The sequence below is a fragment of the Devosia sp. genome (assembly GCF_025809055.1).
Classification (GTDB): domain Bacteria; phylum Pseudomonadota; class Alphaproteobacteria; order Rhizobiales; family Devosiaceae; genus Devosia.
Window position 1 is genome coordinate 1 of record NZ_CP075529.1, and the last position, 55,705, is coordinate 55,705.

General features: G+C 65.4%; 61 protein-coding genes (1 of these 61 cut by a window edge). 51 read left to right on the forward strand and 10 right to left on the reverse strand.

What is annotated here, in order from left to right; translation table 11 throughout:
* The first annotated feature begins 69 nt into the window (after positions 1-69).
* From KIT02_RS00005 to KIT02_RS00015, 3 genes are all read left to right on the forward strand, one after another.
* Entirely contained in the window at positions 70-426 is a 357-nt protein-coding gene (locus KIT02_RS00005; protein ID WP_297580626.1) for a helix-turn-helix domain-containing protein, read from the forward strand.
* The gene (locus KIT02_RS00010) at positions 410-925 is read left to right on the forward strand and encodes a DUF6456 domain-containing protein (RefSeq protein ID WP_297580628.1); all 516 of its coding nucleotides are present in this window, start codon (positions 410-412) and stop codon (positions 923-925) included. The genes KIT02_RS00005 and KIT02_RS00010 overlap by 17 nt, the downstream gene beginning before the upstream one ends.
* Before the next feature lie 74 nt (positions 926-999).
* Positions 1,000-2,016: an acyltransferase gene (locus tag KIT02_RS00015; RefSeq protein ID WP_297580630.1), complete on the forward strand. Its 1,017-nt coding sequence runs from the start codon at positions 1,000-1,002 to the stop codon at positions 2,014-2,016.
* A 4-nt stretch (positions 2,017-2,020) separates the two neighbouring features.
* Here the strand turns inward: KIT02_RS00015 and KIT02_RS00020 are convergent, their stop codons facing one another.
* Both KIT02_RS00020 and KIT02_RS00025 read right to left on the reverse strand, forming a co-directional pair.
* Positions 2,021-2,452 (reverse strand): SufE family protein, encoded by a 432-nt coding sequence (locus KIT02_RS00020; protein ID WP_297580632.1) that lies wholly within the window; start codon positions 2,450-2,452, stop codon positions 2,021-2,023.
* 175 nt (positions 2,453-2,627) lie between these two features.
* The gene (locus tag KIT02_RS00025) at positions 2,628-2,927 is read right to left on the reverse strand and encodes a hypothetical protein (protein ID WP_297580634.1); all 300 of its coding nucleotides are present in this window, start codon (positions 2,925-2,927) and stop codon (positions 2,628-2,630) included.
* Between the two features lie 325 nt (positions 2,928-3,252).
* Here KIT02_RS00025 and KIT02_RS00030 point away from each other — a divergent pair, with 325 nt between their 5' ends.
* From KIT02_RS00030 to KIT02_RS00040, 3 genes are read left to right on the forward strand one after another with little or no spacing between them, the layout of a single operon-like run.
* Positions 3,253-5,064 (forward strand): PAS domain-containing sensor histidine kinase, encoded by a 1,812-nt coding sequence (locus KIT02_RS00030; protein WP_297580637.1) that lies wholly within the window; start codon positions 3,253-3,255, stop codon positions 5,062-5,064.
* Positions 5,061-6,263 (forward strand): peptidoglycan-binding domain-containing protein, encoded by a 1,203-nt coding sequence (locus tag KIT02_RS00035; RefSeq protein WP_297580639.1) that lies wholly within the window; start codon positions 5,061-5,063, stop codon positions 6,261-6,263. Before KIT02_RS00030 ends, KIT02_RS00035 begins: the two co-directional genes overlap by 4 nt.
* Positions 6,264-6,302: 39 nt before the next feature.
* Positions 6,303-6,656 carry a DUF1491 family protein gene (locus tag KIT02_RS00040; RefSeq protein WP_297580641.1) on the forward strand — a complete coding sequence of 118 codons (354 nt, stop codon included), beginning with the start codon at positions 6,303-6,305 and terminating at the stop codon, positions 6,654-6,656.
* Here the strand turns inward: KIT02_RS00040 and KIT02_RS00045 are convergent.
* A complete protein-coding gene (locus KIT02_RS00045; protein ID WP_297580643.1) occupies positions 6,653-7,798 on the reverse strand; it encodes a DUF2336 domain-containing protein in 1,146 nt (381 codons plus the stop codon). The two genes, KIT02_RS00040 and KIT02_RS00045, sit on opposite strands and share 4 nt — an antisense overlap.
* A gap of 176 nt (positions 7,799-7,974) precedes the next feature.
* Here KIT02_RS00045 and KIT02_RS00050 point away from each other — a divergent pair, with 176 nt between their 5' ends.
* From KIT02_RS00050 to chrA, 3 genes are read left to right on the forward strand one after another with little or no spacing between them, the layout of a single operon-like run.
* Positions 7,975-8,163, forward strand: coding sequence for a hypothetical protein (locus tag KIT02_RS00050; RefSeq protein ID WP_297580645.1), 189 nt, complete (start codon positions 7,975-7,977; stop codon positions 8,161-8,163).
* The gene (locus KIT02_RS00055; RefSeq protein ID WP_297580647.1) at positions 8,156-8,971 is read left to right on the forward strand and encodes a hypothetical protein; all 816 of its coding nucleotides are present in this window, start codon (positions 8,156-8,158) and stop codon (positions 8,969-8,971) included. Before KIT02_RS00050 ends, KIT02_RS00055 begins: the two co-directional genes overlap by 8 nt.
* Before the next feature lie 10 nt (positions 8,972-8,981).
* Positions 8,982-10,181 carry a chromate efflux transporter gene (chrA, locus tag KIT02_RS00060; protein WP_297580649.1) on the forward strand — a complete coding sequence of 400 codons (1,200 nt, stop codon included), beginning with the start codon at positions 8,982-8,984 and terminating at the stop codon, positions 10,179-10,181.
* 6 nt (positions 10,182-10,187) lie between these two features.
* On the opposite strand, the gene KIT02_RS00065 is transcribed toward chrA, so the two are convergent.
* The 3 genes from KIT02_RS00065 to KIT02_RS00075 form a co-directional block, all read right to left on the reverse strand.
* Entirely contained in the window at positions 10,188-10,754 is a 567-nt protein-coding gene (locus tag KIT02_RS00065) for an NUDIX domain-containing protein (RefSeq protein WP_297580651.1), read from the reverse strand.
* Positions 10,755-10,884: 130 nt separating this feature from the next.
* A complete protein-coding gene (locus KIT02_RS00070) occupies positions 10,885-11,427 on the reverse strand; it encodes a hypothetical protein (protein WP_297580654.1) in 543 nt (180 codons plus the stop codon).
* A complete protein-coding gene (locus KIT02_RS00075; protein WP_297580660.1) occupies positions 11,424-11,999 on the reverse strand; it encodes a DUF1214 domain-containing protein in 576 nt (191 codons plus the stop codon). The genes KIT02_RS00070 and KIT02_RS00075 overlap by 4 nt, the downstream gene beginning before the upstream one ends.
* 135 nt (positions 12,000-12,134) lie before the next feature.
* Between KIT02_RS00075 and KIT02_RS00080 the strand changes: the two genes are divergently transcribed.
* Positions 12,135-12,605 (forward strand): hypothetical protein, encoded by a 471-nt coding sequence (locus KIT02_RS00080; protein WP_297580662.1) that lies wholly within the window; start codon positions 12,135-12,137, stop codon positions 12,603-12,605.
* Between the two features lie 92 nt (positions 12,606-12,697).
* Here the strand turns inward: KIT02_RS00080 and KIT02_RS00085 are convergent, their stop codons facing one another.
* Positions 12,698-14,863: a PBP1A family penicillin-binding protein gene (locus KIT02_RS00085; protein WP_297580664.1), complete on the reverse strand. Its 2,166-nt coding sequence runs from the start codon at positions 14,861-14,863 to the stop codon at positions 12,698-12,700.
* Positions 14,864-14,997: 134 nt separating this feature from the next.
* Here KIT02_RS00085 and KIT02_RS00090 point away from each other — a divergent pair, with 134 nt between their 5' ends.
* The 33 genes from KIT02_RS00090 (at position 14,998) to KIT02_RS00250 (ending at position 40,639) form a co-directional block, all read left to right on the forward strand.
* Positions 14,998-15,453: a YcgN family cysteine cluster protein gene (locus KIT02_RS00090; protein ID WP_297580666.1), complete on the forward strand. Its 456-nt coding sequence runs from the start codon at positions 14,998-15,000 to the stop codon at positions 15,451-15,453.
* A 175-nt stretch (positions 15,454-15,628) separates the two neighbouring features.
* Entirely contained in the window at positions 15,629-16,252 is a 624-nt protein-coding gene (locus KIT02_RS00095) for a diguanylate cyclase (RefSeq protein ID WP_297580669.1), read from the forward strand.
* 207 nt (positions 16,253-16,459) lie between these two features.
* Positions 16,460-17,725, forward strand: a complete 1,266-nt coding sequence (locus tag KIT02_RS00100) for an Hsp70 family protein (RefSeq protein WP_297580670.1) — start codon at positions 16,460-16,462, stop codon at positions 17,723-17,725.
* 51 nt (positions 17,726-17,776) lie between these two features.
* Positions 17,777-18,997 (forward strand): DUF2254 domain-containing protein, encoded by a 1,221-nt coding sequence (locus tag KIT02_RS00105; protein WP_297580677.1) that lies wholly within the window; start codon positions 17,777-17,779, stop codon positions 18,995-18,997.
* A 376-nt stretch (positions 18,998-19,373) separates the two neighbouring features.
* Positions 19,374-19,796, forward strand: coding sequence for a hypothetical protein (locus tag KIT02_RS00110; protein WP_297580679.1), 423 nt, complete (start codon positions 19,374-19,376; stop codon positions 19,794-19,796).
* Entirely contained in the window at positions 19,774-21,033 is a 1,260-nt protein-coding gene (locus KIT02_RS00115) for a terminase family protein (RefSeq protein ID WP_297580681.1), read from the forward strand. The genes KIT02_RS00110 and KIT02_RS00115 overlap by 23 nt, the downstream gene beginning before the upstream one ends.
* Positions 21,034-21,063: 30 nt before the next feature.
* Entirely contained in the window at positions 21,064-21,417 is a 354-nt protein-coding gene (locus KIT02_RS00120; RefSeq protein ID WP_366520572.1) for a GIY-YIG nuclease family protein, read from the forward strand.
* A 73-nt stretch (positions 21,418-21,490) separates the two neighbouring features.
* Positions 21,491-22,651: a phage portal protein gene (locus tag KIT02_RS00125; protein ID WP_297580683.1), complete on the forward strand. Its 1,161-nt coding sequence runs from the start codon at positions 21,491-21,493 to the stop codon at positions 22,649-22,651.
* A gap of 94 nt (positions 22,652-22,745) precedes the next feature.
* Positions 22,746-23,126, forward strand: coding sequence for a hypothetical protein (locus tag KIT02_RS00130; protein ID WP_297580685.1), 381 nt, complete (start codon positions 22,746-22,748; stop codon positions 23,124-23,126).
* Positions 23,127-23,364: 238 nt separating this feature from the next.
* On the forward strand, positions 23,365-23,733 hold the full coding sequence (locus KIT02_RS00135; RefSeq protein ID WP_297580687.1) for a hypothetical protein: 369 nt from the start codon (positions 23,365-23,367) through the stop codon (positions 23,731-23,733).
* Entirely contained in the window at positions 23,733-24,077 is a 345-nt protein-coding gene (locus tag KIT02_RS00140; RefSeq protein WP_297580690.1) for a hypothetical protein, read from the forward strand. Before KIT02_RS00135 ends, KIT02_RS00140 begins: the two co-directional genes overlap by 1 nt.
* Positions 24,078-24,101: 24 nt before the next feature.
* Positions 24,102-24,752: a hypothetical protein gene (locus KIT02_RS00145; RefSeq protein ID WP_297580692.1), complete on the forward strand. Its 651-nt coding sequence runs from the start codon at positions 24,102-24,104 to the stop codon at positions 24,750-24,752.
* A 72-nt stretch (positions 24,753-24,824) separates the two neighbouring features.
* Positions 24,825-25,013, forward strand: coding sequence for a hypothetical protein (locus KIT02_RS00150; protein WP_297580694.1), 189 nt, complete (start codon positions 24,825-24,827; stop codon positions 25,011-25,013).
* A gap of 4 nt (positions 25,014-25,017) precedes the next feature.
* Positions 25,018-25,146: a hypothetical protein gene (locus KIT02_RS00155; protein WP_297580696.1), complete on the forward strand. Its 129-nt coding sequence runs from the start codon at positions 25,018-25,020 to the stop codon at positions 25,144-25,146.
* Entirely contained in the window at positions 25,146-25,625 is a 480-nt protein-coding gene (locus KIT02_RS00160; RefSeq protein WP_297580698.1) for an HK97 family phage prohead protease, read from the forward strand. Before KIT02_RS00155 ends, KIT02_RS00160 begins: the two co-directional genes overlap by 1 nt.
* A 12-nt stretch (positions 25,626-25,637) precedes the next feature.
* Positions 25,638-26,858, forward strand: coding sequence for a phage major capsid protein (locus KIT02_RS00165; protein ID WP_297580700.1), 1,221 nt, complete (start codon positions 25,638-25,640; stop codon positions 26,856-26,858).
* A 196-nt stretch (positions 26,859-27,054) separates the two neighbouring features.
* The gene (locus tag KIT02_RS00170; protein ID WP_297580702.1) at positions 27,055-27,621 is read left to right on the forward strand and encodes a head-tail connector protein; all 567 of its coding nucleotides are present in this window, start codon (positions 27,055-27,057) and stop codon (positions 27,619-27,621) included.
* Positions 27,618-27,959 carry a phage head closure protein gene (locus KIT02_RS00175; protein ID WP_297580704.1) on the forward strand — a complete coding sequence of 114 codons (342 nt, stop codon included), beginning with the start codon at positions 27,618-27,620 and terminating at the stop codon, positions 27,957-27,959. The genes KIT02_RS00170 and KIT02_RS00175 overlap by 4 nt, the downstream gene beginning before the upstream one ends.
* Positions 27,960-27,962: 3 nt before the next feature.
* Positions 27,963-28,355 carry a DUF3168 domain-containing protein gene (locus tag KIT02_RS00180; RefSeq protein WP_297580705.1) on the forward strand — a complete coding sequence of 131 codons (393 nt, stop codon included), beginning with the start codon at positions 27,963-27,965 and terminating at the stop codon, positions 28,353-28,355.
* Positions 28,356-28,375: 20 nt separating this feature from the next.
* Entirely contained in the window at positions 28,376-28,789 is a 414-nt protein-coding gene (locus KIT02_RS00185; protein ID WP_297580708.1) for a phage major tail protein, TP901-1 family, read from the forward strand.
* A gap of 7 nt (positions 28,790-28,796) precedes the next feature.
* Positions 28,797-29,111, forward strand: coding sequence for a gene transfer agent family protein (locus KIT02_RS00190; protein ID WP_297580710.1), 315 nt, complete (start codon positions 28,797-28,799; stop codon positions 29,109-29,111).
* A complete protein-coding gene (locus KIT02_RS00195) occupies positions 29,108-29,299 on the forward strand; it encodes a rcc01693 family protein (protein WP_297580712.1) in 192 nt (63 codons plus the stop codon). The genes KIT02_RS00190 and KIT02_RS00195 overlap by 4 nt, the downstream gene beginning before the upstream one ends.
* Entirely contained in the window at positions 29,289-29,903 is a 615-nt protein-coding gene (locus tag KIT02_RS00200; protein ID WP_297580714.1) for a hypothetical protein, read from the forward strand. The genes KIT02_RS00195 and KIT02_RS00200 overlap by 11 nt, the downstream gene beginning before the upstream one ends.
* A 12-nt stretch (positions 29,904-29,915) precedes the next feature.
* Positions 29,916-30,536 carry a DUF2460 domain-containing protein gene (locus KIT02_RS00205; protein WP_297580716.1) on the forward strand — a complete coding sequence of 207 codons (621 nt, stop codon included), beginning with the start codon at positions 29,916-29,918 and terminating at the stop codon, positions 30,534-30,536.
* Positions 30,533-31,423, forward strand: coding sequence for a DUF2163 domain-containing protein (locus tag KIT02_RS00210; protein WP_297580718.1), 891 nt, complete (start codon positions 30,533-30,535; stop codon positions 31,421-31,423). The genes KIT02_RS00205 and KIT02_RS00210 overlap by 4 nt, the downstream gene beginning before the upstream one ends.
* Positions 31,420-31,836 (forward strand): hypothetical protein, encoded by a 417-nt coding sequence (locus KIT02_RS00215; protein WP_297580720.1) that lies wholly within the window; start codon positions 31,420-31,422, stop codon positions 31,834-31,836. The genes KIT02_RS00210 and KIT02_RS00215 overlap by 4 nt, the downstream gene beginning before the upstream one ends.
* 24 nt (positions 31,837-31,860) lie before the next feature.
* A complete protein-coding gene (locus KIT02_RS00220; RefSeq protein WP_297580722.1) occupies positions 31,861-35,592 on the forward strand; it encodes a glycoside hydrolase/phage tail family protein in 3,732 nt (1,243 codons plus the stop codon).
* Positions 35,585-36,328, forward strand: coding sequence for a glycosyl hydrolase 108 family protein (locus KIT02_RS00225; RefSeq protein WP_297580724.1), 744 nt, complete (start codon positions 35,585-35,587; stop codon positions 36,326-36,328). Before KIT02_RS00220 ends, KIT02_RS00225 begins: the two co-directional genes overlap by 8 nt.
* Positions 36,329-36,405: 77 nt before the next feature.
* Complete coding sequence (locus KIT02_RS00230; RefSeq protein WP_297580726.1) at positions 36,406-36,705, forward strand: hypothetical protein; 300 nt, start codon at positions 36,406-36,408, stop codon at positions 36,703-36,705.
* Between the two features lie 24 nt (positions 36,706-36,729).
* Positions 36,730-37,389, forward strand: coding sequence for a response regulator transcription factor (locus tag KIT02_RS00235; RefSeq protein WP_297580728.1), 660 nt, complete (start codon positions 36,730-36,732; stop codon positions 37,387-37,389).
* Between the two features lie 53 nt (positions 37,390-37,442).
* Positions 37,443-38,822 carry a HAMP domain-containing sensor histidine kinase gene (locus KIT02_RS00240; protein WP_297580730.1) on the forward strand — a complete coding sequence of 460 codons (1,380 nt, stop codon included), beginning with the start codon at positions 37,443-37,445 and terminating at the stop codon, positions 38,820-38,822.
* A gap of 61 nt (positions 38,823-38,883) precedes the next feature.
* Positions 38,884-39,357, forward strand: coding sequence for an RT0821/Lpp0805 family surface protein (locus tag KIT02_RS00245; RefSeq protein ID WP_297580732.1), 474 nt, complete (start codon positions 38,884-38,886; stop codon positions 39,355-39,357).
* Positions 39,358-39,436: 79 nt separating this feature from the next.
* Positions 39,437-40,639 (forward strand): hypothetical protein, encoded by a 1,203-nt coding sequence (locus KIT02_RS00250; protein ID WP_297580734.1) that lies wholly within the window; start codon positions 39,437-39,439, stop codon positions 40,637-40,639.
* Positions 40,640-40,641: 2 nt separating this feature from the next.
* Here the strand turns inward: KIT02_RS00250 and KIT02_RS00255 are convergent, their stop codons facing one another.
* On the reverse strand, positions 40,642-42,606 hold the full coding sequence (locus KIT02_RS00255) for an FAD-dependent oxidoreductase (RefSeq protein WP_297580737.1): 1,965 nt from the start codon (positions 42,604-42,606) through the stop codon (positions 40,642-40,644).
* The gene (locus tag KIT02_RS00260; RefSeq protein WP_297580739.1) at positions 42,603-43,673 is read right to left on the reverse strand and encodes a hypothetical protein; all 1,071 of its coding nucleotides are present in this window, start codon (positions 43,671-43,673) and stop codon (positions 42,603-42,605) included. The genes KIT02_RS00255 and KIT02_RS00260 overlap by 4 nt, the downstream gene beginning before the upstream one ends.
* 138 nt (positions 43,674-43,811) lie before the next feature.
* Here KIT02_RS00260 and ccmI point away from each other — a divergent pair, with 138 nt between their 5' ends.
* The 8 genes from ccmI to KIT02_RS00300 all read left to right on the forward strand — a co-directional run bounded on the left by ccmI (position 43,812) and on the right by KIT02_RS00300 (position 54,515).
* Positions 43,812-44,891 carry a c-type cytochrome biogenesis protein CcmI gene (ccmI, locus tag KIT02_RS00265; RefSeq protein WP_297580741.1) on the forward strand — a complete coding sequence of 360 codons (1,080 nt, stop codon included), beginning with the start codon at positions 43,812-43,814 and terminating at the stop codon, positions 44,889-44,891.
* Positions 44,888-45,364, forward strand: a complete 477-nt coding sequence (gene ccmE, locus KIT02_RS00270; protein ID WP_297580754.1) for a cytochrome c maturation protein CcmE — start codon at positions 44,888-44,890, stop codon at positions 45,362-45,364. The genes ccmI and ccmE overlap by 4 nt, the downstream gene beginning before the upstream one ends.
* Positions 45,361-47,331, forward strand: coding sequence for a heme lyase CcmF/NrfE family subunit (locus KIT02_RS00275; protein ID WP_297580756.1), 1,971 nt, complete (start codon positions 45,361-45,363; stop codon positions 47,329-47,331). Before ccmE ends, KIT02_RS00275 begins: the two co-directional genes overlap by 4 nt.
* 2 nt (positions 47,332-47,333) lie before the next feature.
* On the forward strand, positions 47,334-47,777 hold the full coding sequence (locus KIT02_RS00280) for a cytochrome c-type biogenesis protein (RefSeq protein WP_297585400.1): 444 nt from the start codon (positions 47,334-47,336) through the stop codon (positions 47,775-47,777).
* A gap of 136 nt (positions 47,778-47,913) precedes the next feature.
* Entirely contained in the window at positions 47,914-49,455 is a 1,542-nt protein-coding gene (locus KIT02_RS00285) for a Do family serine endopeptidase (RefSeq protein WP_297580758.1), read from the forward strand.
* Between the two features lie 56 nt (positions 49,456-49,511).
* On the forward strand, positions 49,512-50,183 hold the full coding sequence (locus KIT02_RS00290; protein WP_297580760.1) for a response regulator transcription factor: 672 nt from the start codon (positions 49,512-49,514) through the stop codon (positions 50,181-50,183).
* Between the two features lie 3 nt (positions 50,184-50,186).
* A complete protein-coding gene (locus KIT02_RS00295; RefSeq protein WP_297580763.1) occupies positions 50,187-51,593 on the forward strand; it encodes an ATP-binding protein in 1,407 nt (468 codons plus the stop codon).
* Between the two features lie 51 nt (positions 51,594-51,644).
* Positions 51,645-54,515: a bifunctional [glutamine synthetase] adenylyltransferase/[glutamine synthetase]-adenylyl-L-tyrosine phosphorylase gene (locus tag KIT02_RS00300; protein WP_297580765.1), complete on the forward strand. Its 2,871-nt coding sequence runs from the start codon at positions 51,645-51,647 to the stop codon at positions 54,513-54,515.
* A gap of 21 nt (positions 54,516-54,536) precedes the next feature.
* On the opposite strand, the gene KIT02_RS00305 is transcribed toward KIT02_RS00300, so the two are convergent.
* Positions 54,537-55,705 carry the 3' portion of a PAS domain-containing sensor histidine kinase gene (locus KIT02_RS00305; protein WP_297580767.1) on the reverse strand. The gene runs 433 nt beyond the window's last position, so 1,169 of the gene's 1,602 nt are visible here — the last part of the coding sequence; its start codon lies beyond the right edge, outside the window — the gene reads right to left on this strand; it ends in the stop codon at positions 54,537-54,539.

Here is a 55,705-nt window from a genome sequence, read left to right on the forward strand (position 1 = left end):
ACTTATCCCCATGGGCTGGCCTTCAGAGAGAGTATAGGAATATCATCCTATATCTTTCCGGAGTGCTCCATGACCAAACAAGCCAGTTCCTGCCGCCGAGCGACCCTTGATCCGGCCGGTCCAGCGCGCTCGATCGACGAAATTATCCGCCTGGTGGCGCGCGAGCAGCATGTACCCAAGGCATTGATTAAGCACAGGTCGCGCTGCCGGGCGGGCGTCGCCAGGGCCCGTCAGATTTCCATGTATCTGTGCCATGTGATCCGCCAGCACAGCCTGGCCGATATCGGACGGATCTTTGACCGCGATAGGACAACTGTCTCCTATGCCTGCGCGGTGATTGAGGACTTGCGGGACGATCCGCGCATCGATGCCGAAATCAGCCGTCTCGAGGCCATGCTGGAGGTGTCCGATGCCGCGCGCGTCTGACTGTTCATCCCCGGGCGGTCACCGGGCCGAGTTGCCGGAAGCCATGCAGCGCCTGGGCGGGGCCTCCGGGTTTCTCGCCCCGCACCAGGTGGAGGCGGGGCGCCAACTGGCACAGCTGTTCGAGAGCGCCATGATCCGCCAGCGTGTCACCATGTCCTACGATCCGACCCGTATCGGTGGCCGCGCCGCAGGCTCGGGCCAGACCGGGGTGAGTGACATGGCCAGCGCGGCCCGCAAGAGGCTGGCGCAGGACGCAGTGCGCCTGCCACGCGACTGCTGGGACCTGCTGGTGGAAGTCTGCTGCTACGACAAGGGCCTGCAGCAGATCGAGACGGAACGCCGCTGGCCGCGCCGCAGCGCCAAGCTGGTGCTGCGCATCGCCCTCGAGCAATTGGCGCGGATGCGGGGTCTCGATGAGACGGGGAAGGGAGGCCATCAAGGCGATGTGCGCGCCTGGTTGCCCGAGCGCCCGGCCATGTTCGCCGACAGCGCCGATTAACGATATTGACGAGCAGGATGAGAGCGCCGGCGCGGCGCGTGATAATCGTGGTGCACAAAGTCTCAGGTTTCGTCATGCGTTCGAAGCTGCACACCATCCAATATCTTCGCGCCTTTGCGGCAATGCTGGTCCTGGCATCGCATGCACTGCTCTATCCGCTCGCCGATCATCCGCTGGTCTATGGGCGCATGGGGCAATTGGGCGTGGTGCTGTTCTTCGTGCTGTCGGGGTTCATCATGGTGGTGGTCACCGGGCACAGCCGGTTCGACGCGCGTGACTTCCTCCGGCGGCGGGTGGTGCGCGTCGTGCCCATGTACTGGGCATTCACCTTCCTTGCGGCGGCCCTGGCCCTGGTGTTGCCCAGCCTGTTCAAGACGACGGTGTTCGATGGCATGCAACTGGCGCTGTCGCTGGTCTTTGTGCCGTTCTACAACCCGGCGAGCCATGGCCTGCACCCGCTCTACAAGCTCGGCTGGACCCTCAATTACGAGATGTTCTTCTATGTCAGCTTTGCGCTGCTGGCCCTGCTGCCGGCGCGGGCGCGGGTGATGACGCTGAGCGTGGTGTTTGGCGGCCTGGCGCTGATCGGCGCCGTGCTGCGGCCAACAGAGGCGATCCCTGCATTCTACACCAGCTACATGCCGCTGGCCTTTGTCGCCGGGGCCTGGCTGGGGCTGGGCCATATCGAGGGGCGGTTACAGACCCTCGGACGGCCGCTGGCGCTCGTGGCGGGCGCATTGGTGCTGGCCGGGCTGGCACAGGGCTTTGCCGTTGCCGCAGAAGAACACGCCTTCTGGGGCATGCTGGTCTTTGCCGTGGCCCTGGTCGCCATGGCCATCGCCTTTGCGCAGAATCTGCCGCAATGGCCGCTGCTCGAACTGGTTGGGGACGCGTCGTATTCGATCTATCTCGTCCACATCTTTGCGGTGGCCGCTATTGCCGGGGTGGCCCTACACCTGGTCGAACCGGCCGGCACAACGGCCACGCTGGTCGCGGTCGGCGCGGCAATTGTCGGCGGCACGCTGATCGGCGTCATGCTCTACCGGCTGGTCGAGGCGCCATTGATGCGCCGGATGCGCAAACCGGCCTAAAAAGCTAGGCCGCCAGCCGGGCGCGGGCCTCATTGCGGATGCGGCCGACCATGGCCACAAGGCCATTGGAGCGCTGGCTGGTGAGATGTTCGCGCAGGCCAAGTTCGTCGAACAGCGCAATGGCGTCGGTTTCGGCGATTTCGCTGGCCGGGCGCCCGGAATAGAGGGCGAGGAGGACAGCCACCAGTCCCTGCACGATCATGGCATCGCTCTCGCCGCGAAAGCCGAGCGTGGTTTGTGCGCCCTGACCCTTGGGGTCGGCCACCAGCCAGACCTGCGAGACGCAGCCATTGACCTTGTTGGCATCCACGCGCTCGGCCGGGTCGAGCTTCGGCAATGCCTGGCCGAGTTCGATCAGGTAGCGGTAGCGATCCTCCCAGTCATCGAGGAAGGAAAGATTGTCCGAGATTTCGGTGAAGGCCGGCGGATGTGTCATGGCGTCTATCTAGTGCAATTCGCCAGCCGATGCGAGGGCTGCACAGCACGCAAAGAAAAGCCGCAGCGACGGGGCACGTGGCTGCGGCAGTATCCAGAGGTCGCTGGAGTAGCGTCGCTTGGGGAAGTGACGCGACCCCTGGGGTCTATGTGTCTGGCGCCCGGGGGGACGCCGCCTATCCCGCAATATCCGGCCGAGGTCGAGGCAGGGGCACCGAAAGGGCGGCCGGCTGAACATGCATGGGGGCGCCGGCCTGCGGGGCAGTCTGGAGTGCGGCCGAGACAAGAGCCTTGCCTCCGGCGCAGGTGAAATCATGGCAATCGATGGCGTCGATCTGCTGGGCAACGAACTGGCTGCCCTGCTGCATGGCATCCTGCGACAGCCGGGACGCGGCATCGCCGACATCCACGCCGGGGCGCATCACCATGAAGGCGAGGGTGAGCCAGAATGCAGAACGCAGAAGAAACATGGTCATCGGTCCTCGTGGGAGACCGTCCCCCACGCCTTCGATGAAAGCTAGGCAGGCCCGATTAAGTGGCACTGCGCAATTTCGATAAAATTTGAATCAATTTCGAACTTTGGCGCCGGAGCGGCGCAACGGCTTGTTTACGCTAACTTTCAAAACCGGGGCTGGAAAGGACCGGCCACCCCCTCGACAGGCACTGGCTTAAACCTGTCTTAGCGGTTCGGGGGCGAGGCTGCGGGCAATGGATCCGAAGACTATTCGGACTGCGCGATGCCCCAGGCATCTTGGTTTCCGGCCGAACGTGCCGGTCGGGCGTCGATATGGTGAGTTGGTAATGCGTAGCCTCAAATTCTTCGGCGCCAGCAGCGGGATAGGTAAGTCCTATGCCGGTTCGGGCAATCGCCCCGAAGTGCTGCGCCGTGAGACTATCGTCAATTCTGCACGCATCCTGCTTGGAGCGGCCGCTGCCGGCATGGCGCCGGCCATGTACGGCCTGCTCACCGGTGCTGCGCTGCCCTTTCTGCTCGCCACGCTGATTCTCGCCGGTGCGTCGCTGAGCCTGACCATGGCCGCGCGCGGCCAGCACGACTTTGCCGCCATGGTGCAGAGTGTCGCCATCATGGTGAGCGGCCTCGTCCTGTCGATTGCCGACCCGCGGCTGGCTGACCCCGGCCTGGCCATGGCTCTCATGGGCCCGGTTCTCGCGGCTTTGCTCGGTCCGGGCACCATGCGCCGGCTGAGCTGGGCAGGCCTGGGCGCAGTGCTGGTCATCGGCCTTCTGGCGGGGCCGGTGGGCCTGGTGGATACCCTGGCCGAGGGCCAGTGGCTGATGGTCAGTTCTGCGACGGGCTTCCTCGTCGCGGTTGGCGTGGTCGCCTATTCGGCCCACCGCATCAACGCGGCCTATGAGGTCAACGACAAGGCCCAGATCAGCGCCTATCGCCACCTCATCGAACATGTCCAGGACGCGGTTCTGCGCTTCGCCAGCGATGGCAGCCTGCTGATGGCCTCGCGGTCCTCCGAACGATTGTTCGGGTGCCAGCGTTTCCAACTGAACGGCAGCGGCATTGGCGAACGCCTGCATGTTCTGGACCGCCCGACTTATCTCACCGCCTTTGCCGACGCCAACCAGGGTGGGCGCAACCGGACCATCGAAGTGCGCCTGCGCCGCGACGATCCACATGCCGCACAGGCCATGCCGCGGTTCATCTGGGTTGAGGTGCAGCTCTCGCCGGTTCTCGACCGCGATGGCGATGACGCCCGCTATGAAGTGATCGCATTGATGCGCGACGTCACCGAGCGCAAGGATTCCGAGCGCGCCATGGCCGATGCCAGGCGGGTGGCCGAAGAGGCCTCGCAGGCAAAGTCCCGGTTCCTCGCGACCATCGGGCATGAATTGCGCACGCCACTCAATGCCGTGGTCGGGTTCTCCGAAATGATGACCTCGGGCATCGGCGGCGAGCTGTCGGACACGCATCGCGAATATGCCGGGCTCATCCACAAGTCCGGGCGGCACCTGCTCGAAGTGGTGGGCATGCTGCTCGACATGTCCAAGATCGAGGCCGGGCGATTCGAAATCCAGACCGACCAGATCGACGCCGGGGCCATCCTGCCGGCCTGCCTGCCCATGGTCGAAACCCTGGCGGAGGAACGCGGCGTTTCCATCGTTTCCGAGGTCGAGGCGGGACTGCCGCTGCTGAATGCCGACGAGCGGGTGTGCCGGCAGATTCTGCTGAACCTTTTGTCCAACGCCATCAAGTTCAGCCATGAGGGCGGGCAGGTGAGCGTCTCGGTGCGTCGCCAGGGAACGGCAATCAATGTCTCGGTCCGCGATCGCGGCATCGGCATGGCGCCCGAGGCGCTGAAGCGAATCGGTGAACCTTTCTTCCAGGTGCAGGACGGGCTGAGCCGCAAATATGAGGGGACGGGCCTGGGCCTGTCGATCGTCAAGGGTCTGGTCGAGCTGCATGGCGGCACGCTGCGCGCCATGTCCGAGATCGGGGCGGGGACAACCGTCACTGTTCTTCTGCCTATAAACGGTCCAGCAACCAAACCGGGCGAAACTGCAGACATTCTGCATCTGCATCCTGAACCGACGACTGCCGCTCCTGTCACATGGCCAAACGAAAAAAGAAAAGCGCAATGACAGCATCAACCCTGACCCAGCTCCCGCTCATGGCCGGGGGCGCACTGCTTGGCTCCGTCAGCCGGGCGGGCCTGTGGGCCGTTGCCCGCTTCATGCGTGCCCCGCTCGCGTCCACCGGGCTTCTGGCCATGGTGACGCTGACGGCGCTGGCGGGCAGCAATGCCCTTTACTTCCAGACCAGCGAACACCCTTCGCCGTTCTTCATGCCATCGCGCGACACCATTGCCTCCATGCCGACCCCGGCGGCGCAGCGGCCGGAGCCGGCACCAGCTGCCGCCAGCCTGCCGGCAATTGCCGAAACCGTCGCTCAGCCCCAGCCGGCGCCAGTGGTTGAAACCACAGGCAGCGTCGGTCCGCAGGTCATTCCCGACCGGCCCGTGGGCAATACCGAAGTCTTCGCCGTGCAGAAGCGGCTGGCCGAACTGAACCTGTTCCAGGGTACCGTTGACGGCTATTACGGCCCCAAGACCGCCGAGGCCATCCGGGCTTTTGAGCAGCGCAATGGCCTGCAGCCCAATGGTGCGCTCAACCCCTCCATCGTCGAGGCCATCCTGAGTTCGGACGCCTCCGGCCGGATGGCGGCACAGGCCGTGCAGCCCCAGGCCGTCGTTCAGCCGGCGCCGCAACCAGTGGCCCAGCCGGTGCAGGTGCAGATAGCGTCCACGGCAGTCCAACCGGCTCCGGTCGTTGTGCAGCAGCCGGTGGCCCAGCCGCAGCAGGACGTGGTTGTCGCGCGCCTGCCGGCGCTTTCACCCGCAGAACAGGCTCTCGACCAGGTCGCCCAGAGCGCCGCCAATACGCTCGATTCGATCGTCGCGGCCGTCGACGGTTCACGCACGCCACCGACCCAGATGGCCAATCCGCCCATTCCCACGGCCAATGTGGCCGCGGCCACCCAGCCGATTCCGGCACCTGTTCCGGCTGCGGCACCGGCTGCTGCCGAGGTGGCGCCCGTCGCTGCGGCCCGAACCAATCCGAGCCAGACAGCGGTGATGCCGGCGACCGACACCGAGCTCGTGACCCGCATTCAGCGCGGCCTTGCCAGCCTCGGTTTCTTCCGCGCCGCCATCGACGGCAAGCCCGGCCCGGAAACGGCACGCGCCATCCGCGAGTTCGAGAACTTCTACAGCTACCGCCAGACGGGTCAGGTCAAGCCGGACCTGGTGGACCTGCTGGTGCAGGCGGGCGCGACGATCTAGACAGGTCCACAGGCTGTATCAAACTGAGGAGCCGGCGCGGTGTCGACATTGCGCAGCGACATCTGGTGCATGGCTTTCGTGCGGCGCCACAATGACCTGGGCCATTTCTGCGTGGTGGTGCGGCGCGGCGACCCAATTGCCGGCCAGGTCTTTCTCGAGGTGGATCACCTCGATGGAACACGTTCGCTCTATACGCCCGCGCCGATGCTGAGCCGCGGCGAGAAGGAAGGGCCGGTGTTCCAGTGCCGGTTCCAGCGCGTGGAACCGGACAAGGTACGGGATCGTATCGAGCAGGAGGTCGCTTTCGACCCCGATCTCTGGGTGCTTGGCGTCGATCTCAGAACCGACGATGACCTTGGAATTGAGGTCGTGGCGGCGCCGGAGACGCGCTAACTGGCGCGGCGTGCGCCGATCCGTGACAGCGCTTCGATGGCCTGATCGACCACGGGATTGCCGGTTGCCTTGGAGGCCTCCGGCGTGCGGCGGCTGCGCTGGGCAAAGGGCTGGTACTGGGTGCCGGTCAATTCCAACAGGTTCACCTCGCCGCGCCAGGCACTCATCAGATAGGCCATGGAATCGGCGGTGACGCCACCAAACAGGCTGGCATAGTCGGCGAGGGCACGCGACCGGTCGGTGTCGTGGCTGGTGGCGTGGATCAAGACCTTGAGCCCGTCATAGGCCGTGGTGCCGAAGGCGCGCAGGATGACGAACAGCGAGGCGCCGGTGACGTCGTGAGCGATCTGGCCGCAGCGCACTTCGTCCAGGCCGGTGATCTGCGACAGGAGCTTGGTGACTTCCGGGCGGCGGTTCTCGGAGAACAGTTTCATCAGCGCGCGGGTGAGCTCGCTGGTGGCCACGGACAATTGCTCGATGGTGCGGGCTATCGGCGCCTTGGGTGTTTCGCGATTTGCAAAGGCCTCGATGACCTTGATCCGGTGATTGTCGGACAGATCGAAGAAGGCCGGGGCCAGGAGAGCAGCGTCGAAATCGTCGCGATGGCCCAGGGCCTCGGCAACCAGGTGATCCATCTGGGCGGAACGGGCGAGGGCGCTGAGATAGGCGCCGCGCGGCGTGATGCCGGTATTGGCTGCAAGGGCGCGATAGACCTTGCGCGAATTCATCTGGAAGAGTTTTGCCAGCACCACATTGGTGAGATCGGCGCGCGACGCCAGGGTGGCGCAGGCCGGAACGTCATAGCGGCCGATGATGTCGAGCATGGTCTGATCGGACAGGAGCGGCGCGGTTTCGAGGAAGGGAATGAGGTCTTCGCCGATATTGTCGATCACCAGCCGTTCGAGGGCCGGGGAGAGGACTTCGGCCCGGCCCAGAATGGCGGCGCCCTTGGCGCGGGCCTGTGGACCGGCCGTGGGGAACAGGCGGGCGGCCAGGGCCTCGAACTGTTCCAATTCGGGACCAGTGGGCTTGCCGCGCCGCGCATAGGCGTCGCAGGCCGCGATCAGCAGAGTATTGGTGCGATCGACGCCGCCGGTTTCGATCAGCAGCTGAAAGGTCTCGTAGGGCTGAAATCCAAGCATGTCCGGCGGAACCATCGACTCGTTTTACATCACAATCTGATGCCGGCTCACTCTTGCCGGCAATTCGTTAGCAGACTGTTAACCTTGACGATCTCTTAATGGCCAATGTGGGCGAGTAGCGTCGCGCCTGACTGCAAATCAACTCGCTGCCTCCAGTAGGGACGGGGGAGCGGCGCATGGATATGGAGGCCAGCTTGGGAAAGCTGCTGAAACTGGCGGGACACCGAAAACCTGCAAAACCGGGAGACAGACCCTCCGGTGACGCCCAGATACTGATCTTCACCGGGGTGCGTTATGAGCGCGGCACGTCGCAACCGCCAGACAATCGGCTCGATCCATCGCGGCGCAAGCGCAAGCGTGTCTAGCACTTTCGGCCGGGCCATCGGCCTTTTGATCGTGGTGTCGCTGCTGGCCGGGTGCGCCACGCGGCCTGTCGGTGATTTTGGCCGGGCAGCGCCGAGCGTGCTGCATGACGAGATCATGCCGTCGATCGGCAAGAGCGCCGCCAATATGCGCGGCGAGCCGGTGTCCAAATTCAACCAGACCGACCAGGAACGCGAAATGCATGATCGCACCTGGCGCTTCCTGATTGCCGCCCATGCCAAGGACTGGACATTCGATCGCTCTGTCGAATTGCAGCGTACCCGGATCGGGGCGGCGCGCGATTTCACCTTTACCCGCGACCGCTATTATCGCTGGCTGCGCGAGACGGAATATCAATCTTCGCGGACCCGCTATTCCACTGTCGGCAGGCATATCCAGGCCGATCTCGACACCTTGCCGACGACCTTCGTGTCGATCTGCGCCGTCATCGAGGTCGACCGCCAGCGGGCCGTGGCGCTGGCCGAACTTGGGCCGATGGATCCTTCGGTCTCCGCCAACCTGACGGCGCGGCGCACCGAGAACCAGTGGCATATCGACTGGTTCGTGCGGGCGCTGACCTATCGCTATGACAGCTATTCGTTTGCGCTCGACCATCTGCTGGTCGAAACACCGCACGAGCAGTCGCTGGCCGTGGACGAGAGCCTGAGGCGCATGGCGCCATGGGTCGAACGGGCCCGGCGCGGCGATTTCTGTGGCGGAGCGGGCGGTAGCGCGGGCGGGCATGGTGTCACCATACCGTCACGCTACCAGACCATGGTCCCCGACTCCGAAGTGGTGGTGCAGAAGTAGCGGGACAGGCGTGACGGATCAGACAGCGCAAAAAGCCGGTGCCGGCGAAGTCTTTGGCGCCTTCCTGAAACTCGGCCTCACCAGTTTTGGCGGGCCGATTGCGCATCTGGGCTATTTTCGCGACGCCTTCGTGATCCGCCGCAAGTGGCTGAGCGAAACCGAATATGCCGAACTGGTTGGACTGTGCCAGTTCCTGCCCGGCCCGGCATCGAGCCAGGTGGGGTTCGCGCTAGGACTGCGCCGCGCTGGTATTTTGGGGGCACTGGCCGCCTGGACCGGGTTCACCCTGCCATCGGCCCTCCTGATGATCGCCCTGGCGCTGGGCGCTGCCGCGATGGAAGGCCCCCTGGCTGCGGGCATTCTGCACGGGTTGAAGCTGGTGGCGGTCGCGGTGGTGGCGCAGGCGGTGCTGGGCATGGCCCGGACGCTGACGCCGGACGCACCGCGCGCCGCCATTGCCGCCGGCGCCGTCCTGCTCCTGGCCATGATCGGTGGCTCGCTCGGGCAGATCGCAGCCATTCTGGCCGGTGCCGGGGCAGGCCTGCTGCTGTGCCGGGGACATGGCGCGGATGATCGAGGCGCCGAAATGCAGGGATTGTCGCGCCGGGTTGGCGTGATCTGCCTGGCGGTGTTCGCGGTGCTGCTGGCGGGCTTGCCGCTGGTTGCCGCGCAAGGGCAGGGCCTGGCGCTGTTCGACGCCTTCTATCGCGCGGGCGCGCTGGTTTTTGGCGGCGGGCATGTGGTGCTGCCGCTGCTCGAGGCCGAGACCGTGGGGCGCGGCTGGATCGGCGCCGACGGTTTTCTCACCGGCTATGGCACGGCCCAGGCCATGCCCGGACCGCTCTTCAGCTTTGCCGCCTATCTCGGGGCAGCCGGGACGCCGGGGCCGAATGGCATTGCCGGTGGCCTCATCGCCACTGTCGCGATTTTCCTGCCGGGCATGTTGCTGCTGGTGGGCGTCCTGCCGTTCTGGAGCCGGGTGCGGACCATGCCTCTGGCGCAGGCCGCACTGGCGGGAACCAATGCCGCGGTGGTCGGCATTCTGGGCGCCGCGCTGTTCGATCCGGTATTCACCAGCGCCGTCGTGAGTCAGCTCGACCTGGCGCTGGCGCTGGCCGGATTCGTGGCGCTTGTCGCATTCAGGGCCCCGCCCTGGATCGTGGTACTGGCGTTGGCTCTGTCCGGTGGGTTCATCGGCGTGGTCGGTTAGGCCCGGTCAGGCGCGAAGGCTGGCGAGGCGGGCAGCGGCTTTGGGTGCAATATCGGCAAGGGCGGCGATATCGGCCCAGCGGGCGGCGTGGACCTCGTCCTGCTGCGCCACAAGGGGCAGGGCCGGGTCGGCCACGAACAGATATTGCAGGTCATGATGGACATGTACCGGCTCATTGCGGGCCGGCTTGCCGGGCACATCATGACTGTCGATGGCAAAGGGCAGGTCGCCCCTGCCATGCCAGGGATGCAGCGCAATGGCCTGGACGCCGGTTTCCTCTTCCGCCTCGCGCCGGGCTGAGAGGTGGAAGGCACCGGCCGGCTCGTAGTGGCCGCCCGGCTGCAGCCAGCGGCCGATGGTGATGTGATCGATGAGCAGTACCTGCGCATGATCGGGCGACACCACGATGGCGCTGGTGGTGACATGGCCAGGCAGGGTCTCGCGGCGGTCGAGCCGGTGTCCCTCGCCCATTTGCCAGCGCAGCAGGGAAAGATGCTCGCCGGGACCGGCCACTTCACCGAGATAACGCGACACCGCAGTGGCGAGGGCGGCGGAAAAGGTTTCGGGTGTCATGGGTGCATTCATCGGGAAAATCGTCTGGAATGGCTAGAGGTTGCGGAGCATATCCGCAGTTTCGGGCAGGCGCTTGAGCGATGCCGAGCGCTCATACCTAACAAAAGAAAATTTTGTTAGGTATGGGAGCTCAGCGCGTGCCGCATTGGACGTCGGCAAGCCGTTCGGCAAAGCGGGGGCGCATGATGTCGTGGGGGGGTGCCAGGCGGATGAGGGCGAACAGGTCGTTGCCGGTCTGCTCGACGATGAGCAGGCCCTCGGCGATGTCGAGCTGCTGCTGGGCGAGCTGGCGCGTCTGGGCGGCGTTGAACAGGCCCATTTCCAGCGTCTGACCAATGCCGTCGCGATTGGTGGTGGAAAAGGTGACGATGCCGGAGGGATCGAACACGGCAACCGACCAGAAGGCGTCCGGAAGCGTGCCGCTGATGAAGCCGGGCCCCTCGGACAGGTCGAGCCGGCAAAGCCCGTAGATGAGATCGGGATCCAGATGCAGCGGATTGGGTTCGCCGGGTGCGACGGGATCGAGGATGGCCATGCGGTCGGGCTCGGCCAGGGCCAGGGCCCTGGTCCAGGCGGTTTCTTCAGCCAGGAGCGGCAGGGTCAGGATAACCACGATATGGATGACGCCGCCGAGCAGCACGCCGCCGATGAGCCAGAGCAGGGTACGGATCACGGGCAGGCCTCCCGCACGATATCGGGCAGGGTCATGTCAGCGGAATTGAAACCGGACAGGGCCGTGGTGTCGTAGAGCGACAGGACCAGGGTGAACGGTCCCTCGCCAGCCAATTCCATCCAGTTTCCGGGACGCAGTGCGGTGCCGACGGCAATGCGGAAACTGCCATCGTTCTCACGCAGCACGGCGCTGGAGCGCAGGGCGGCGTCCTGATCGGGCCCGGCTAGGTTGACCCAATTCGGGCCGACGGCCATCAGCGTCCAGAAGCTCGACACCGGGACATGGCCTGTGAGCATGTAGGTACAGTCCAGATCAAGCGGATCGCCGGCGTTATCGGCCGTGGCCGTGAACTGCAGGCCCTCGGCGCGGCCGAGCTGGAAGGCGGCATCGCGGGTGATATGGCCGCGCGTATAGGGATTTGGCGCCGGAGACCCGGCATCGGGCCAGGCCGTCCATGGGCCGATCTCGACGGCGCCGAACAGGCGGCCATTGGTCAGCGCGTAATAGCTGAGGCCAAAACCGACCGCCAGGGCCACGGTGATCGCGAGGAGGAGCCTGATGACGAAACGCAAGGGCTCAGCTTTTCTGCGATGGATGCATGAGGGGGCTGGACCGGCTAAGGTGAGCGATGTTTAGGCTATAGCAATGGTGGGGCCGCTTCGGAAGGCGGTTTCGCCGAATTGCGCGCCACGGGAGGGATGAACCGCATGAGCGTGTTGCGATGGGCAATGGCCGGGCTGCTGCTTCTGGCCGCGCCGGTGGCCCTGGCCAAGGACAAGCCGGCCGGCGAAGCAGGCACCGATCCCCTCTCGGACTGGGTCGGCGTCTGGGCCGCGAGTGCGGAGCAAACAGTGACCATTACCCGCACGGCTGAAGGCCTGTTTATCGACGGCTTCGCCACCTGGGGCGCCAGCGATCCGGCCCGTGTCGAGATCGGCGCGGTCAATATGGGCGAGTTCAGCCTGGAACTGCCCGAAAACTGGGTCGGGGCGGATGGCAGCGTCAATTTCACCGTCGGCGAAGAGGGGCCTTTGCCGCCCGAGGCTGCGGGGCAATACGATTGCGTGATCGGGATGCTGCTGGAATTGCCGGTGCTCAAGGTGACCGACAACGGCTATTGCGGCGGCATGAATGTCACTTTTTATGGCGAGTACCGGCGGCACAAGAAGGGCGGATGAGGGGCTCTCACCCCCTCCCTTGATCCCTCCCTCAAGGGGGAGGGTGTCGACTGGGACCTCACGGCAAGACCAGTTCGGCCGACGATAGCGTTCTATAGACCGGTTGTGGGGCTTGGCGGGGCGATGCTGGCTGTGTCGCCGGCGGGCTGGGTGCCCGACAGGGTCGATTCGAGCCGGGCGGCCAGGTCGAGCAATTTGCGCGCGGCGGCCGGCTTGAGGCTTGGGGGGCGCTGCTCGGCGGTTTCCAGATCGTCTTCCGGCGCGGCATCGGCGACAATGGTGGGTTCGAGGGTGAACTCGACGCCCAGCACCGGCTTGATCTCGGCATTGGTGTGCGCGAAGGCCATGAATTTCTGCCAGGCAATGGTGGGCAGCGTGCCCCCGGTCAGATCGTTGGTGGGGCGATAATCGTCATTGCCCAGCCAGACGGCGGCCACGTAATTGCCGGTGAAGCCGGCAAACCAGGCATCGCGATAGGAGGTCGTGGTGCCGGTCTTGCCCAGGGTCGGCACGCCTTCGATCTCGGCGCGCCGGCCGGTGCCGCTGGTGACCACGGCGCGCATCATCTGGTTCATGTAGATGACGGTCTGTTCGGACAGGACCCGTTCCTTGGGCGCATTGACGTCATGCTCGAAGACCGGCTGCTCATTGAGCGTGGTCATGCGGGTAATGCCATAGGCCGGGGTCTTGAGCCCGTCATTGGCAAAGACCGCATAGGACGAGGTCATGTCGAGAACCGAAACCGAGGCGACGCCCAGGGCCAGCGAGCGGGTCACCGGATATTCGGCGCGCAGGCCCATGCGATGGCTGAGCGCGGCGATGGGCTCGCGGCCGGTCTTGATGGAGAGGGTCACCGGAACGGTGTTGATCGAAGACGCAAAGGCCGCCAGCAGCGTGGTCTGGCCGCGATAGTTGCGGCCGTAATTCTGCGGGCACCAATCGCCGATGCAGACCGGGCGGTCGGAAATGGTGTCGGAGGGTTTGAGGCCAAGCTGCTCGAAGGCCTCGGCATAGACAAAGGGCTTGTAGGACGAGCCGGGCTGGCGGGTGGAGACAATGGCGCGGTTGAACTGGCTCTTGGCGTAATCGGTGCCGCCGACCATGGCGCGGATGGCGCCTTCGGTATCGGTGACGACCATGGCGCCCTGTTCGACCCGGTATTGCTCGCCCTGCTCGCGGATGACCGAATTGATGGCCTCTTCGGCATATTTCTGCAGGGTGGTGTCGATGGTGGTTCGGACGACGAAATTATTGCCGGGCGCGTTGTTGGCCTCGATCAGGGTCTTGGATTCTTCAAAAGCCCAGTCGAGGAAATAATTCGGCGAATTGGCTTCGGCGACGCGATCAATGGGGGAGGCGGGGTGGCGGCGTGCGGCGGTGACCTGCCCTTCGGTGAGGAAGCCGGCGGCGACCAGATTGGTCAGCACCACATTGGCGCGGCCGCGCGCGGCGGCGAGGTCGATATGCGGGGCCCAGCGGCCGGGCGCCTTGTAGAGACCCGAGAGCATGGCCGCCTCGGCCAGGGAAATATCCTGGATGCGCTTGCCGAAATAATAATCGGCGGCTGCGACGACGCCGAAATTGCCGCCGCCCATATAGGCGCGGTCGAGATAGAGTTTTAGGATCTCGTCCTTGGAATAGTGCCATTCGAGCCAGACCGAGAGGAAGGCCTCGACAATCTTGCGCTCGATGGTGCGCTCGGAGGAGAGGAAAAGCTGCTTGGCCAGCTGCTGGGTGATCGAGGAGCCGCCATGCAGGCTGGTATCGCCGGTGGCATTGGTCATCAGGGCGCGCAAGGTGCCCAGCACGTCGACACCGAAATGGTCGTAGAAGCGGCGGTCCTCGGTGGCCAGGGTCGCCTTGATCAGATAGTCCGGCATCTGATCGAGGGCCACCGAGTCATCCGAGCGGATGCCGCGACGGCCGATCTCGCTGCCGAAGCGATCGAGAAAGACCACCGAATAATCCTCGGCCTTGTTGAGCACGCCGCGATCGATGATGTCGAAGGCCGGAAGCGCCAGCGCGACCATGAGCACGCAACCGATGGCGCCGAAGGTAAAGGCGTCGGACAGGACCTCGACGATGAAGCGCTTGATGCCGGTGACGTGGAAACGCCCCATGAAATCCTGGAAGCGCGTATAGCCCCGGCCGAGCGCATGCCAGAACTCGTAAAGCGAGGAATCGAGCCAGGCATCGGCCGCCAGCATGCCGCCGCCTTGCTTACGCTTTTTTTCCTTGGTGTAGAACGGATCCTGCACGCTTGCCTCGGGCCCCAATCCACCGGACCATTGTCCGGCTCCGGGGATAATGCAACACAATCGCTGCAATATGATTGAAGCGTGCGCCCGACTAGCGCAAACCCGCAACATTGTGAACGCGGCAGGGACGGTGAATGGCCTTCTGGGAAGAAAAAGCACTGGAAGACATGACCCCGGCCGAGTGGGAAGCACTCTGCGACGGCTGCGGGCGCTGCTGCCTGATCAAACTCGAGGACGAGGACACTGGCACGCTGATCACCTCGGACGTGCGCTGCCAGCTGCTCGACGGGGACAGCTGCGCCTGCACGGATTATCCGAACCGCCAGAAGAAAGTGCCCGACTGCATCAAGCTGACGCCGGACAATGTGCGCGAAATTGCCTGGATTCCCACGACCTGCGCCTATCGGCGGCTGGCCGAGGGCAAGGGGCTGGCCTGGTGGCATCCGCTTGTCTCCGGCGATCCGCAGACCGTGGTCGATGTCGGCGTATCGGTGAAGGGCCGGACCTTTCTCGAAACCGAGATCGACCCGGAGGAGTGGGAAGAGCACGCGGTGGACTGGCCCGAATGGGAACCGCCGGATCACCTCTAGCGCAATAGTTCTGATTGAATCTGAACGATTGCGCCAAGGTCTTGAGTGGTCGCGTTTTCGAACCAGAAAAGTGGTGCCCACTTTTCTTGAAAACACTCTAAGGGCAAATGCTTACCTGGTGTTAACCATAGTGTGGCCAGATCGGGCCCGACAAGAACTGCCCAGGACAGGCGCAATGACAGTGGAAACGGCGGGTGATCGGGACGGCTTGTGGTCGCGGGTACGTGCGGCCCTGACGCGACGCCCCGGTGCCGACGTTCCCGCCTATGGCGTCTCGGCCATTGCCGAGCGCCTGCCGCGCAAGAATCGTCCCAGCCAGCAGATCGACGAAGCACTGCGCGCCGGCTGGAAGCTGGGGGCGGAGCGGCATGTGTCGCTGTGCGTCCTGGCGCTCGAAATGGACAATGCCGCCGAATATCTCGCCGCCTATGGGCGGGAGGAACTGGACGATGCCCTGGCCCGCCTGCAGGGCGCCGTTGGCGCGGTGCGTCCGTGCCTGCGCTCGGGCCGCTCCGGCTTCGTGATCGTGCTGCCCGACATGCCGGTGCTGATGGCGCGTGAACTGGCCAGCAAGATTGCGGTGGCCGTGCGGCGCGAAGGCGTGCCCAACCGCACCAGCCATGCCGGCCAGGTGACCCTGAGCATCGGCCTGGCCGCCATCAATCCGCAAGGCGGGCTCGACCGCACCGTGCTGACAACCGCCCAGCAGGCGGTGAAAAAGGCGCAACGCCGCGGCATCGGGCGGTTGGAAGTCGCCGACCTGCGCGACAAGGCCGACAAGCGCAAAAAGGCCGCCTGAGCGGTTCTGTCTTTCGCAGAGAGTTGGAGAGACCCCCACCCGGCCTCCCCCTGGAGGAGGGGGAGGAGAAGGGGTGTTCGCTGCTGACTGCGGGGCAGACTCGCCGCGACTGGGGGCGGGAACGGGCTTGCTTGCCATCCCCTGCCAATTTGCCTAGAACGCCCGTCCTCCTGCGCCCGGCGCATTTCCTTGTCATGGATGGCGACGATGACCCAAGCTTGCGGCCTCGACTTTGGCACGTCCAACTCCACCCTTGGCCAGGTCGATGGCGCCGGGGTGCCGCGGTTGCTGGCCCTGGAAGGTGGTAGCCAGACCATTCCCAGCGTCTTGTTCTTCGGCTTCGAGGACGACAGCCTGCATTTCGGGCGCGGCGCCGTCGGTGAATATGTCACCGGGGCCGATGGGCGGTTGATGCGTTCGCTCAAAAGCGTGCTGGGCACGGCCCTTTTTGCCGACAGCACCCGCGTCAAGGCGCGGCGGCTGGGATTTGGCGAGATCATCGGCCTGTTCGTGGGCGAGGTGAAGCGGCGGGCGGAAGCGCAGCTGGGGGCGGAACTGACCAGCGTGGTCATGGGGCGGCCGGTGCATTTCGTCGATGACGACACCGAGGCCGACCGGCAGGCGCAGGATCAGCTGGAAGCCGCGGTGCGCGGGCAGGGCTTTTCGGAGGTCGCATTCCAGTTCGAGCCGATTGCCGCGGCGCTGGATTTCGAGCGGCAGGTGTCGCGCGAAACGCTGGCCCTGATCGTCGACCTGGGCGGCGGCACCTCGGACTTTTCGCTGGTGCGCGTGTCGCCGGACCGGGCGGGGGCAGCGGACCGGACCGATGACATCCTGGCGACGGCGGGCGTTCATATCGGGGGCACCGACTTCGACCGGCTCCTGGCGATGAGCCGGGTGATGCCGGAACTGGGACTGGGCTCGCGCACCAGGGACGGGAAGCGGCACCTGCCGGTGGCGCCCTATTATGACCTCTCCACCTGGCACCGGATCAACCGGCTCTATGACGCCAAGGCGCTGCGCGACCTGCGCTCGACCATGCGCGAGGCGGTGGAGAGTGAGCGGGTAGAAACCATGGTCATGCTGGTCGAAGACCGGCTGGGACATCGCCTGATCGGGGCGGTGGAGGCGGCCAAGATCGCCCTGTCGGACCACGAGCAAACGGACTTCACGTTCCCGGTGCGGGAGCGCAGCATCGCGACGCTGATGACAACCCGGCACCTGGGAGAGGCGCTGGCCGATTCGGTTTCCCGGCTGGAACAGACCATTGGCGAAGTGCTGAAACGCGCCGGCGTTGGCGCCGAGGCCGTCGACAGCCTCATCCTGACGGGCGGCTCGACGCTGGTGCCGGCCGTGTCGGGGCGGTTGCGGGCGCTGTTCCCCGGGGCCGAACTGGTACGCACCGATGTGCTCGGCAGCGTCGGACTGGGACTGGCGCTCGAGGCGAGGCGGATTTTCGGGCCGCAAGGGTAGCCTGACGCAACCAAACCGGGCCAGAGTGCTTGTGCATTGGACGGGGGATGTATGAGCGAATTTGCCTTCAAGCTGCGCCAGATCGTGCAGCGCATGTGGTTCCTGCCGGCGGCCTTCTCGCTGCTGGCCGTGCTGATGCTGGTCATTGCCTTTGGCACCGCGCGGCTGATTCCGGACGAATTGCCGTTCACGCTGCCCTCCAACGCCGTCGAGACTATATTGACGGTGCTGGCATCGAGCCTGCTGACCGTGGCGGTGTTTGCCCTCTCGACCATCGTGAGTGCGCTGGCGAGCGCGTCGTCATCCACCTCGCCGCGGGCCGTGCCGCTGATCGTCGGCGATCGCAGTGCCCAGACCTCGATCTCGGTGTTTATCGGCGCCTTTCTCTTCGCCATTGTCGCCATTATCGGGCTGTCGGCCGGCATATACAGCGATGCCGGGCGGCTGGTGCTGTTCGCGGCCACTCTTGGGGTCGTGGTGCTGGTGGTGGCGGCTCTCATCCGCTGGATCGGGCAGATTTCCGCCATCGGCCGCGTCGCCCAGACCATCGAGCGGGCCGAAGAAGCCGCGGCAGGCGCCTTCCGCGATGCGCCGGGGCAGGGCCTGCTCGGGTGCCGGCGGCAGGAGGAAAGGGCCGAGGGCGAACCGGTCTTCTGCAAGGAGATCGGCTATGTTCAGCACATCAACGTGTCGCGATTGCAATCGCTGGCCGAGGAACATGACCTACAACTGGCCATTACCGCGCGGCCGGGCGCCTATGCGGCGCCGGACCGGCCGCTGCTGGTGGTGACAGGGGGCACCCTGGCCGACGAGGTGGCCGAAAAGCTCGGCAATGCCTTTGTGACCGGACGGGCCCGCAGTTTTGACAATGATCCGCGCTTCGGTCTGATCGTTCTGGCCGAAATTGCCGGCAAGGCGCTTTCGCCCGGCATCAACGATCCGGGTACGGCGATTGCGGTGATCGGCGCGATGGTGCGGGTGCTGGCCGAGCGGCCCATGGAGGAAGACGAGGTGCGGTTCGACCGCGTCACCATGCCGGCGCTGGACCCCGACGACCTGATGGCCGATGCCTTTCGTCCCATTGCCCGGGACGGGGCGGGCTCGATCGAGGTCATGCTGCGCCTGACCGCCGGTCTCAAGACATTGGTTCGCTATCGCCCCGACCTGGAATCCTCGGCCAGGGGCATGATCGGCGATGCGCTGGAGCGCGGACTGTCCAAGCTGGACGCCGAGAGCGACAAACTGGCGCTGAAGGCGGCGGCGGAGATTTAGCGGCTGTACCGATAGTTTGAGGCCCTTCACCCCCGGCCCTCTCCCCAAAAGGGGCGAGGGGGCGATGGAGCCGATGGATTGGGGATTGGTGACGTTCGCCCGTGGCGTTATTGCGAAGGCTGGATCCTGCTGTTTTCGGAAACCAGAGGCTCCCGCTTTCGCGGGAGTGACTTCGTGTGGCGGGGCCCGATTTTGCCTGCGGCCGGTTGCTGCCATTCGATCGCAGGTCTCATGGCCTTCTCACCTAAAATCGGTCCACTGGACCGATTTTTCCTGTGGCCGGTTCGAAGTTATCCCCGTGTGACGCGGGTGCTGTATTGTTCAGGCATGGTCGACGAATTGGGTCCATCCCGGCGTCGAAAACCGGAACTCGCTCATGGACATCGACAGCATGGAGGCCCCGCCGGCGCAACCGGACTGGGGCGTCATCCGCGCCGAATATGAGAGCCGCCAATTCATCCCGACGGTGATCTGCCGACGCCACGGCGTGACCTTGTCGCAACTGCGCTACCGCCGGGAGGTCGAGGGCTGGACCAGCATCAAGATGCGGGTGCCCACGACCGCCAAGCTGGTGGCGCGCATGCTGCGGGTGCTCGAAGGACAGATCAAGGAACTGGAGCAGGCAATGGACAGCCCGATCGACAAACAGGCCAGCGTTCTGGCCAGCCAGGTCAAGACGCTCGACAAGCTGATCGAGCTGGGGGCCGCCGAACGCAATGTGGAGCCGCCAAGCAAGCGGGACATGACCGATCTGCGGGCCAAGCTGGTCAAGCGCCTTGATCAGTTCAAGGCACGCTAGCTCGCAGGCCCAGGTCGACAGCCTGAGCGACAAGGAGGCCGAGGCCGCCTATTTCTTCTGGCACTACTGGGCCTTTCCCAAGCAGCTGCCGCCCGAAGGCGACTGGACGACCTGGCTGCTCATGGGCGGGCGCGGCTCGGGCAAGACACGGGCCGGCGCCGAATGGGTGCGGCAGCTGGCCCAGCAAAAGGTCAGCCCCATTGCGCTGGTGGGCGAAACCATGGCCGAGGCGCTCGACATCATGGTGCGCGGCGAAAGCGGCCTCATCGCGGTGCATCCCGACCATGAGCGGCCGCTGTTGAAGGGCAATAACAAGCTCTACTGGCCCAATGGAACCGAGGCGACGATCCTGACCGCGTCGGACCCGGAACGGTTTCGCGGGCCGCAATTCGCGGCCGCCTGGTGCGACGAAGTCGGCAAGTGGCCCAATGCCGAAGCGGCCTGGGACATGCTGCAATTCGGGCTGCGGCTGGGCGACAATCCGCGCCAACTGGCAACGACGACGCCCCGCGCGACGCCGCTGCTGCGACGCTTGCTCAAGGACGAGCGGACGAGGGTGGTGACCATGGCCACTGCCGAAAACCGGGCGCATCTGGCGCCCAATTTCCTCGATGCCGTGGTGGCGCGCTATCGCGGCACCGTGCTCGGGCGGCAGGAGCTGGATGGCGAGATGATCGAGGATCGGCTCGACGCGCTCTGGCAGCGTGGGATGTTCCGCACCGCGACGGGCGGCGCCGATGGCCGGATCGTGGTTGCGGTGGACCCGCCGGTGACCGGCACGGCGCGCTCGGATGCCTGCGGTGTCGTGGTCGCGGGGCGGCAGGGGCAGGGCGCGGTGGTGCTGGAAGACGCAACGCTGCAGGGCATCAAGCCCGATGTATGGGCCCGGCGGGCCGTGGCGGCCTATCGCGCGCATGAAGCCGATTGCATCGTCGTCGAGGTCAACCAGGGCGGTGACCTGGTGCGGCAGGTGCTGGCGCAGGTCGATGCTTCGGTGCCGGTGCGCACTGTGCGCGCCAGCCGCGGCAAATGGGTGCGCGCCGAACCTGTGGCGGCGCTCTATGCGAGGGGGCTGGTGGCCCATGTGCCGGGACTGGCGGCACTCGAGGACGAATTGTGCAGTTTCGGGCCCGATGGCAAGGCTGATGGCCATTCGCCGGACCGCGTGGATGCCCTGGTCTGGGCGCTGACGGAACTGGTGCTGAACGAGATGCGGCCGCGGGTGCGGGGGGTGTAGATGATAATTGGTGCGCGGTGATGGACGCGATTGACCAACGAGATCGGTGCTGCCCTCGGGCTTGACCCGAGGGCCGCTACGGGCGCCAATTGCGGCATGGCTTGGGTCTATTTCATGGCGAACCGCAGGTTTGGCACCATCTATGCGGGGGCCACGAACAATCTTGTTCGCAGGGTGTGGGAGCACAGGAGCGATGTGGTTCCCGGATTCACCAGGACACACCAATGCCACCTGCTGGTCTGGTTCGAAGAACACCAGAGCATCTACAGCGCCATGCAGCGGGAGCATAATATCAAGCACTGGCGCCGGGACTGGAAAGTCGCGCTGATAGAAGGCGTCAATCCGGAATGGGACGACCTCTACTTCCAGGTCGCGCCGGGTTGAGGCAGGCCCTCGGGTCGAGCCCGAGGGCAGCATTGTGGTTGTGGCGAGAACACGGCCTAGAGGAACCTGAAACATGCCAAATCTCTTCAACCGCCTGTTTGGCGGACGAACCGGTGCGCCGGATGAAACCAAGAGTTTTGCCGGGCACACCATGCTGACGCTGAGCCAGCTCGGGCCGGCGCAGTGGAGTGGGCGCGGCTATGCCAGCCTGGTCAATCAGGGTTTCATGCGCAATCCGGTGGTCTATCGCTGCGTGCGGCTGATTGCCGAGACGGCCAACCGCGTGCCGCTCAAGGTGAGCCTGGACGGCCAGGCGGTGGATGAGCATCCGCTGGCGGACCTGTTGGCGCGGCCCAACGGACGGCAATCGGGACCCGAATTGCTCGAAGCGGTCTATGCCTATTTGCAGACCGCGGGCAATGCCTATCTGCAGGCCGGCATTGTCGATGGCGCGGTGCGCACGCTCTTCGTGCTGCGGCCCGACCGGATGAGCGTCGTCGCCGGGCGCGACGGCTGGCCGGTGGCCTATGAGTACAAGGTCGGGGGCCGGGCGACGCGGCTGAGCCAGGAGGCGCTGCCGATCCCCTCGGTGCTGCATATGGCGCTGTTTCACCCCATGGACGACCACTATGGCATGGGGCCGCTCGAGGCGGCGCAGACCAGCCTCGACATTCACAATGCCAGCGCGCAGTGGAACAAGGCGCTGCTCGACAATGCGGCGCGGCCCAGCGGGGCGCTGGTCTATTCGGCCGGCAATGGCAGCCTCACCGACGAGCAGTTCAACCGGCTCAAGGAAGAGCTCGAACAGCAGTTTTCGGGCTCCGGCAATGCCGGCCGGCCGATGGTGCTCGATGGCGGGCTCGACTGGAAGGCGCTGGCCATGAGCCCGCGCGACATGGATTTCATCGAGGCGCGCAATGCCGCCGCGCGGGACATTGCGTTGGCCTTCGGCGTGCCGCCCATGCTGCTCGGCATTCCGGGCGACAACACTTATGCCAATATGGCCGAAGCCAATCGCACGCTGTGGCGGCAGACCCTGGTGCCGCTGGTGGTGCGCGTTGCGCAGGAGTTGAGCGGCTGGCTCGGCCCGGCCTTCGAAGGCGCGGAGATTGTGCCCGATTTCGAGAAGGTCGAGGCCCTGGCCGAGGACCGCGCGGCGCTGTGGGAGCGAGTGGGCAATGCGGGTTTTTTGAGTGACGAGGAGAAGCGGGCGATGGTGGGGTTGGGCGGGTGAGGAGCGGTGATGCGACCAAGCCCAAAAGGCGCAGCGCAGTTTATCTTTCCCAATGGAATGATATTGCGTTTCGATTTGTTGCCCGGCCGATATCTTGGCAATCAAACGCCTCGCATCAATCTCGAATATGGTGGCGTTAACCACCACATTATTCTCAAGTGAAGCCGGAGTTGAACTGACCATGCCCTACGATTTCAACCGGTTCGAGCGATCGGCCAGCAGGCTCAAGGATCTTGGCCGCTGGCAGGACGCGCTGGAAATCTATCTGTTCATGGCCGATGGCGACCCTTCGCTGGATGCCGGCTATCTCGGCATGAGCATCGCAGAATGCTACGAGGCGATGGGGCGGGTGCGTGAGGCGAAATATTGGCATGGGCGGGCGGTGGAGGAGAATCCGGGCGTATGGGCGTCAAGCGAGGAAGCCCTGCGGCGGATCGGCGATCTGCCTGTCGAGCATTTGCTGATCACGGATTGAGATTCACTTCCGCCTGAGGCCGCCATCGCGTTCGGGATGCGCAGAAATTGACTGCTTTCGGCCCCCTTACGGGGGCTTCTTTATTGCCCGGAGGGTCCCATGGACAGTCTCACCACCACCATCATCGAGCGTGGCGACCTGGCACATCTGGCGCTGTTTCTCTGGGCCAGCGGTGCGCTCGCTGCGAGCGGCGAGGGCCTTTTGAGCTGCGCTCGATGATGGGACGGGGAAGTACGTAATGGGACGAATTGACCGGCACATGCTGAAGGCGCTTGGGTCCGAGATCAGGCTGGCGACCCTGTCGCTGAAGCTGGATGTGCTGGTGGCGCTGCTGGAACGGCGCTACCGTCCGGATCAGCCAAGGGCGCCGAAAGGGACTCGCGAAGGTGGGCAGTGGATCCCTGACGGCCGCATACCGACCGGTCCGAAGGTCAAAGTCGCCTTGGCGGCAGTACTTCAAACGCAAAGGGTAGGTCTTGGTGACTACGGTCTTGTTCGGCACTGCATCTATCTGGACATGCTCGGACGCCAGTTGACGCGGGAGATTGATGCATCGAAGATTTGTCCGCCGACGATCAAGGCCCCTCCATATGATGGAACCCTGTGATGCTGCGCATAGCCAATATTTCTGCCACGGTTCGAGCGGCTGAATTGCTCGATCAGCAAAGGGTCATTTTCCGGCCGCGCGATCCGGGCGATGCGTTTGCGCTGACATTCATATCGAGCTTCGTGGATGAGCGTGGGTCGATAGTGGCCGGTTTCGTTCCCGGCTATACCGCAGACTCAGTCTCGCCGATGAATCTCAGCGATATGTGGGCGCTCGGCCAACCAAGTGGGGCGCCGGAATTTCTGTTCATGCCCAAATTCAGATGGCGAGCTGATGAACGTTATCTGATCGACGTGGCGAGCGAAGCCTTCGATTTGTTCTCGATCGGCCCCAAGGGGCCATGATCATCGCGCGGCGGAAGGGCACAGATGTCATCAAGGGCATGGGACCTAAGCTCGGTCACGGTTGGGGACTTCATATTCGGGCTCAGGGAGAACGGGCGGCCGGATTTTTTGTTCGTTTATAGCGCCGACGATACGACTCTTTTGGCTCGTAACATCTTCAATCAGGCGAACTTCAGGTTCGGTCGAGATGGTGACGGCAAAAGGATTGAAGACGACCAGGCGTGTACCATCGTTTCGACCGCAGAACTTCCACCCGAACAGCGTCAGGTTGCAATTGGGCTGGACCGCCGCATGGGGTCAAACCCTGAATATCCTGACTCAAGACTAACTGAGGATGAAATCCGGTTGGGTCTGGATCACGAAGACTACTTTGAGGCGCGTTTGCTGCCCGGCAAGGAAGAAATCGTCAGGCGAGCGCAGCGGCTGCGGGCTGTATCGCTCATTCTGCTCGTGGAACTGGAAGGGATCGACGAGCGGGAGAATCCCGCCTCGCTATCTGAATATGACGATCACATTCCAGCATTGATTGAGCTTTTGGGGAAGCCGGGGTCTCGCGAGGAAGTGGGGCAAGCGCTTTCGGAAATCGCTGCACTCAGAGGCAGGCCTCCGAGAGTGTTTGAACGGACGAGCTCCGTAGCGGAGAGTTTGGTGCGGCTGGCGCAATCCTGGACCTGAGCAGTTCACATCAATCAGACTGACGTCAGTCAAGCCCGCCTTCGGCGGGCTTTTTATTGCCCGGAGGGTCCCATGGACAGTCTCACCACCACCATCATCGAGCGTGGCGATCTGGCGCATCTGGCGCTGTTTCTCTGGGCCAGCGGTGCGAGCGCCTTGCTCGTGTGGAGCCTGCGGGAAATGGCCAAGGTCAACCGACACTTCAACGACTTCGTGCGGGAGATCGCCGCCCTGAATCGTCTTTTTCGCAAAGAGGACTAAGCTCATGGCAGACAAGCACAATCGGGAAAGCGCGCAGCAGACGTTCCGGCAATTTGCCTGGAACCTGGCGGGAACGCTGGCCGACAAGCAGCGCACGGCGCCCAAGCCGCGCACGGGCGGGGCCAAGCGCTGATGATGTCCATTCCCATCGACGCGGAGGGCCGGTTTGCCGGCTATGCCAGCGTCTTCAACCGGCTCGACAGCGGCGGCGATATCGTTCTGCCGGGGGCCTTCGCCAAGAGCCTGGCCAAAAGGCGCGGGCGCATCAGGCTGCTGTTTCAGCATGACCCCAAGGAGCCGGTCGGCACCTGGGACAGTATTGTCGAGGACACGTACGGCCTGTTCGTGACCGGGCGGCTGGTGCCCGGGGTGCCGCGCGCCGAGGCGCTGCGGCGCCTGATCGAGAACCGGGCGCTCGATGGCTTGTCCATCGGCTTCCGCACGGTGAAGGCCAGCCGCGAGGCGGGCAGCGGGCATCGGCGCCTTTCTGAAATCGACCTCTACGAAATCTCGATCGTGACCTTTCCGATGATGGAGGACGCGCGCATCGCCGCCCCCCTCACCGCCGGCGCGGCCATTGCCGCCGCCACCAAGACTATCCGCAACCGATAGAAGGATACCGACATGGATCGGATTGACGACGGCCTTGAAACCAAGGCCGGCGCGGGGACTGATATTGCCGCGCTGTTTGCTGACTTCTCGACGGCTTTCGAGGAGTTCAAGCGCACCAATGACCAGCGCCTGGGCGAGATCGAAAAGCGCGGCAGCGCCGATGGCCTGCTCGAAGGCAAGCTCGAACGGCTCAATGCCGTGCTCGACGGGCAGAAGGCGGCGCTGGACCGCGCCAAGGCCGAGCGGGCCCGCCCGGCCATCGAAGGCAAGGGGCAGATCGCCGATGGCGAATACAAGGAGGCCTTCTCCGCCTATGTGAAGCGCGGCGAGGAAAAGGCCCTGTCGATCGGCGTTCCGGCCGATGGCGGCTATGTGGTACCGGCCGAGGTCGAGACGGAAATCACCCGGCTGATGACCCATGTCTCGCCGATCCGCGCCATTGCCGGGGTGCGGCAGGTATCGGGCTCGGTCTATAAGCGGCCGATCACGGTGAGCGGTCCGCAGACCGGCTGGGTCGGCGAGACGGCGAGCCGCCCGACCACCGACAGCCAGGTGCTGGCAGAACTGAGCTATCCGACCACCGAGCTCTATGCCATGCCGGCGGCCACTTCGGCCTTTCTCGACGACGCGGCCGTTGATGTGGGCCAGTGGATTGCCGACGAGGTCAACGCGGCCTTCGCGGCGCAGGAAACCACGGCTTTCGTCAATGGCGACGGCACCAACAAGCCGAGCGGCTTTCTCGCCGGCACCAAAGTGGCCGAAACCAGCTGGGCCTGGGGGAGCCTGGGCTATCTGGCGACCGGGGTTTCCGGCGCCATGCCGGCCAGCAATCCCAGCGATATCCTCATCGACCTCGTCTATGCGCTGAAGGCCGGTTACCGGCAGAATGCCAATTGGGTGATGAACCGCAAGACGCAAGGGGCGCTGCGCAAGCTCAAGGATGCGGACGGCAACTACCTCTGGCAGCCGGCGGCTTCGGCCGATGGCCGGGCCAGCTTCATGGGCTTCCCTCTGGTGGAAGCCGAGGACATGCCCAACATTGCCGCCAACAGCTTCTCGATTGCCTTCGGGGACTTCCGGCGCGGCTATCTCATCGTCGACCGCCAGGGCGTTTCGGTGCTGCGCGACCCGTTCAGCGCCAAGCCCTATGTGCTGTTCTACACCACCAAGCGTGTCGGTGGCGGCATCGCCGATTTCGACGCGATCAAGCTGCTGAAGTTCGGGGCAAGCTGAGGCGCGCTCGGGTCTTGGCCTTCTCCCCTTGTGGGAGAAGGTGCCCCGAAGGGGCGGATGAGGGGTCAGCGGTGTCACCACGCGCTCCTCTGCGGAGGAGAGAACCCCTCACCCGTCTCGCGCTGCGCGCGATCCACCCTCTCCCTCAAGGGGAGAGGGGAAGGCCAGTGGCCAGTCAAACTCAAGGAACACAACAATGACCTCCTATCTCCTGGCGGGGCCCGCCCTGGAGCCGGTTTCGCTTGCCGAGGCCAAGGCTTTTCTCAAGGTCGACGAGGCGGCCGAGGATGGGCTGATCACGACGCTGATCGGCGCCGCGCGGCTGCATGTGGAAGGTGTCACCGGCCGGGCGCTGCTGACGCAGAGTTGGCGGGTGGTGCTCGATGACTGGCCGGAAACGGGCATGGTCAGGCTGCCGGTGACCCCGCTCCATGCGGTGACCGCGATTTCGGCGATCGACGCGAATGGGGCGAGCCATGACCTGGCGCTGGGGCAATTCGGTCGGGATCTGGATCGGCTCATCGTGCCGCGCGTGATTGTCGGGATGCCGGCCCTGCAGGAGCGGGGCGGCATCGAAATCGACTATGTCGCCGGATATGGCGAGACGCCGGCCGATGTCCCGGCGGACCTGCGGCAGGCTTTGCTCGGGCTGGTGGCACATTGGTACGAGCATCGCGACGCCGTCATCGTGGCCGGGTCGGGCGCGGTGGTGCCGACCGGCTTCGACCGCATGGTCGCCGCCTATAAGCGGGTGCGGCTGTGAGCGAGAAGATCCCGTCCATTGGCACCCTCACAGACAGGGTGCAATTGCGCCGCCGCGAGAGTCTTGGGGATGGCAGCGGCGGGCATGACCACATCTTCGTGCCGGTGACAAATCTGTGGGCACGGGTGCGCGGCCATGCCGGCCGCCAGGCCAGCAATGCCGATGGCCGCGTGGTGGCGCTGTCGCACACGGTGGTGCTGCGCTTTCGCAGCGATGTGTCGCCGGGCGACCGCATCGTCTATCGCGGCCGGAGCCTCGATGTGCTGAGCGTCACCGACCTCAACGGGCGCCGGGCCTATCTCAGCTGCGGTTGCAGCGAAACCAGTTTTACGGGTTAGCCCATGCATCCAATGGTGATCCTGCAGACGGCGCTGGTCGAGGCGCTGCTGGCCGATACCGCGCTCACGACCATGGTGGGCGCCAATGGCGTGTTCGACACCCCGCCCAAGGGCCGGGCAGCGCCCTATGTCGTTATCGACCGGCATGACATGCGCATCGTCGATGTCGATCTGGCGCCGGGCCAGGAGCATGGCGTGGTGCTCCATTGCTGGAGCGCGCAGCCGAGCCGCAAGGCGGCACTGGCCATGGCGGCACGGGTGGTGGCAGTGGGCCTTTCCATCGCGCCGGCCGGCCTCACCATCAGCGTTGCGCGGCATCTGAGCACCGAAACGGTGATCGACAAGACGAGTGGACAGGCCAGGGCCGCGGTGACGCTGCGGTTCCTCAGCGAATAGGTTTTTTTGAGGAGACGATCATGGCAGCCCAAAGTGGCAAGGACATGCTTTTGAAGCTCGACCAAACCGGGTCGGGCAGCTTTCTGACGGTGGCGGGCCTGCGCACGCGCAGTCTCAGTTTTAATGCCGCCAGCGTCGATACGACCGACCAAGAAAGCGCCGGCCGCTGGCGCGAACTGCTGGCTGGTGGCGGCGTCAAGCGCGCCTCGGTCGCGGGATCCGGCGTGTTCAAGGACCAGAGCTCGGACGCCAATATCCGCACGCTGTTCTTTGGCGGCACCATCCGCAACTGGCAGCTGATCCTGCCCAATTTCGGCACCATCCAGGGGCCTTTCCAGATCGTCGGGCTGGAATTTTCAGCCGACCACGCAGGCGAGGTGACGTTCGAGCTGGCGCTGGAAAGCGCCGGGGAAATCACCTTCACCGCAGCTTGAGGGCGCCATGACCAATATCCATCGCGGAGAAATCGCCGCCGAAATCGGTGGGGAGACACGCACGCTCTGCCTGACGCTCGGGGCGCTGGCGGAGCTCGAATCCCGGCTGGGCGCCGGGGATCTGGTGGGGCTTGCGGAGCGGTTCGCCAGCGGGCGGATCGCGGCGCGGGACCTCACGGCCATCCTGGGCGCCGGCCTGCGCGGGGGCGGCCATGAGGTGAGCGACGACGAACTGGCGCGCATGAGCGTTGAAGGCGGGTTGCGCGGCGCCGCGGAGATCGCCGTGCGGCTGCTGCGGGCGACATTCGGGGATGCCGAATGACGCCATTTCCATGGAAAAACGCCATGCGCTTTGGGCTGGGCGTGCTGCGCCTCGAGCCAAGTGCCTTCTGGCGGATGACGCCCCGCGAACTGGCGGCCGCCTGGGGCGCCGTCGTCGGCGAGGGCGGCGTGCCGCTGAGCCGGAGCGGGCTCGACAAGCTGATGGAGCAGTTTCCCGATGAGCGATGACCTGTTCGACGACGGCTTTCGCGCGGAAATGAGCGATGTGTCCATCGAGCTCAAGCGGATCGGCGAACTGGCCGATGGGGTGGCGCGGGCCATGAGCCGCGCCTTCAGGGGCGCCATTCTCGATGGCAAGTCTTTCCAGTCGGTGCTGGGGGATATTGCCGGCTCGCTGGCCGATATCGCCCTGCGTGCGGCCCTGAAACCCTTGGAAGGGCTGGTCGGTGGATTTATCGAAACCCTGTTCACCGCGACCAATCCGGCCCTGGGCGGGGTGACACCCTTTGCCGGGGCCACCGCTGTTGCGGCACCGGCCTTCCTGCCGGCGCGGGCCGCGCTGGACACGCCGGCGGCGACCCTGGCCGCACCGGCGGGTCTTGCCGCCCTGGCCTATGCGCCCATGGCGGCCATGGCCGGAGGCATCGGTGCGGGCGACGCGGCACCGGCGGCCCCGCTCGCGGGCGGTCTCAATCCGGCGGCGGCCGGGGCAGGCCCGGTCAATGTGACGTTCAACGTGACGGCAAGCGATGCGCGCAGCTTTGCCACCAGCGAAGCGGAAGTCAGCGCCATGCTGTTGCGCGCCGTCCGGCGCGGCACACGCGGCAATTAGGGGCAGACCAGGATGGCATTTCATCACGTGCGCTTCCCGCTCGATATCGCGCTGGGGGCGCGGGGCGGGCCGGAGCGCAAGACCGATATCGTCACGCTCGCCAATGGTGCCGAAAAGCGCAATGGCCGCTGGGCGCAATCGCGCCGGCGCTACAATGCCGGCTATGGCGTGAAATCGCGGGCCGACATGCAGGCGGTGCTGGCCTTTTTCGAGGAGCGACGGGGGCGCCTGCATGGTTTCCTGTGGCGCGATGGACTGGACCATGTGTCTGGATCGGGAGCGCCGACGCCGACCGACCAGGATATCGGCACGGGCAATGGATCGCGTCAGCAGTTCCAGCTGACCAAGCGCTACGGGGCCGCGTTCGACCCCTATCTGCGGACCATTGCCAAGCCGGTATCCGGCAGCGTGCGGGTGGCGCGCGATGGGGTGGAGGCCTTGTCCGGTTGGAGCGTGGACGTGACCACGGGAATCGTCAGTTTCAGCACCGCGCCGGGCAACGGCGTGGCGGTGACGGCCGGTTTTTTGTTCGACGTGCCGGTGCGGTTCGACACCGACCGGCTCGATATCGAGCTCTCTGGCTTCGACGGCGCCGAAGTGCCCGCAATTCCGCTGGTGGAGATCGTGCCATGAAATCGGTACCGAGCGGCCTTGCCGCGCATCTGGCGCAGGGCGAAACCACGCTGGCGCGCTGCTGGCGCATAGTTCGGGAGGACGGGGCCATACTCGGCTTCACCGACCACGACCGGCCCCTGACGGTTTCGGGCACCATATGTGCGCCGACGGCCGGCTTCGACGCCGCCGAAGTGCCCAGCCGCCTCGGGGCGCAGGTCGAAACAGGCGAGGTGCTGGGCATTCTCGACAGCGCCAGCATCGCCGAGAGCGATATTGCCCAGGGACGCTATGACGGCGCCCGGGTCGAGAGCTGGCTGGTCAACTGGAGGACACCCAGCCAGGCCATGCTGCTGCGGGTGGACACGATCGGCGCCATCGTGCGTGAGGACGGCCTGTTCCGGGCAGAATTGCGCTCGCCGCAGCAGGCGCTGAATGTCACGCGCGGGCGCCACTATCATGGTCTGTGCGACGCGGATTTGGGCGACGCCCGCTGCGGCATCAATCTCAACCAGTCGCAGTACCGGGGCACAGCCATCGTCGGTGCCATTCTCGATCCCTACCGGCTGGAGCTATCGGGGATCGGGGGATTTGCCGCCGGCTGGTTCTCCCTGGGACACGCCGTGTGGACCAGCGGGGGCCGCAACGGACTGCGCGACGCGGTGGTCGGCCATGAGCGGGCCGGGGGCACAGATATCGTGGTCTTCGAGCAGCGGGTCGGCGAATGGGTGGCCGAGGGCGATGCGCTGCTGGTTCATGCAGGTTGCGACCGGCGGTTCTCCACCTGTCGCGAGCGCTTCGACAACGGCGTCAATTTTCGCGGCTTTCCGCATATTCCGGGCAGCGATTTTGTGCTGCGGCACCCCCGGCCCGGCGACGCGCTCGACGGGCGGGCGGTGGTGCCATGACCGACGAGCGGGTTGTCGCAGCGGCGCGGGCCTGGCTGGGAACGCCGTACCGGCATCGCGCTGCGACGCTGGGGGCGGGCTGCGATTGCCTTGGCCTGCTGCGCGGGGTGTGGCGCACGCTTTATGGCAGCGAGCCCATGGCGGTGCCGCCTTATAGAGCCGGGTTGCGCGACCCCGAAAACAAGGGTGCGCTGCGGGATGCGGCCGAGGCGCTGCTGGTGGCTGAAAGTGGCGAACTGGCGGCCGGGCAGGTGCTGCTCTTCACCCTGGGCGGGCTGGATGAGCCGCGCCATTGCGCCATCCTGATTTCGCCGGTGCGCTTCATTCATGCCCAGGAACATCTGGGCGTGGTGGAGGCCAATCTGACCGCGGCCTGGGCCCGGCGGATCAGCGGTCGCTATCGCTTCCCCTGACGGGGCAGACAAGGATTTTCAGACATGGCCACTTTGGCACTTTCGGTCGCCGGGCAATTTGCCGGGGCGCTGCTTGGCGGGCCGTTCGGCGCCACCATCGGGCGGGCCCTTGGCGCGTTGGCGGGCAGCGCCATAGACGGCATGTTGTTCGGGGGCGAGCAGACCAGCCGCGCCGCCGACCTTCGGCTCACCGGATCGAGCGAGGGCATTCCGGTGCCTCGCCTTTATGGCTGGGGACGGCTTTCCGGCAACATCATCTGGGCGCGCGAACTGGAGCGCCTTGGGGGAGAAACCTCCGGGTCCAAGGGCATGGGCAGCGCCAGCGAGGACGAGGTGGGCGCCAGCTTCGCCATCGGCTTCTGCGAGGGACCTGTAGCCCGGCTTGGGCGCATCTGGGCCGATGGGCAATTGCTCGATACGCGCGGGCTGACGCTGCGCTTTTATGGCGGCGATGAGGGGCAATTGCCCGACAGCCTGATCGAGGCCACCCAGGGCGGCGACAATGCACCGGCCTATCGCGGCCTCTGCTATCTCGTGGTCGAGAACCTGCCGCTCAGCCGCTTCGGCAATCGCATTCCCCAGATCACCGCCGAATTGTGCCGCGTGGTGGGCACGCTCGAGCCCGACATCCGCGCGATCACCGTCATCCCCGGCGCCAGTGAGTTCGGCTATGACCCCACCCCAAGGCTGCGCGTGGTCGGGCCGGGCGAGGCGGTGAGCGAGAACGCGCATCTGGTGCCCGGGGTGAGCGACTGGACCTGGTCGATCGACGAACTGGTGGCGCTGTGCCCCAACCTCAAGCATGTGGCGCTGGTGGTCAGCTGGTTTGGCAGCGACTTGCGGTGTGGCCATTGTACCATTACGCCGCGCGTCGAGGCGAGCCAGCGCACTGTGGAAGGCACGAGCTGGAGCGTGGCCGGGATCGACCGTGCAGCTGCGGCGACGGTTTCAAGCCATGGCGGCGGGCCGGCTTTCGGGGGCACGCCCTCGGACAATGCCGTGCTGGCCGCCATTGCCGATCTCAAGGCGCGCGGGCTCAAGGTAACGCTCTATCCGCTGATGCAGATGGACGTGCCGGGCGGCAACGGGTTGCCGGACCCCTATGGCGGCAGCGAGCAGGGCAGTTATCCCTGGCGGGGGCGCATCACCTGCCACCCGGCGCCGGGGGTCGGGGGCAGTCCCGACCAGGGCGCCGGGGCGGCGAGCCAGGTGGCCGCCTTCGTGCCCGGATATCGCGACATGATCCTGCACTATGCCGGACTGGCCGTGACCGCGGGCGGGGTGGATACCTACCTCATCGGCTCGGAAATGCGCGGCATGACCACGGTGCGCGGCCCCGGGCACAGCTTTCCCTTCGTGGATGCGCTGGTGAGCCTGGCCGAGGACGTCAGGGCCATTGTCGGGTCCAGCACCAAGCTGACCTATGCCGCCGACTGGAGCGAATATTCGGGCTACCAGCCAGCCGGGGCCAAGTATTTTCACCTCGATCCGCTCTGGGCATCGCCCGAAATCGACGCCATCGGCATCGACAACTACATGCCCCTCAGCGATTGGCGGGATGGCCTGGACCACACCGATGCGGGGCAGGGCGGGCCGCACGATATCGACTATCTTGCCAGCAATATTGCCGGGGGCGAGGGCTTTGACTGGTACTATGCCAGCGACGCCCATCGCGCTGGGCAGGTGCGCTCGCCCATCGTCGATGGGGGCCATGGGGAGCACTGGATCTGGCGGTACAAGGACCTCGTCTCGTTCTGGTCGGAGCCGCACTACAACCGGCCCGGCGGTGTGCGGTCGGCATCGCCAACGGCATGGGTGCCGGAGAGCAAGCCGATCTGGATGACCGAACTGGGGTGCGGCGCGGTCGACAAGGCCAGCAACCAGCCCAATATCTTTGGTGACGACAAGAGCGCCGAGGGTGGGCGGCCCTATTTCTCCTCCGGGCAATCCGACGCCCTGGTGCAGCGGCAGTTCCTGCGCGCGCATTTCCGGCACTGGGCCGATCCTGCGCTCAATCCGCCCGGCATGGTCGACCTTGAGCGCATCTATTGCTGGACCTGGGATGCGCGGCCCTATCCCGCTTTTCCGGCACAGACCGATGTGTGGTCGGACGGTCCCAATCACCATACCGGGCACTGGCTGACCGGGCGGCTCGGGGCGCTGGCCAGCGACGAGCTGGTCAGTGCAATGGCGGCTGACCACGGTTGCGCGGTCGCGGCGCAGGCAGTTGCGCCGCTGATCGGCGGCTATCTCGTTTCCGGACCGGGCACGGCGCGTGACGCCATCGTCCCGGTGCTGGACATGACCCGACAGACCGTTAGGGCCGAAGCCGGGGCCCTCCTGGCGCAGGCGGCGGCCAAGGGCACGCCGACGCAGATCGAGGCAGCGGGCCTTGCGGCTCAGGACGAGCCGCAATTGTCGCAACGGCGCGACGACAGCGCGGAAGTGCCGGCGCGCCTGGCGCTCAGTGTCATCGACCGGGAGCGGGACTATCAGTCCACCGCGGTCCTGGCGCAGCGGTCCGGGGATGGGCCGCTGGTGGTCGAGGCGATGCCCGTCGTGCTCGATCCGGCGGGCACGCGGCAGGTGGCGGAGCGGCTGCTGCACGGACAGGCCGGGAGCAGGGACCGCCTCGAATTTTCGCTCCCCCTCAACCGTGTGGACCTCGAGCCCGGCGACCGGATCGTGGTCGAGGGGGCCGGTGAAGCGCCATACGAAATCACCGAAATTCGCGACGGCCTGACGCGGCGGATCGTGGCGCGCTCGGTGCCCGTGGACCGCTCGATTGCCGTGGGTGTGACGCGGCGGAGCGCGGGTGGCTCGGCCCCGTCGCCGGCGATTCCGCCACATCTGGTGGTGGCGCATTTGCCTGCGGCACCCGACAATCCCAGCCGCAGCCGGTTGGCCATCGGCGCCTATGCCCGTCCCTGGCCAGGGCATGTCCGGCTGACCGATACAGTAACCGGGGCGCAGGTGGCGGATCTGTTCCGCCCCGCCGTCACCGGCACGACCATGGCGGCGCTGGCGCCCGGACCGGCAGCTTTGTGGGACCAGACAGCCGTGCTGGACGTGACGCTGCATTGGGGACATCTGGCCGATGTGACGCCCGAGGCAGCTTTGTCCGGCAGCAACCGGATTGCAGTGGAAACCGACGCGGGCGTTTGGGAGGTGATCGGTTTTGCCGAGGCCGACCTCGTGGTGCCGCGCCGCTATCACCTCCGCCGCCTGTTGCGCGGCCTTAATGGCACCGAGCCGGCCATCGGGCCGGTGGCGGCGGGACGGCGGGTCATGGTGCTCGACGACCGGGTGGTGAGCCTTCTGGTGGAGCCGGGGCGGATCGGATCAAGCCTCGCCTTGCGCAGCTATGCCGGTTCGACCGATGCCGATGGTTCGCCGCTGAGCGTGACCCTGGGTGCGGCGCCGGCGCTGCCCTTGCCGCCAGCACACCTGCGGACGACGCGGCTGTCGAATGGGTCGATCCAGTTCGACTGGGTGCGTCGCAGCCGCGCCGACAGCAATGACTGGGGCATGGCCGAACCCGATCTCGAGCACGCGCCCGAAGCCTGGCGGCTACGCATCCGCAGTGGTGGCGTGCTCAAGCGCACCATCAATGCGGGTGTGACCACGGCGATCTATAGCGCGGCGCTACAGACCACCGACTTCGGCGGGCCAGCCACCGGTTTCACCTATGAAATTGCCCAGATCAGCGCCGCCATCGGCGCCGGGCATGTCAGCTCAGGAGCGTTCAATGACTGAAGCCCGGTTCGATCTGTGCCTGGCCGCCGTGCTGAAGCACGAGGGTGGATATGTTGATCATCCCAGCGATCCGGGCGGAGCGACGAATCTGGGGATCACCCACAAGACCCTGGCGCGCTGGCGCAAGGTTTCACCCTGGTGGGATCTGCCGAAATCTGAAGTGCAGCGGCTGACGCGAACAGAGGCGGCGCGCATCTATCGTGCGCTCTACTGGACCCCGTGTAGGGCCGGGCACCTGCCGGCCGGGCTCGATCTCGCCGTCTTCGACTTTGCGGTCAATTCCGGACCGGACCGGGCCATTCGCCAGCTGCAGGCCACGCTGAATGTCATGGTGGACGGGCAGGTCGGGCCATTGACGCTCGATGCCGCCCGGCGCGCCGACACCGGGGCGACGATCAACGCGCTCTGTGACCGGCGGCTGGGCTTTCTGCGCGGGCTCTCGACCTTTTCGGTCTTCGGGCGGGGCTGGTCCAGCCGGGTGGCGCAGGTTCGCGCCGCAGCGCTGGCCGCAACTCCACATTCCCAAGCGTCCAAAAAAGGAGAATCTCTCATGGACATACTTTCGGGCTACAAGACCTATATTGCTGCCGGATTGATGCTTCTGGCCGGTCTCGCGCAGATTCTGGGCATCGACCTGCCGAGCCTGGACGGCGGAACCGCCGGTAATCTGGTGCTCGAAGCCCTGGCCATCATTTTCCTGCGCCGTGGGCTCAAGGGCGATATCGCCAAGGCCTAGTCACATTACTTGTGGAAACAATGGGGCGGCTGCCGCATTCATGTCCCATTCAGCTACCGGCGGCTAATGATGGCACCATGAAAACGAACGCCCCCAAACCTTCTGCCGCTGTTGCCATGGCCCTGGCCCTGGCGCTTGCATTGTCCGGGACCACCGGCGCAAAGGCCCAGGCCTGCATGGACAAGCAGGAAATCCAGCAGGCCGTGGCCGCTGGCGAGATCATGTCGCTCGACGCCGTGCTGGCTTCGGCCGGCGTCGATGCCAGCGCCGAAATCCTCAGCGTGCAGGTCTGCGATCAAGGGGGCGCGCTGGTCTATATGATTGGCGTGTTGACCCAAGACGGCCAGGCCGAGAATCTGGTATTGAACGCCCAGTGACTTTGTCCTGGTGGGGGACCGGCAATGCGTATTCTTGTTGTTGAAGACGATACCAACCTCAACCGTCAGCTCAAGGATGCGCTGACCGAGGCCGGCTATGCGGTCGACGTCGCCTTCGATGGCGAGGAAGGCCATTTCCTCGGCGACACCGAGCCCTATGACACGATCATCCTCGACATCGGCCTGCCGCAGATGGACGGCCTGTCGGTCCTGGAAGAGTGGCGGCGCGCCGGCAAGTCGACCCCGGTGCTGCTGCTGACGGCTCGCGATCGCTGGAGCGACAAGGTCCAGGGGATCGATGCCGGTGCCGACGACTATGTGGCCAAGCCCTTCCACATGGAAGAAGTCCTGGCGCGGGTGCGCGCCCTGGTGCGCCGGGCGGCAGGACACGCCAGCAACGAAATCGTCTGTGGCGCCGTCCGTCTCGATGCGCGATCGGGCCGGGTGACCGTGGATGGCCAGTCGGTCAAACTGACCAGCCATGAGCTTCGGCTGCTGAGCTATCTCATGCATCACAAGGGCAAGGTCATTTCCCGCACCGAGTTGACCGAGCACCTCTACGATCAGGATTTCGACCGCGACAGCAACACCATCGAGGTGTTCGTCGGCCGCCTGCGCAAGAAGCTGCCCGACGACTGCATCCAGACCGTGCGCGGGCTGGGCTACCAGATCGTCGGCGACTAGCAGGCGCCAGCGTGGAGGCAAAGGGGGCGACTGATCCGGGTAGGGGACTTGCCATGCTGCGCAAGGGATCCATCGCCGCCTCGCTTTTCTGGCTGACTGTCGGCTGGCTGGTGGTGGCGCTGGTCACCACCGGGTTTCTGCTGACCGACCTTTATTCGCGCGCGCTCGACACCACGCTGACCCAGACGCTGGATTTCCACGTCGAGAGCCTGGCCGGCGCGCTGCTTGAAACGGGCGACCCGCGCGACCCCGATATCCAGCTCGCCGACCCCCGCTTCGAGCGCCCGCGCTCGGGATGGTACTGGATCATCCGCGACATCGACGGCGACATGGTCAACCTCTCGACCTCCGTCGTGGGCATTGACCTGCCGGCCGTCGGTGCAGCCGCCGATGCCCTGGGGCGGAGCACCGAGATCATCAATGACCCGTTCGGAACGCAGTTGCGCATGGTCGAGCGCACGGTGACGCTCGCCCAGCAATCCTATCGCATCACCGTTTCGGGCAATCTCACCGAAATCCTCGAACTGGTGGACGATTTCCGTGGCCAGGCCTTTATCGTGCTGGGCGCCGTCGGGGCCATGCTGGCGGTGATGAGCGCCATCGTGGCGCGGATCGCCATGCGCCCGATTTCGCGGCTGAGCGAGGCCATTGAAGCGGTGCGCGAAGGCGACAGCGCCGAAGTGTCGGGCACCTATCCCACCGAACTGGCGCCGCTGGCCGAAGAGGTCAACGAGCTCATGCGCTCCAATACCCAGATCATTGAGCGCGCCCGCAACCAGGTCGGCAACCTCGCCCATGGGCTGAAGACGCCGATCGCCGTGCTGCGCAACGAGGCGCGCAATCGCAAGGGAGCGCTGGCCGACATCGTCTCGTCCGAAACGGACAAGATGAGCACCATGGTCTCGACCTACCTCGAGCGGGCCCGGCTGGCGGCGCGCACCTCGGTGATCGGCAAGAAGGCCGACGCCACCATGGTGATGTTGCGCCTGACCCGGGTGATGCGGAAGATCCACCCCGATGTGACGATCGCCTTCCAGCGCCCCGATGCCTCGCTGCACTGGTTCCGGGGCGACGAGGCGGATCTCGAAGAGATGGCGGGCAACCTGCTCGACAATGCCTGCAAGTGGTCCAAGGGCCAGGTGGGGGTGCGGCTGTCGAGCGAGCGCGGCGCCAAGGGCACGCAACTGCTCATGCGCATCGACGACAATGGCCCGGGCCTGAGCGAGGAAGACGCCCAGAAAGTGTTGCGTCGCGGTGTCAGACTCGATGAGAAAACACCTGGAACCGGACTTGGACTGGATATCGTCAAGGAACTGGTCGATGTCTATGGAGGAAGCCTGGAGTTGAAAAGGTCCGCACTTGGCGGGCTTTTGGTGGAATTGCGGCTACCCACGGCGCGACTCGGCGGTCTTGCCAGGCCAAATGCAACCTGACGCACTTTCGCCGTATTGCGCCAACATGAACCCGATAAGCACACGAAGAGGCCATGTTTCGATGAATCGTCTTTCGCTCCTTGCCATCCCGCTCACAGCCTTGGCGCTTGCGGGCTGCTCCAGCACCGGAACGACCCAGGTGGCAACCGCTCCTGTGGTGACCCAGCCCGTCGTGGCACAGCCCATGGTTCCCACTTCCGCCCAGAACGTGCAACAGGCGCGCCTGACAACCAGCGTATCGCAGGGTTTCGTCGATACGGCCGCGCTGTCGCTGATGTCGGCCAAGGATTCCAACGAAGCCAATTCGGCCCAGTTCTACGCCCTGCAGTTCGGCCGTCCCGGCGCGCCGCGCCAGTGGGCCGGTGACAACGGCACCACCGGATCGGTCGCTGTCGGCCCCTATGTACGCGTGAACAATCTCGATTGCCGCGATTTCACCCATACCGTGAAGGTCAACGGTACGGACTATGTGAAGAAGGGCACCGCCTGCCGCGAGCAGAACGGCAATTGGAGCGTCGTTCCCGGCGCGGCGTGATCTCACGCGCATTCCGCGAAAAGGAATGTTTACCAAGAGGTTCTAGGGTCGTCTGAACTATCGGACGGCCCCAGACCAAATGAACCAGACCGCCCACATCACGGCAATCCAGACCCCGGTTAGCCGGCAGGCCAGCGGCTCCGCCGCGGGCTCGCCCTTTCTTGGCCTGATCGATCCCCTCCTGGTCGAGGAGCCGGTCGTGCACGTCTTTGCCGGTTCGGTCAGCCGCACGGCGGCACTGGCGGTTTGGACCTGGGTAAAGCGGGATGTGTTGCCCGGCCTTGCCGATGCCGGTATCACCGCCGTCGAGACGGCGGCCGAACTGGAGCGCGTTCTGCCGCAATTGCTCCCGGCGATGAAAGCCGCGCTGGAAAAGGCCGATACCGACACCGAAGCGCAGCGGCGCCTGCGGGCACAGATCGGCCGGGACGACGCGCGCAGCGAAGTTAGCACGATATTGTTTGCCCTGCGGCACCGGGCCGTCCTGGCCAAGGCGCAGGGTTTTGGCCGGGCCGTCAACGCCATGGCCGAGGACGCGGGCCTGCCGGCAGCCTTGCAATCCATGCCGCTTCAGGATGCCAACCTGGCGGCCATTGTCTTTCATGCGGCCGTCGGACAGGTGGCCAATCCGACGCGACTGGTCACGGCGGCGATCCGCTTGTCGGGCAATGCCACCGAAGGCGCCATTCAACGGACAGGGCTCGGTCCGATGATCGACGCGTTCCTGGCCCATGCCCAGAACCAGATCCATGTACTCAAGCTCGGCGGACCCTTCGCCGATATCGATCTGGTCTGCCGCAGTCTCGACCGGTTCCACCGGCTGATCCGAGCGCTGACGGGCTATGTCGAGTTTCCGCGCAACAGCCGCTCGACGGCAGCGCTGTCGGCGATCACCAAGCTGGTATCGGACCGGGTCGAGCCGCGGCTCAAGGAAGTCGTGACCGATCTCAATATCGCCATGCGCCGCCCGCGCGAGGGCGCGGACCGGGTCGATAACGATCACATCCTGGCGGCGATCAACGGCATCTACCTCCTGGCCGCCGTGCGCGATTGCCGGGACTCGCTGGCGCTCAACGCGATTTTCGACCAGGCCTGGAGCCAGTCGGCGCAGGCGCTGGAACTGCATATTCAACGCAATCTCGACCTGCTTCGCAAAGACCCGGATGACGTGCATACCGGTGCGCGGCTCGACGCGGCCATCACCATGGCGCAGGTGCGGTTCAACACCGAATATGCCGACACGCTGCGCCGGGCGCGCCTCGCCGCAGAACGCCGGGGTTAAGCTCAGAGAGTTGTGATGCGGGCCGGGGTGGTGCGGCCGGGTTCGCGAATGGTGACGGCCAGCCCTGCCGTGATGGCCGCCTCGGCCATCAGCGCGACCGGGCCGGCCTCGGTCACGCGCAGCACGACCCCGATCGCGCGGGCCGGGTCGGCAACATCGGAACTGCGATAGACCAGCATTCCCGGATCGAGACGCCTGGCTTCGCCAAGGGTCAATCGGACCAGCCTTGAACCGGGCCCAAAACGGCCATGCAGATAGTCTGGCACTGAATCGGCCGCCACCGGCGCGGGGTCGGGTGCAAGGTCGTCTTCCTCGGCAAGGGGCACGAGCGCGATGCGCTCCTGGGCGACGATGCCGGCGGCCGCGGCGGGAATGAGACCCAGTTCGACGCCGGCCGCAACTTCCGTGATCGCCAGCGGTCGCGGCGTCTCGGACAGGGCCCGCACGCCCCGCGGCTCGCGTCGCCGCAATTTGTCGGTCCAGCGCGGCTTGACCGGCGCGGGACGAACCAGCATGCCGACCCCGTCATCGAGATAGGCCGGATTGGCGTCGGCCAGTTCGGCCGAAACCGGCAGGGCCGCATCGGGTGTTTCGTGGATCGGGTCGATGACCGGATCCTCGACCCCCTTGCGCTCCCGCCCCAGCATCAGGTCGATCGCATCCGCGCCGCTCTGGATGCAGCCCTGTCGCGTGAGGATACCCGCCGCGCTTCCGGCCATGGCGATGCCCTCGCACGAGCCGATCGGGACAAGACGGTGGCGGGCCGGTTGCCACTGGCTATGGCCGCCGGCCACGTGCCAGAGCGTCAGGTCGGGCTGCCAGCCGCCACAGACAATGATGCGCTGCGTGGTCAGGCTGGTGTCGACCCCGCCGGACATGGTGATGTTGAGACGTCCGCCGGCCTTGGTGCCGTCTGCCGAAACCGGGAAAGCCTCGGTCGTCTGGCGGAGGCCGAAGGCGCGGGTGAAGGCGATGAAGCGGGAATTTGGCAGGGGGCGGCTATCGAGCAGGCGGGTAAACTCCACCCCGGCATCGCTTGCCAGGATGGACAGGCGATAGGCGACGTTGCTCGCCGTGGCCAGGATTGCCGATGTCCCCGGCCAGACACCGAAACGGTGAGCCAGCTCATACGCCTCGAGCGCTCCAACCACTCCGGGCAGGCGATTGCCGGCGAAGACCGGAAGGCGTTCGCGCGAGCCTGTGGCGAGCACGATGCGGCCTGTGTCAATATCCAGAACGCGGCCGCGCGCACTGCCATCGACGTCTTCCACCTGATGCAGGCGCACCCGGCCTGACCGCAGGGCGAAGACCTCGGCGCGCAGGATCACGCTGATCGCATCGTTGTCGCGGACCGCACGGGACAGCCGCTCCATGCTCTCTTCGGGGCTGTCCTCGCCCTCCTGCGTGCCGAACAGGCCAGACTGCCCGCCCAGACGCGCCTGCATGTCCACAATGATGACCTTGAGACCCGCGCGGGCGGCGGCCAGGGCTGCCGACATGCCTGCTACCCCGCCGCCAACCACGACAAGGTCGGCCTGCTCAAGCGGCACGGCCGGGACTTCCCGCCATGGTCGCTGCAGAGCAGCGGGATCGTCGAGTTCAAGGCCAAGCGTGCGGCCCGGCTGGAACAGGCGCTTGATGGCGCTGCTCCGCCTGCCGCCCAAGGTGACGAACTCGGCGCCGTCAATGGCCGGCGTCCGGGTCATCGGCAAAGCGCGCTGCGGGTCGCGCGCAAGGCTGGCAAAACTGATGGCGGGCGCCGCCGAGGCCCGCAGGCCCACCTGCGCGCCCAGATGATGTCCGAGCGTATCGATGCCCGAGGCCAGAAGCGCCGATAAGACGCTGTCCCCGGAAAAACCTTGAACAATGCGGCCATCGAGCCGGAACCTGACCGGCCGCGCGCGATCGAGTTCGACGCCGCCGAGGTGCCGGCATTCCTGGTCCAGGCGATTGGCCTGCGCCCTCATGCGCCCACTCCCTGCGGCGCGTATTCGGCGACCTGGGCAGACTTGCTGGAGCGCGTCACCAGATGGGCGCCGAGCCAATCCTGCTCCGCCGGGGTCGCCTTCGACGCCATCCAGCGCGCCAGGGCCGGCGCAAGGAAGATTCCGTAGCCGTCCATGCCGACGACGACATCGGCGCCCGCCCCGGCCGCGCGCCCGAAAGCGGGTGCGCCGTCCAGCGTAGAGAGGCGTTGATAGGCGGTTTGCCCGGCCTGCTCGACCTGTCGTTGCGGACCCAGCAATGCCTGCAAGTGACCCGAGAAGTGCGAGAGGCCACCACCGCCCATGGCTACGATGCCGCCGTCGGGCTGCTGATGGAGCGTGGTGCCCGACTGGATTTCGAGCATCAGGGCCGCAGCCAGTGGCCGAACCGGGGCGGTCAGAATGGTCGAGCCGGTTTCCCGCCGCAGCAATGGGGACCATTGGCGCAGCGGCAACCAGGAGATGATGGCTTCTGCGTCGGCCAGAATGGCATGGCGGGCCAGAACCTGTTCGGGGCCGGTTTCCAGCGTGGCGGCGCCATCGCTGGCAATTGAGACCCTGTCGGGCGCCAGGGAAATGACGCCGCTGCGCTGAAGCCAGTCATCAAGGCGCGCCTCGAGCAGCGGTTGATTGAGCAGTAGCGCATCGCGCAGCACCACGCCGGAGCGCGACGACCCCAACAAAGAGGTCGGTACAGGCTCGACGGTGACGCCAAACCCGCTGGCCATGTGCCGGATATGGGACAGCGCTTCGCCGGCGGCATGGCCCTCGGCAAAGAACAGCGGGTCCACCCGCTGCAGGGCCCTGCGCGCACCGATCCGCGTCAGCAGGCGCACTGTTTCGGGGACGCCGGATTCCAGCATGGACCAGGTCTGTGGGCGCGTGACCGGCGCCACTGACAGATCGAGCTGGCGGGGGAGGCGGTAGGCGGAGCGGCTTTGCCCGACATGGATGACCGTGCGGCCGTGATCCTGCGCCAAGAGGCCCGCGAGCAGCCGCGCCATGGCGCTGGCTCCAAAAACCACATGATCGGCAACCGGATCCGTCATGCGACCCTTTGACCCGCGACGTCCGGCCCCTGTGGCAATGCGTCCCTTCGCACGGAGGGGGAAATGATGGCTTTTTGCCGTATTGTGCTTATAGAGGGCGACGCCTCGTCACGTCTGGCATGCAAGCGCCTGGGGCCCATGATTTTCTGGTCGATAGCCATTGCCGTTACCGCTCTTGCCTGCGCCGCGTTGTTTTACGCGGCTGCCGGGCGGCCGGTCAACGCGACTTCGCCTCAATCCACCAATGCCAACAGCCATTTCCGCCAATTGCTGGCCGATATCGACGCCGATCTCGCCAATGGCCGGCTGGACGAAACGCAGGCTCTGGCGGCACGCGGCGAACTGGCGCGCGAGGTCATGCGGGCGAATGCCGAAACGGACAAGGCCGGCTTCCGGACCCTCGGGCGGCTGCCGGTGCTCCTGGGCGTCGGGGCAATAGCGACGTCCAGCCTTGGCCTTTATGCGGTGCTGGGCAGCCCCGATGCGCCGGCCATGCCATTGAGCAGCCGGCCCGAAATCGTCGCCCAGAACATGAACCTCGAGGATGCCATAGCGCAGATCGAGCAGCGCCTGGCTCAGTTTCCCGACGATCTGCGCGGCTGGACAGTGGTTGCGCCGGCCTATGTCGAGATGGGGCGCTTTGCCGACGCGGCGCACGCCTATCGGCGCATGATCGCTCTCTCGGGTGCAACGCCGGACCTGCAAACCGACCTGGCGGAGGCCCTGCTATTGGACGCGGGGGGCATAGGCTCCGACGAGGCCATGACGCTGCTCGCATCGGCCGCCGACGCCGATGAGGCGCAGATCCGGCCACGCCTTTATCTCGCGGCCGAATTGATGCGACAGGGCGAATATGATGAAGCGGCCGTCCGCTGGCGCGAGGCGCTCGAACAGTCCGAGGGCGACGAGCCCTGGCTGGCCGCAGCCCAGCAGGGGCTTGCCGTGGCCGAAGCCGGTGGCGTCGACCTCGCCGCCCAGCAGCAGCAGGAGATGATCGCCGGGATGGTCGGTGGGCTGGCGTCGCGCCTTGAGAGCGATGGCGGCACTATCGAGGAATGGACCCAATTGGTACGCTCCTATCTTGTCCTGGGAGACCTGGAGCTGGCACAGAACGCCTATTCGTCGGCGATATCGGCCTATCCCAATGCATTTGACCGGGGCGAACTCGACACCATTGCCCTGGGCGCCGGCCTGACCCTTGAGGGAGACACGCCATGACCACGCCCGCTCCCACGCGCCGCAAGGGCATGAGCCGCAAGCAGAAGCGCATCGCCATCATCGCCGGGCTCGGCGTTGTGCTGGCCATTGCCGCTGCTCTCGTGCTGACCGCACTGCGCGACCAGATCGTGTTCTTCTATGCGCCCAGCGACGTGCTGGCGCGCGCAGTCGAACCGGGTCAGCCGATCCGCCTCGGCGGGCTGGTGAAGGACGGCTCGTGGACGCGCCAGGGCCAGGATAACACCTTCACCATCACCGATGGCGGGGCGGAAATAATCGCCCACTATGCCGGCATCCTGCCCGATCTGTTCCGTGAGGGTCAGGGGGTGGTGGCCGAGGGAACCATGGGAGAAGGCGGCGCCTTCACGGCCACCAATGTGCTGGCCAAGCACGACGAGAATTACATTCCCAAGGAAGTCGTCGATGCGCTCAAGGCGCAGGGCGAGTGGCGGCCGGAGGGCGGCGCGCAGTGACAATCGAACTCGGGCACTTTGCGCTCATTCTGTCCTTCGCCATAGCATCGGTTTCGGCCGTAGCGGGACTGGCCTTGTGGCGGCGCGGCGAAGCCCTTTCGGCTGCCATGCGCCAGTCGGCCATCCTGCAGTTCGTGCTGGTGGCGCTGGCTTTTGCGGCGCTGGTACAGGCCTTTGTCGTGTCCGACTTCAGCGTTGCCCTTGTCGCCAACAATTCGCATTCCCTCAAACCCCTGATCTTCAAGATTTCCGGCGTCTGGGGCAATCACGAAGGCTCCATGCTGCTCTGGATACTCATCCTCGTGCTCTTTGGTGCCCTGGCGGCGGTTTTCGCCCGATCGCTGCCGTCCGATCTCACCAGCCTGGTGCTGGGTAGCCAGAGCCTGCTGACGGCAGCCTTTGCGGGCTTTACGATCTTCACCTCCAATCCGTTTGCGCGGCTGGCGCAGCCGCCGCTGGAAGGGGCAGACCTCAATCCGGTCCTGCAGGATATCGGCCTCGCCATTCATCCGCCGCTGCTCTATGCGGGCTATGTTGGGTTCTCGATCTGCTTCTCATTTGCCGTTGCGGCGCTGGTCTCCGGCCGGATCGACCAGGCCTGGGCCCGCTGGGTGCGGCCCTGGACCATGCTGAGCTGGGTGTTCCTGACCCTGGGCATCGCCATGGGTTCCTACTGGGCCTATTACGAACTGGGTTGGGGCGGCTGGTGGTTCTGGGACCCGGTGGAGAATGCCAGCTTCATGCCCTGGCTGGCCGGGACCGCCCTGCTGCATTCGGCCCTGGTCATGGAAAAGCGCAATGCGCTCAAGATCTGGACGATCTTTTTGGCCATCATCACCTTTTCCCTGTCTCTGCTCGGCACGTTCCTGGTGCGCTCGGGCATTCTGACTTCGGTGCACACATTTGCCAGCGACCCGACGCGCGGCCTCGTCATCCTGACCATCCTGGCCCTGTTGATCGGTGGCGCCTTTCTGCTCTTCGCCATCCGCTCGCCCGCCCTGCGGCAGGGCGGCCTGTTTGCGCCGATCAGCCGCGAAGGGGCCTTGATCCTCAACAACCTGTTCCTGGCGACGGCCGTCGGCGCCGTGCTGGTGGGCACGCTTTACCCGCTGGTTCTGGATGCACTGACGGGAACCACGATATCGGTGGGCGCGCCGTTTTTCGATTTCACCTTCGGGGCCCTGATGGCGCCGCTGCTGCTGGTGCTGCCGTTCGGGCCGCTCCTGCCATGGAAGCGGGGCGACATGGTCGCTGCCGGACAGCGGCTGATGGGCATGGCGGCACTGGCCGTCTTCGTCACAATCCTCGTTTCGGCCCTTGGCGGCGTGTCGGTTTCGCTGGCGCCACTGGGGCTGCTGCTCGGCTTCTGGGTCACCTTCGGATCGGTGGCCGAGCTGATCGAGCGCAGCCGGCTCGGCCGCATCCCCTTGGCCGAGAGCGTGCGGCGTCTCGCCGGGCTGCCACGCAGCATCTGGTCGACAGCCCTTGGCCACCTTGGCGTGGGCCTGACCGTTCTGGGCATTGTCTCGGTGACCGCGTGGGAAACCGAGCTGGTAACAACGCTCAATCCCGGAGAAACGGCGGAACTGGCTGGCTACACGATTGCCTTTGACAGTTTCGAACAGGTCGCCGGCCCCAACTATGTCGCCGATACCGGTGTGTTCACGGTGTCGGCGCCGGGCGCGGGCAATGCCAGGCTTGAAGCCGAGCGGCGGACCTATGTGGCCAGCGGCATGCCGACCACTGAAGCGGCCATCCAGACCTATGGTCTCTCCCAACTCTATCTGCAGCTCGGCGAGCCGCTGGACGACACCCACGTCCTCCGCGTCTGGCACAAGCCGTACATTCTGCTGATCTGGCTTGGGTGCCTGGTGATGGCCGGTGCCGGCATTCTCTCCCTGTCCGACCGGCGGCTGCGGTTCGGGGCGCCGCAACGCGCGCGGCTGCAAGCGGGAGGGGCCCGGTGAACCTGCGTCTTGTCCTTGCTGCCCTGCTGCTGATGGGTTTGCCCGTCCATGCCGTCGGGCCGGATGAAATCCTGCCCGATGCGGCCCTCGAACAGCGGGCCCGCGCCATTTCATCGGGCCTTCGGTGTCTGGTGTGCCAGAACCAGTCCATTGACGACAGCGATGCCGACCTCGCCCGCGATCTGCGCATTCTGGTGCGCGAGCGGCTGGTGGCCGGGGACACCGACAAAGAGGTCGAGCAATATGTCGTCGACCGCTATGGCGAATACGTCCTGCTCAATCCGCGTCTCAGTGGCCATACCCTGATCCTGTGGATTGCCGCGCCGGTGCTTCTGATAGGTGGTATCGGCTGGATCGTTCTGGCGCGGCGTCGGAAGACCGTGCAGGCGCCGGCCGAACTGACGGCCGAAGAGCAGGCAGCCCTGGCAAATCTCGAACGCGACTGATCCTGCAGCGCGCTGCCGCAATCCTGCCTGCAACATTGCCAAAGCTTAATGTTGGTGCAACTTGGCGGAAAGGCGAGGGGGTCCATATCTAGCGGCACAAGCTGTTGAGAGCTTACTACGAAGGAGATTCGTCCCTATGCGTTCGACCGTTCTCTCACGCACCCGCCGCTGGTTAGGCGCCTCCGCCCTGGCGCTTCTGGTCGGCGCGGGCAGTGTTTCCACCGCCTTTGTGCTGACCGGCCAGGCTGCCAATGCCCAGGTGCAGAATGCCGCCCAGATCGTGGTGCCGCAGACTACTGTTCAGCAGGGCTTTGCCGACCTCGTTGACGCCGTCAAGCCAGCCGTGGTGTCCATCCTTGTCGAGGCCGAGGCTCCCGCCAACAACACCGTCCAGCGCGGCGGCCGTGATTTCAACTTCCAGTTCAATTTCCCCGACCTGCCCGAAGACCATCCCTTCCGGGACTTCTTCGACCAGTTCGGCAATGAGTTCGGCCCCGGCGGGCAAGGTGGCCAGGGTGGCCAGAACCGTCCCCGCCAGTTCATGGCAGCCGGCTCCGGCTTCATCATTTCCGCCGATGGCTATGTCGTCACCAATAACCACGTGGTCGAAGACGCCACCAAGGTGACCGTGGTCTTCGACGACGGTACCGAACGCGTGGCCGAGATCGTCGGCACCGACGAGCGCACCGACCTGGCCGTGCTCAAGATCGATGGCGAAGACCTGCCTTTCGTGACCTTCGAGCAGGAAGCCAGCCGCGTTGGCGACTGGGTGGTTGCCGTCGGCAATCCGTTCGGCCTGGGCGGCACCGTCACGGTTGGCGTGATCTCGGGTGCCGGTCGCGATATCGGCGGCTCGAACTATGGCGACTTCCTGCAGATCGACGCCGCGGTGAACACCGGCAATTCCGGTGGTCCGGCCTTCAACACCAATGGTGAAGTGGTTGGCGTCAATACCGCGATCTACTCGCCCAATGGCGGCAATGTCGGCATCGCCTTCGCCATTCCGGCCCGCACGGTGCAGCAGATCGTCGATCAGCTGATCAGCGACGGGACCGTGACCCGTGGTTATCTCGGCGTGTCCATCCAGGATGTGAGCCGCGATATTGCCGATAGTGTTGGCCTGCCCAATGCCCGCGGCGCCATCGTTCGGGAACCGACCGAGGACGGTCCTGCCGGTGCTGCCGGCGTCCAGTCCGGCGATATCATCGTCAAGGTTGATGGCGAGCAGATCGACGATGCGCTCGATCTCAGCCGCACCATTGCCAGCAAGGCCCCGGATTCGACGGTCGAGCTGACCATCTGGCGCGACGGCGCTGAAACCACGGTTTCGGTGCAGTTGGCCCAGCTCAACGAAGAAGCCCAGGCGCCGACGCCCGACCAGCCCACTCCGCCGGCTCCCCTCCCGGAAGCCACCACCAGCATGGGTCTTACCCTCGTGCCCAACGGTGACGGCTCGGGTGGCCTGCTGATCCAGAATGTCGAGCCCGACAGCGATGCCGCCTCGCGTGGCCTGGCAACCGGCGACGTCATTCTCGAAGTCGATAACCAGGCCATGAGCGCCCCCGGCGATTTCGATCAGGCGATTGCGGCGGTCAAGGAAAAGGGGCTCAATACGGCCCTGGTCAAGGTGAGCCGCAACGGCGAAGCCCGCTTCGTGGGCCTGCCGATCACCGAATAAAACCCTGCCGGCCCCGGAATAGTCCGGGGCCGGTCTCTGTCCGGAGTGCGCCCCCCGTGAAAATTCTGTTGATTGAGGACGATCGCGAGGCGGCCAGCTATCTCATCCAGGCGCTTGACGAGGCCGGGCACGTCACCCACCACGCGGCCGATGGCGAAACCGGCTACGCCATGGCATCGGGCATGGACTACGACGTGCTGATCGTTGATCGCATGTTGCCGCGCCGGGATGGTCTCAGCATCGTGGAAAGCCTGCGGGCCGAAGACGACAAGACGCCTGTGCTCATCCTGTCCGCGCTTGGCGAGGTCGACGACCGGGTCACCGGATTGCGCGCCGGCGGCGACGACTACCTCACCAAGCCCTATGCCTTCACCGAATTGCTGGCCCGCGTCGAAGTGCTCGCGCGCCGCTCAAGCCCCGCCGAAGCGGCCACGAGCTATTCGGTTTCCGGCCTCTCGCTGGATCGGTTGAGCCGCAAGGTCGAACGGGACGGCGAAGTCATTCTGCTGCAGCCGCGCGAGTTCCGGCTGCTCGAATATCTCATGAAGAATGCCGGCAAGGTGGTGACCCGCACCATGCTGTTGGAAAATGTCTGGGACTATCACTTCGACCCCCAGACCAATGTCATCGACGTCCACATGTCCCGCCTGCGCTCCAAGATCGACAAGGGGCACGCGTCCCCATTGCTGCATACCGTGCGCGGCGCCGGCTACATGATCCGGGAATAGTCCGTGACCCGGTTTGCGCAGGTTTGGCGGACCTCCACCGTCCGGCTGACGGCGACCTTCATCGCCATTTTCATCCTGTTTTCGGTGCTGCTGATGGCGTTCATCGGCTGGCAGTCGAGCGTGCAGATCCAGCGCCAGCAGACCGACGATATCGACCGGGAAGTGCGCCAGTTCGAGCGCATCGAAGCCGGGCAGGGAATCCGGGCTCTGGCTTTTGCCGTCAATCGCCTGTCCACCCAGCCCGGTCCCGGCATCTATTTTCTCGGAGACGCCGCGGGTCAATATCTTTTGGGCAATGTGCCCGATGTTCCGGCCGAGGTGCTGATTACGCCGGGTGTCTATAGCTTCGATTATGACCGGCCGAACCTGTTCTCGGGCGACGACAATCCAGGGCGGCCGGGCAAGGTGGGCGTGGCCGTGGTGCGCTCGGTTGAACTGGCCAATGGTATGCGGCTGGTCGTGGGCCGGGACGTGGTGGAGCGGCGCGGCTATTCGGCGATCATCCTGCAGAGCTTTCTGGTCGGCGTCGTCGGTATTCTGCTGTTCTCGATCCTCGCCGGCGGCATTACGGCCCGGCGCGTGCTGCGCCGCATCGACACAATTCGCGATACCTCCACCAAGATCATGTCGGGCAACCTTTCCGAGCGGGTGCCCGTAACAAGGCGCAATGACGAGTTCGACGGCCTCGCCACCAATCTCAATGCCATGCTCGACCGGATCGAAAAGTTGCTGCAGGGCCTCAAGGAGGTCACCGACAATGTCGCGCATGATCTCAAGACCCCGCTGACGCGGCTGCGAAACCAGGCCGAGGCTGCCCTGCGCGATTCAGCCAGCACCGAAACGCGTGAGCAGGCGCTGGAAACCGTGATCACCGAAAGCGACCGGCTGATCCGCACCTTCAATGCCCTCTTGATGATCGCCCGGGCCGAGGCGGGGGCACCCTCGGGGGCACTCGCCGCTGTCGATATCAGCACCGTCGTGGCCGATGTCGCAGAACTCTATGGCCCGGTCGCCGAAGATGCGGGGATCGACGTCACCAGCGATATTGCCCTGGGTATCTCCATGCGGGCCAACCGCGAACTCATCGGTCAGGCCATGGTCAACCTGCTTGAAAATGCCGTCAAATATGCGCGTCCGGAAGACGGGAGCACCGGCCGCATCCGGATCGAGCTGTCGCGGCAGGCGGACAAGATCGTCATTGCCATCGCCGATAACGGGCCGGGTATCCCAGAGGCAGACCGGCAGCGCGTGCTCGAGCGCTTTGTGCGCCTGGAAAAGAGTCGTTCCGAGCCAGGGTCCGGGCTGGGACTGGCGCTGGTCAATGCCGTGGCGCGCCTTCATGGCGGCACCTTTCGGGTCGAGGACAATGCGCCGGGCGTGCGGGCCGTGCTGGAGCTGCCGGCAGGCTGACCGGTGCAGCTTGCCCGACGCGGTGCTGCAAGCTATGCCTGAAAAATGAGCATGTCCCTGACCGCCCTGCCTTCCGCAGATCATCCCCGCTTCGATGCGATGCTGGCCGCCTTGCCTGCTGAAGAGGCCAATGCCATCGCGGCGCAGGCCGGCCTGCTCGGCCCCCTGCTGGAGGCGGCGCCCTATCTGCTGGAACTGGCCGAGGCGCATTCCGGGTGGCTGGCGGCTGCCCTTACGGCGGATGCAGACACCGCCTTTGATGCCCTTCTGAGCGGCGTTTCAGAAGCCGGCAGGACGGCCGAGGAAGCCGATCTTGCCCAGGCCCTGCGGCAAGCCAAGGGCAGGACGGCGCTGCTCGCCGCGGTTGCCGAGACCGGTGGCGCCTGGACCACCGCGCGCGCAACCGAGGCCCTGTCCGATCTCGCGGATGCCGCCCTCGAAGCCTGCCTTGACCTGCTCATGCGCCAGGCCGCCGCCAAGGGGCAATTGCTTGACCCAGATGGCGCCCGCGCGGCCAATTCCGGGCTGGCTCTGTTTGCCCTGGGTAAGCATGGCGGCCAGGAGCTCAACTACTCGTCCGACATCGATATCGTCGCCTTCTTTGATCCGCAGAAGCCGGTCCTCAAGGATCCCGACGAGGCGACGAAAATCTATTCCCGCATGGTTCAGAAACTGGTGGGCCTGATGGAGGACCGCCAATATGGCGGCTATGTCTTCCGCACGGACCTGCGCCTGCGGCCCGATCCGGGCAGTACGCCGGTCGCGCTCTCCGTGGATGCCGCCCTGGCCTATTACGAGGTGCGAGGCCAGAACTGGGAGCGTGCGGCCTGGATCAAATCGCGCCCCTGCGCCGGTGACAAGGGCGTCGGGGAGGCGTTTCTCAAGGAACTGGCACCCTATGTCTGGCGCAAGCATCTCGACTTCGCCACCATCGCCGATATCCAGGCGATGAAGCGTCAGATCAATGTGTCCAAGAAGGTCGGCGCCATCCGGGTCGAGGGTCACAATGTAAAGCTCGGGCGCGGGGGCATTCGTGAGATCGAGTTCTTCGCCCAGACCCAGCAATTGATCGCCGGCGGCCGCGACAAGAGCCTGCGGGTGCGCCCGACTTCCAAGGCGCTGGCGGCTCTTGCGGAAGCGAACTGGATTTCTCCCAAGACAGCGCGCGAACTGACCGAGACCTATTGGTATCTGCGCGCGGTGGAAAACCGCCTGCAGATGCTGCGGGACGAGCAGACCCACATCATGCCCGATACGGCCGAAGACGTTGCCGTCATCGGCCGGCTGCTGGGCGAGCCGGATCTGGCTGCGTTCGAGGCCAGCTATCGCGCAGCACTCGAGCGGGTGGCGCGCTATTATTCGGAATTGTTCACCGAGGGCGAGACGCTCGGCACCGATCAGGGCAACCTGGTCTTTACCGGCAGCGACGATGACCCGGGCACGCTCGAAACCCTGACGGGCATGGGCTTTGCCGATGCCCACAAGGCCATCGAAACGGTACGCAAATGGCACTATGGCAGTTATGCCGCTACCCGCGCCTCCGCCGCCCGCGCGCACCTCACCGAACTGCTGCCTGCGCTTCTCGCCACCTTGGGCCGGGCCGGCAATGCCGACGAGGCCCTGGCGCGGTTCGACAATTTTCTCTCCCGCCTGCCGACCGGCGTTCAGCTTTTCGCCCTGCTGCGCAACCACGCGCAATTGCGCACCCTGCTGGTGCAGTTCATGGCCTCGGCGCCGCGCATGGCCGAGGCGGTCATTCATCGCGCCCATGTGGTCGATGGGCTCATCGATCCGGCTTTCGCCGATGATGTCACGCACCGCGACGTGCTCGTGGCCAAGGTGGATGCCTTCCTCGCCGATGCCCGATCCTACGAAGACATGATCGACCGCGCCCGCATCATCGGGCAGGAACAGAAGTTCCTGGTCGCCGCGGGGCTGCTGTCCGGCACGGTCAGCGCGGCGGGCGCCGGAGAGCAGTTCACTGCCTTGGCAGAGACGCTGCTGGCCAGGCTCTTTGCCCGCGTCCAGGACGAATTTGCCTTTCGCCACGGCCGCATCGAGGGGGCGGAGACCGCGCTCCTGGCCTTCGGCAAGATGGCCAGCGGCGAGATGACCTTTACCTCCGATCTCGACTTCATCCTGCTTTACGACGCGCCGGATCAGGAGTCTGACGGGGAGCGTTCACTGGCGCCGCCGCACTATTTCGCCCGGCTGACCCAGCGCCTCGTTGCGGCGATTTCCGCGCCCACGGCGGAAGGGGTGCTCTATGAAGCCGACATGCGCCTGCGCCCGTCCGGCAATGCCGGGCCGCTTGCAACCAGCATCGCCGGGTTTCGGGCCTATCACAAGGACAATGCCTGGACCTGGGAGCACCTCGCCCTCAGCCGTGCGCGCGTGGTCGCGGCAACCGGTGGGCTAAAAGCCGTTGTCGATGCCGAGATCGCCGAGGTCATGGACCGGCCGCGCGATGCCGAAAAGACCATAGACGACGTGGTGTCGATGCGGGCCCTGATGGCCAAGGAGCGCAAGCCGCGCCACCCCTTTGACCTCAAGCTGGCCGATGGCGGGTTGGTGGATCTCGAATTCATTGCGCAATCGGCGCAACTCGTCGCCGGTGCGACCGTCGCCTTGCCGCAGGCACCGACCGCCCGTGTCCTGGCGCGGCTCGGCGAAACGGGGCTGGTGCCCCAGGGGCAGCGGCTGGCCGAAATTCACGACACCTATGCGGCCGTGCTGCAGGTGATGAGTTCGGCGCTGGTCAGCCCGTTCAAACAGGAAGCCTGGAGCCCGGCCTTCAAGGACCTCTTGGCGCAGCTTTGCCACTATCCCGATTTTGGCCGGCTGGAACTGGACATCACGCAGATGATGGGTGAGGTCCGTGAGGCCGCGGACGCCTGGTACAACAAGGCGAAGGGTCTGTAAGGTAGAAGAAGAACGCTTGCTTCAGGCCGCTTCTGCCGCGCGATCCCGGGCCAGGGGCAGGGAGAAAGCCACGGTGGTGCCGACGCTGGGGCTTGAATCGATGGCCATATTGCCCCCGCTCAGTTCAGCCAGTGCTCGGGAGATGGAAATTCCAAGGCCCGGCCCCACGCCTTCCCGCGTAAAGGTGGCGTCGCCCAGGGCAAAGGGTTGGCTGAGGCTGGTCAGGCGTTCCTCGTTCATGCCGATCCCCGTATCGGTCACCTCGATGACGACACCATCGTCCGCGGCAAAGCCTTTGAGGCTGATCGTGCCGCCATGCGGGGTGAAGCGAACGGCGTTCTCCACCACATTGTCGACCATGCGATTGAGGCCGAGGCGGTCGCCGATGAGCACGGCGGGGCATGGCACGCCGCGATCAAGCCGGATGCCCGCCCGGGCCATTTGCGGCGCAAAACGCCGCGCGACGTCGTCCAGAATGGTGTCGACGGATACCGGGTCCTGGCGCAGCGGCTTCTGGCCGCTTTCAAGCTCTGCGAGGTCCAGAATGGTCGCGAAAGAATCGAGCAGGTGCTCGCCGGAATCCTTGATCGTCTGCACGTATTCGGCATAGCGCGCATTGCCGAGCGGGCCATAAGCTTCGTGCTTCATCAACTCGGCAAAGCCAATGATGTGGTTGAGTGGAGTGCGGATGTCGTGGCTGAGATGGGCGAGGAAGTTGGTCTTGGCGCGGCTCGCGGCCTCTGCCTTGAGCTTTTCCTCGTGATACCGGCGCGCCAGTTGGCGCTGGTCTTCGCGGATGGTGTCGAGAAGCGCATCGGTGCGCTTGCGTTCGGTAACGTCCGACACCAGCGTCATGAAGGTGCCGTCGTCCAGCGGACGCTCATCGATCAGGAGGCACGAGCCGTCTTCCCGATGAAGTTCCAATAGCCGGCTGTCATCGCCATCCCGCACCAGTTTCATGTAGCCACCGGCCACCAGCCGGGCCACGGCCTGATGATAGGTCACGTCGCGCTCGGCCAGGTCGAGGCGGTCACGATAGCGGTCGTTGCAGACGATCAACTGGCCGGCCTTGGTCCAGCAGGCAATGCCCATGGGAATGGCCGAGGCCAGCTGGCCGTAATTGTAGCGCTGCACCGGGTCAGGCATGTCGGCAACCCGGCGTCGGGATGAGAGGATGGTGACAAGGCCTG

Bases quoted from the DNA above. Each gene is read 5' to 3' on its own strand.
- KIT02_RS00145 (WP_297580692.1), top strand. From the start codon at position 24,102: ATGTCATCAAGGGCATGGGACCTAAGCTCGGTCACGGTTGGGGACTTC.
- KIT02_RS00005 (WP_297580626.1), top strand. From the start codon at position 70: ATGACCAAACAAGCCAGTTCCTGCCGCCGAGCGACCCTTGATCCGGCC.
- KIT02_RS00135 (WP_297580687.1), top strand. From the start codon at position 23,365: ATGGGACGAATTGACCGGCACATGCTGAAGGCGCTTGGGTCCGAGATC.
- KIT02_RS00200 (WP_297580714.1), top strand. From the start codon at position 29,289: ATGAGCGATGACCTGTTCGACGACGGCTTTCGCGCGGAAATGAGCGAT.
- KIT02_RS00065 (WP_297580651.1), bottom strand. From the start codon at position 10,754: ATGACACCCGAAACCTTTTCCGCCGCCCTCGCCACTGCGGTGTCGCGT.
- KIT02_RS00300 (WP_297580765.1), top strand. From the start codon at position 51,645: ATGTCCCTGACCGCCCTGCCTTCCGCAGATCATCCCCGCTTCGATGCG.
- KIT02_RS00150 (WP_297580694.1), top strand. From the start codon at position 24,825: ATGGACAGTCTCACCACCACCATCATCGAGCGTGGCGATCTGGCGCAT.
- KIT02_RS00090 (WP_297580666.1), top strand. From the start codon at position 14,998: ATGGCCTTCTGGGAAGAAAAAGCACTGGAAGACATGACCCCGGCCGAG.
- KIT02_RS00160 (WP_297580698.1), top strand. From the start codon at position 25,146: ATGATGTCCATTCCCATCGACGCGGAGGGCCGGTTTGCCGGCTATGCC.
- ccmE (WP_297580754.1), top strand. From the start codon at position 44,888: ATGACCACGCCCGCTCCCACGCGCCGCAAGGGCATGAGCCGCAAGCAG.
- KIT02_RS00125 (WP_297580683.1), top strand. From the start codon at position 21,491: ATGCCAAATCTCTTCAACCGCCTGTTTGGCGGACGAACCGGTGCGCCG.
- ccmI (WP_297580741.1), top strand. From the start codon at position 43,812: ATGATTTTCTGGTCGATAGCCATTGCCGTTACCGCTCTTGCCTGCGCC.
- KIT02_RS00080 (WP_297580662.1), top strand. From the start codon at position 12,135: ATGAGCGTGTTGCGATGGGCAATGGCCGGGCTGCTGCTTCTGGCCGCG.
- KIT02_RS00230 (WP_297580726.1), top strand. From the start codon at position 36,406: ATGAAAACGAACGCCCCCAAACCTTCTGCCGCTGTTGCCATGGCCCTG.
- KIT02_RS00170 (WP_297580702.1), top strand. From the start codon at position 27,055: ATGACCTCCTATCTCCTGGCGGGGCCCGCCCTGGAGCCGGTTTCGCTT.
- KIT02_RS00020 (WP_297580632.1), bottom strand. From the start codon at position 2,452: ATGACACATCCGCCGGCCTTCACCGAAATCTCGGACAATCTTTCCTTC.
- KIT02_RS00185 (WP_297580708.1), top strand. From the start codon at position 28,376: ATGGCAGCCCAAAGTGGCAAGGACATGCTTTTGAAGCTCGACCAAACC.
- KIT02_RS00025 (WP_297580634.1), bottom strand. From the start codon at position 2,927: ATGACCATGTTTCTTCTGCGTTCTGCATTCTGGCTCACCCTCGCCTTC.
- KIT02_RS00030 (WP_297580637.1), top strand. From the start codon at position 3,253: ATGCGTAGCCTCAAATTCTTCGGCGCCAGCAGCGGGATAGGTAAGTCC.
- KIT02_RS00035 (WP_297580639.1), top strand. From the start codon at position 5,061: ATGACAGCATCAACCCTGACCCAGCTCCCGCTCATGGCCGGGGGCGCA.
- KIT02_RS00180 (WP_297580705.1), top strand. From the start codon at position 27,963: ATGCATCCAATGGTGATCCTGCAGACGGCGCTGGTCGAGGCGCTGCTG.
- KIT02_RS00220 (WP_297580722.1), top strand. From the start codon at position 31,861: ATGGCCACTTTGGCACTTTCGGTCGCCGGGCAATTTGCCGGGGCGCTG.
- KIT02_RS00210 (WP_297580718.1), top strand. From the start codon at position 30,533: ATGAAATCGGTACCGAGCGGCCTTGCCGCGCATCTGGCGCAGGGCGAA.
- KIT02_RS00095 (WP_297580669.1), top strand. From the start codon at position 15,629: ATGACAGTGGAAACGGCGGGTGATCGGGACGGCTTGTGGTCGCGGGTA.
- KIT02_RS00045 (WP_297580643.1), bottom strand. From the start codon at position 7,798: ATGCTTGGATTTCAGCCCTACGAGACCTTTCAGCTGCTGATCGAAACC.
- KIT02_RS00195 (WP_297580712.1), top strand. From the start codon at position 29,108: ATGACGCCATTTCCATGGAAAAACGCCATGCGCTTTGGGCTGGGCGTG.
- KIT02_RS00105 (WP_297580677.1), top strand. From the start codon at position 17,777: ATGAGCGAATTTGCCTTCAAGCTGCGCCAGATCGTGCAGCGCATGTGG.
- KIT02_RS00100 (WP_297580670.1), top strand. From the start codon at position 16,460: ATGACCCAAGCTTGCGGCCTCGACTTTGGCACGTCCAACTCCACCCTT.
- KIT02_RS00205 (WP_297580716.1), top strand. From the start codon at position 29,916: ATGGCATTTCATCACGTGCGCTTCCCGCTCGATATCGCGCTGGGGGCG.
- KIT02_RS00260 (WP_297580739.1), bottom strand. From the start codon at position 43,673: ATGACGGATCCGGTTGCCGATCATGTGGTTTTTGGAGCCAGCGCCATG.
- KIT02_RS00240 (WP_297580730.1), top strand. From the start codon at position 37,443: ATGCTGCGCAAGGGATCCATCGCCGCCTCGCTTTTCTGGCTGACTGTC.
- KIT02_RS00165 (WP_297580700.1), top strand. From the start codon at position 25,638: ATGGATCGGATTGACGACGGCCTTGAAACCAAGGCCGGCGCGGGGACT.
- KIT02_RS00155 (WP_297580696.1), top strand. From the start codon at position 25,018: ATGGCAGACAAGCACAATCGGGAAAGCGCGCAGCAGACGTTCCGGCAA.
- KIT02_RS00215 (WP_297580720.1), top strand. From the start codon at position 31,420: ATGACCGACGAGCGGGTTGTCGCAGCGGCGCGGGCCTGGCTGGGAACG.
- KIT02_RS00245 (WP_297580732.1), top strand. From the start codon at position 38,884: ATGAATCGTCTTTCGCTCCTTGCCATCCCGCTCACAGCCTTGGCGCTT.
- KIT02_RS00110 (WP_297580679.1), top strand. From the start codon at position 19,374: ATGGACATCGACAGCATGGAGGCCCCGCCGGCGCAACCGGACTGGGGC.
- KIT02_RS00190 (WP_297580710.1), top strand. From the start codon at position 28,797: ATGACCAATATCCATCGCGGAGAAATCGCCGCCGAAATCGGTGGGGAG.
- KIT02_RS00255 (WP_297580737.1), bottom strand. From the start codon at position 42,606: ATGAGGGCGCAGGCCAATCGCCTGGACCAGGAATGCCGGCACCTCGGC.
- KIT02_RS00225 (WP_297580724.1), top strand. From the start codon at position 35,585: ATGACTGAAGCCCGGTTCGATCTGTGCCTGGCCGCCGTGCTGAAGCAC.
- KIT02_RS00050 (WP_297580645.1), top strand. From the start codon at position 7,975: ATGGATATGGAGGCCAGCTTGGGAAAGCTGCTGAAACTGGCGGGACAC.
- KIT02_RS00140 (WP_297580690.1), top strand. From the start codon at position 23,733: ATGCTGCGCATAGCCAATATTTCTGCCACGGTTCGAGCGGCTGAATTG.
- KIT02_RS00010 (WP_297580628.1), top strand. From the start codon at position 410: ATGCCGCGCGCGTCTGACTGTTCATCCCCGGGCGGTCACCGGGCCGAG.
- KIT02_RS00250 (WP_297580734.1), top strand. From the start codon at position 39,437: ATGAACCAGACCGCCCACATCACGGCAATCCAGACCCCGGTTAGCCGG.
- KIT02_RS00235 (WP_297580728.1), top strand. From the start codon at position 36,730: ATGCGTATTCTTGTTGTTGAAGACGATACCAACCTCAACCGTCAGCTC.
- KIT02_RS00285 (WP_297580758.1), top strand. From the start codon at position 47,914: ATGCGTTCGACCGTTCTCTCACGCACCCGCCGCTGGTTAGGCGCCTCC.
- KIT02_RS00015 (WP_297580630.1), top strand. From the start codon at position 1,000: ATGCGTTCGAAGCTGCACACCATCCAATATCTTCGCGCCTTTGCGGCA.